The organism is Streptomyces sp. NPDC059534 (assembly GCF_042743475.1).
Taxonomy (GTDB): domain Bacteria; phylum Actinomycetota; class Actinomycetes; order Streptomycetales; family Streptomycetaceae; genus Streptomyces.
Map to the genome: position 1 here is coordinate 170,957 of NZ_JBHWAQ010000006.1, position 55,349 is coordinate 226,305.

At 73.3% G+C, this 55,349-nt stretch carries 52 protein-coding genes (2 of these 52 running past the window's edge); 25 read left to right on the forward strand and 27 right to left on the reverse strand.

The window, feature by feature from the left end:
• The 3 genes from ACFVZH_RS09950 to ACFVZH_RS09960 form a co-directional block, all read left to right on the forward strand.
• Positions 1–482, forward strand: the 3' portion of a protein-coding gene (locus ACFVZH_RS09950; protein WP_384895158.1) for a MarR family winged helix-turn-helix transcriptional regulator. It extends 70 nt beyond the left edge of the window; only the last 482 of its 552 coding nucleotides appear in the window; the start codon falls outside the window, past its left edge; the stop codon is at positions 480–482.
• Positions 483–617: 135 nt separating this feature from the next.
• On the forward strand, positions 618–1,094 hold the full coding sequence (locus ACFVZH_RS09955; protein WP_384895160.1) for a sigma factor-like helix-turn-helix DNA-binding protein: 477 nt from the start codon (positions 618–620) through the stop codon (positions 1,092–1,094).
• On the forward strand, positions 1,091–1,342 hold the full coding sequence (locus ACFVZH_RS09960) for a hypothetical protein (RefSeq protein ID WP_384895162.1): 252 nt from the start codon (positions 1,091–1,093) through the stop codon (positions 1,340–1,342). The genes ACFVZH_RS09955 and ACFVZH_RS09960 overlap by 4 nt, the downstream gene beginning before the upstream one ends.
• 150 nt (positions 1,343–1,492) lie before the next feature.
• Here ACFVZH_RS09960 and ACFVZH_RS09965 read toward each other — a convergent pair whose 3' ends face one another.
• Positions 1,493–2,647 carry a cystathionine gamma-synthase gene (locus ACFVZH_RS09965; protein WP_384895164.1) on the reverse strand — a complete coding sequence of 385 codons (1,155 nt, stop codon included), beginning with the start codon at positions 2,645–2,647 and terminating at the stop codon, positions 1,493–1,495.
• Positions 2,648–2,719: 72 nt separating this feature from the next.
• Here ACFVZH_RS09965 and ACFVZH_RS09970 point away from each other — a divergent pair, with 72 nt between their 5' ends.
• From ACFVZH_RS09970 to msrA, 5 genes are all read left to right on the forward strand, one after another.
• Entirely contained in the window at positions 2,720–3,823 is a 1,104-nt protein-coding gene (locus ACFVZH_RS09970; protein WP_384895166.1) for a hypothetical protein, read from the forward strand.
• A gap of 174 nt (positions 3,824–3,997) precedes the next feature.
• Entirely contained in the window at positions 3,998–5,596 is a 1,599-nt protein-coding gene (locus ACFVZH_RS09975; protein WP_384895168.1) for a M48 family metallopeptidase, read from the forward strand.
• An 82-nt stretch (positions 5,597–5,678) separates the two neighbouring features.
• Complete coding sequence (locus ACFVZH_RS09980; protein ID WP_384895169.1) at positions 5,679–6,815, forward strand: hypothetical protein; 1,137 nt, start codon at positions 5,679–5,681, stop codon at positions 6,813–6,815.
• A gap of 2 nt (positions 6,816–6,817) precedes the next feature.
• Positions 6,818–7,888: a hypothetical protein gene (locus ACFVZH_RS09985; RefSeq protein ID WP_384895171.1), complete on the forward strand. Its 1,071-nt coding sequence runs from the start codon at positions 6,818–6,820 to the stop codon at positions 7,886–7,888.
• Between the two features lie 72 nt (positions 7,889–7,960).
• A complete protein-coding gene (msrA, locus tag ACFVZH_RS09990) occupies positions 7,961–8,623 on the forward strand; it encodes a peptide-methionine (S)-S-oxide reductase MsrA (protein WP_384895173.1) in 663 nt (220 codons plus the stop codon).
• A 65-nt stretch (positions 8,624–8,688) separates the two neighbouring features.
• On the opposite strand, the gene ACFVZH_RS09995 is transcribed toward msrA, so the two are convergent.
• A complete protein-coding gene (locus tag ACFVZH_RS09995; protein ID WP_384895175.1) occupies positions 8,689–9,033 on the reverse strand; it encodes a DUF1330 domain-containing protein in 345 nt (114 codons plus the stop codon).
• Positions 9,034–9,130: 97 nt separating this feature from the next.
• A complete protein-coding gene (locus tag ACFVZH_RS10000; protein WP_384895177.1) occupies positions 9,131–10,183 on the reverse strand; it encodes an NAD(P)-dependent alcohol dehydrogenase in 1,053 nt (350 codons plus the stop codon).
• Between the two features lie 128 nt (positions 10,184–10,311).
• Between ACFVZH_RS10000 and ACFVZH_RS10005 the strand changes: the two genes are divergently transcribed.
• Complete coding sequence (locus ACFVZH_RS10005; RefSeq protein ID WP_384895179.1) at positions 10,312–11,163, forward strand: helix-turn-helix transcriptional regulator; 852 nt, start codon at positions 10,312–10,314, stop codon at positions 11,161–11,163.
• A 63-nt stretch (positions 11,164–11,226) separates the two neighbouring features.
• Here ACFVZH_RS10005 and ACFVZH_RS10010 read toward each other — a convergent pair whose 3' ends face one another.
• On the reverse strand, positions 11,227–12,495 hold the full coding sequence (locus tag ACFVZH_RS10010) for an Ig-like domain-containing protein (protein WP_384895181.1): 1,269 nt from the start codon (positions 12,493–12,495) through the stop codon (positions 11,227–11,229).
• Positions 12,496–12,733: 238 nt separating this feature from the next.
• Positions 12,734–13,072: a hypothetical protein gene (locus ACFVZH_RS10015; protein ID WP_384895183.1), complete on the reverse strand. Its 339-nt coding sequence runs from the start codon at positions 13,070–13,072 to the stop codon at positions 12,734–12,736.
• A 111-nt stretch (positions 13,073–13,183) separates the two neighbouring features.
• Between ACFVZH_RS10015 and ACFVZH_RS10020 the strand changes: the two genes are divergently transcribed.
• Positions 13,184–13,450 (forward strand): hypothetical protein, encoded by a 267-nt coding sequence (locus ACFVZH_RS10020; protein WP_384895184.1) that lies wholly within the window; start codon positions 13,184–13,186, stop codon positions 13,448–13,450.
• Positions 13,451–13,524: 74 nt separating this feature from the next.
• Here the strand turns inward: ACFVZH_RS10020 and hutH are convergent, their stop codons facing one another.
• The 5 genes from hutH to ACFVZH_RS10045 form a co-directional block, all read right to left on the reverse strand.
• Positions 13,525–15,069: a histidine ammonia-lyase gene (hutH, locus tag ACFVZH_RS10025; RefSeq protein WP_384895431.1), complete on the reverse strand. Its 1,545-nt coding sequence runs from the start codon at positions 15,067–15,069 to the stop codon at positions 13,525–13,527.
• 156 nt (positions 15,070–15,225) lie between these two features.
• Positions 15,226–16,374 (reverse strand): diguanylate cyclase domain-containing protein, encoded by a 1,149-nt coding sequence (locus ACFVZH_RS10030; protein WP_384895186.1) that lies wholly within the window; start codon positions 16,372–16,374, stop codon positions 15,226–15,228.
• Between the two features lie 125 nt (positions 16,375–16,499).
• The gene (locus tag ACFVZH_RS10035; protein ID WP_384895188.1) at positions 16,500–17,294 is read right to left on the reverse strand and encodes an enoyl-CoA hydratase/isomerase family protein; all 795 of its coding nucleotides are present in this window, start codon (positions 17,292–17,294) and stop codon (positions 16,500–16,502) included.
• 64 nt (positions 17,295–17,358) lie between these two features.
• Positions 17,359–18,498 (reverse strand): adenylate/guanylate cyclase domain-containing protein, encoded by a 1,140-nt coding sequence (locus tag ACFVZH_RS10040; RefSeq protein WP_384895190.1) that lies wholly within the window; start codon positions 18,496–18,498, stop codon positions 17,359–17,361.
• Between the two features lie 169 nt (positions 18,499–18,667).
• Positions 18,668–19,519 (reverse strand): biotin--[acetyl-CoA-carboxylase] ligase, encoded by an 852-nt coding sequence (locus tag ACFVZH_RS10045; RefSeq protein ID WP_384895192.1) that lies wholly within the window; start codon positions 19,517–19,519, stop codon positions 18,668–18,670.
• 134 nt (positions 19,520–19,653) lie between these two features.
• Here ACFVZH_RS10045 and ACFVZH_RS10050 point away from each other — a divergent pair, with 134 nt between their 5' ends.
• Positions 19,654–21,246 carry an acyl-CoA carboxylase subunit beta gene (locus ACFVZH_RS10050; protein ID WP_384895194.1) on the forward strand — a complete coding sequence of 531 codons (1,593 nt, stop codon included), beginning with the start codon at positions 19,654–19,656 and terminating at the stop codon, positions 21,244–21,246.
• 28 nt (positions 21,247–21,274) lie between these two features.
• Entirely contained in the window at positions 21,275–21,487 is a 213-nt protein-coding gene (locus ACFVZH_RS10055; protein WP_024758973.1) for an acyl-CoA carboxylase subunit epsilon, read from the forward strand.
• A 77-nt stretch (positions 21,488–21,564) separates the two neighbouring features.
• On the opposite strand, the gene ACFVZH_RS10060 is transcribed toward ACFVZH_RS10055, so the two are convergent.
• On the reverse strand, positions 21,565–22,974 hold the full coding sequence (locus ACFVZH_RS10060) for an MFS transporter (RefSeq protein WP_384895196.1): 1,410 nt from the start codon (positions 22,972–22,974) through the stop codon (positions 21,565–21,567).
• 37 nt (positions 22,975–23,011) lie between these two features.
• On the opposite strand from ACFVZH_RS10060, the gene ACFVZH_RS10065 reads away from it, so the two are divergent.
• From ACFVZH_RS10065 to ACFVZH_RS10075, 3 genes are all read left to right on the forward strand, one after another.
• Positions 23,012–23,680: a TetR/AcrR family transcriptional regulator gene (locus ACFVZH_RS10065; protein ID WP_384895198.1), complete on the forward strand. Its 669-nt coding sequence runs from the start codon at positions 23,012–23,014 to the stop codon at positions 23,678–23,680.
• A gap of 92 nt (positions 23,681–23,772) precedes the next feature.
• Entirely contained in the window at positions 23,773–23,901 is a 129-nt protein-coding gene (mmpB, locus tag ACFVZH_RS10070) for a morphogenic membrane protein MmpB (RefSeq protein WP_384895200.1), read from the forward strand.
• A 66-nt stretch (positions 23,902–23,967) separates the two neighbouring features.
• Complete coding sequence (locus tag ACFVZH_RS10075) at positions 23,968–24,573, forward strand: nucleoside triphosphate pyrophosphatase (protein WP_384895202.1); 606 nt, start codon at positions 23,968–23,970, stop codon at positions 24,571–24,573.
• A gap of 29 nt (positions 24,574–24,602) precedes the next feature.
• On the opposite strand, the gene ACFVZH_RS10080 is transcribed toward ACFVZH_RS10075, so the two are convergent.
• Positions 24,603–25,034, reverse strand: coding sequence for a hypothetical protein (locus ACFVZH_RS10080; RefSeq protein ID WP_384895204.1), 432 nt, complete (start codon positions 25,032–25,034; stop codon positions 24,603–24,605).
• 373 nt (positions 25,035–25,407) lie between these two features.
• Between ACFVZH_RS10080 and ACFVZH_RS10085 the strand changes: the two genes are divergently transcribed.
• Together ACFVZH_RS10085 and ACFVZH_RS10090 are read left to right on the forward strand one after the other, a co-directional pair.
• Positions 25,408–27,162, forward strand: a complete 1,755-nt coding sequence (locus tag ACFVZH_RS10085; RefSeq protein WP_384895206.1) for an acetyl/propionyl/methylcrotonyl-CoA carboxylase subunit alpha — start codon at positions 25,408–25,410, stop codon at positions 27,160–27,162.
• Between the two features lie 102 nt (positions 27,163–27,264).
• A complete protein-coding gene (locus ACFVZH_RS10090) occupies positions 27,265–27,810 on the forward strand; it encodes a TetR/AcrR family transcriptional regulator (RefSeq protein ID WP_384895208.1) in 546 nt (181 codons plus the stop codon).
• A gap of 122 nt (positions 27,811–27,932) precedes the next feature.
• Here the strand turns inward: ACFVZH_RS10090 and ACFVZH_RS10095 are convergent, their stop codons facing one another.
• A complete protein-coding gene (locus ACFVZH_RS10095) occupies positions 27,933–28,853 on the reverse strand; it encodes a DeoR/GlpR family DNA-binding transcription regulator (protein WP_384895433.1) in 921 nt (306 codons plus the stop codon).
• Between the two features lie 237 nt (positions 28,854–29,090).
• Positions 29,091–30,530 carry an NAD(P)H-quinone dehydrogenase gene (locus ACFVZH_RS10100; RefSeq protein WP_384895211.1) on the reverse strand — a complete coding sequence of 480 codons (1,440 nt, stop codon included), beginning with the start codon at positions 30,528–30,530 and terminating at the stop codon, positions 29,091–29,093.
• A gap of 216 nt (positions 30,531–30,746) precedes the next feature.
• Here ACFVZH_RS10100 and ACFVZH_RS10105 point away from each other — a divergent pair, with 216 nt between their 5' ends.
• The 3 genes from ACFVZH_RS10105 to ACFVZH_RS10115 all read left to right on the forward strand — a co-directional run bounded on the left by ACFVZH_RS10105 (position 30,747) and on the right by ACFVZH_RS10115 (position 34,157).
• Positions 30,747–31,184 (forward strand): gamma-glutamylcyclotransferase, encoded by a 438-nt coding sequence (locus ACFVZH_RS10105; protein ID WP_384895213.1) that lies wholly within the window; start codon positions 30,747–30,749, stop codon positions 31,182–31,184.
• Between the two features lie 167 nt (positions 31,185–31,351).
• The gene (locus tag ACFVZH_RS10110; protein WP_384895215.1) at positions 31,352–32,155 is read left to right on the forward strand and encodes a purine-nucleoside phosphorylase; all 804 of its coding nucleotides are present in this window, start codon (positions 31,352–31,354) and stop codon (positions 32,153–32,155) included.
• 352 nt (positions 32,156–32,507) lie between these two features.
• Positions 32,508–34,157, forward strand: coding sequence for a phospho-sugar mutase (locus tag ACFVZH_RS10115; protein WP_384895217.1), 1,650 nt, complete (start codon positions 32,508–32,510; stop codon positions 34,155–34,157).
• A 180-nt stretch (positions 34,158–34,337) separates the two neighbouring features.
• Here the strand turns inward: ACFVZH_RS10115 and ACFVZH_RS10120 are convergent, their stop codons facing one another.
• The 12 genes from ACFVZH_RS10120 to ACFVZH_RS10175 all read right to left on the reverse strand — a co-directional run bounded on the left by ACFVZH_RS10120 (position 34,338) and on the right by ACFVZH_RS10175 (position 49,015).
• Positions 34,338–35,159 (reverse strand): phosphate ABC transporter ATP-binding protein, encoded by an 822-nt coding sequence (locus tag ACFVZH_RS10120; protein WP_384895436.1) that lies wholly within the window; start codon positions 35,157–35,159, stop codon positions 34,338–34,340.
• 100 nt (positions 35,160–35,259) lie between these two features.
• Complete coding sequence (locus tag ACFVZH_RS10125; protein WP_384895219.1) at positions 35,260–36,135, reverse strand: sortase; 876 nt, start codon at positions 36,133–36,135, stop codon at positions 35,260–35,262.
• Positions 36,132–37,382, reverse strand: a complete 1,251-nt coding sequence (locus ACFVZH_RS10130) for a hypothetical protein (protein WP_384895221.1) — start codon at positions 37,380–37,382, stop codon at positions 36,132–36,134. Before ACFVZH_RS10130 ends, ACFVZH_RS10125 begins: the two co-directional genes overlap by 4 nt.
• Before the next feature lie 214 nt (positions 37,383–37,596).
• Positions 37,597–38,571 (reverse strand): hypothetical protein, encoded by a 975-nt coding sequence (locus tag ACFVZH_RS10135; protein WP_384895223.1) that lies wholly within the window; start codon positions 38,569–38,571, stop codon positions 37,597–37,599.
• 130 nt (positions 38,572–38,701) lie between these two features.
• Positions 38,702–41,290: a hypothetical protein gene (locus ACFVZH_RS10140; RefSeq protein WP_384895225.1), complete on the reverse strand. Its 2,589-nt coding sequence runs from the start codon at positions 41,288–41,290 to the stop codon at positions 38,702–38,704.
• On the reverse strand, positions 41,287–43,119 hold the full coding sequence (pstS, locus tag ACFVZH_RS10145; RefSeq protein ID WP_384895227.1) for a phosphate ABC transporter substrate-binding protein PstS: 1,833 nt from the start codon (positions 43,117–43,119) through the stop codon (positions 41,287–41,289). Before pstS ends, ACFVZH_RS10140 begins: the two co-directional genes overlap by 4 nt.
• Entirely contained in the window at positions 43,116–44,351 is a 1,236-nt protein-coding gene (pstA, locus tag ACFVZH_RS10150; protein WP_384895229.1) for a phosphate ABC transporter permease PstA, read from the reverse strand. The genes pstS and pstA overlap by 4 nt, the downstream gene beginning before the upstream one ends.
• A gap of 13 nt (positions 44,352–44,364) precedes the next feature.
• Complete coding sequence (pstC, locus tag ACFVZH_RS10155; protein WP_384895231.1) at positions 44,365–45,411, reverse strand: phosphate ABC transporter permease subunit PstC; 1,047 nt, start codon at positions 45,409–45,411, stop codon at positions 44,365–44,367.
• A 78-nt stretch (positions 45,412–45,489) separates the two neighbouring features.
• The gene (locus ACFVZH_RS10160) at positions 45,490–45,861 is read right to left on the reverse strand and encodes a DUF1508 domain-containing protein (RefSeq protein ID WP_384895233.1); all 372 of its coding nucleotides are present in this window, start codon (positions 45,859–45,861) and stop codon (positions 45,490–45,492) included.
• Positions 45,862–46,037: 176 nt separating this feature from the next.
• Complete coding sequence (locus ACFVZH_RS10165; protein ID WP_384895235.1) at positions 46,038–46,724, reverse strand: PH domain-containing protein; 687 nt, start codon at positions 46,722–46,724, stop codon at positions 46,038–46,040.
• Positions 46,725–46,758: 34 nt separating this feature from the next.
• A complete protein-coding gene (locus ACFVZH_RS10170) occupies positions 46,759–47,403 on the reverse strand; it encodes a class F sortase (RefSeq protein ID WP_384895237.1) in 645 nt (214 codons plus the stop codon).
• Positions 47,404–47,515: 112 nt separating this feature from the next.
• A complete protein-coding gene (locus ACFVZH_RS10175) occupies positions 47,516–49,015 on the reverse strand; it encodes a hypothetical protein (protein WP_384895239.1) in 1,500 nt (499 codons plus the stop codon).
• Between the two features lie 288 nt (positions 49,016–49,303).
• Between ACFVZH_RS10175 and deoC the strand changes: the two genes are divergently transcribed.
• The 4 genes from deoC (at position 49,304) to ACFVZH_RS10195 (ending at position 54,149) form a co-directional block, all read left to right on the forward strand.
• Positions 49,304–50,263, forward strand: a complete 960-nt coding sequence (deoC, locus tag ACFVZH_RS10180; protein WP_026058305.1) for a deoxyribose-phosphate aldolase — start codon at positions 49,304–49,306, stop codon at positions 50,261–50,263.
• A gap of 5 nt (positions 50,264–50,268) precedes the next feature.
• Positions 50,269–51,705: an aldehyde dehydrogenase family protein gene (locus ACFVZH_RS10185; RefSeq protein WP_384895241.1), complete on the forward strand. Its 1,437-nt coding sequence runs from the start codon at positions 50,269–50,271 to the stop codon at positions 51,703–51,705.
• Positions 51,698–52,594, forward strand: a complete 897-nt coding sequence (locus ACFVZH_RS10190; protein ID WP_384895243.1) for an aldehyde dehydrogenase family protein — start codon at positions 51,698–51,700, stop codon at positions 52,592–52,594. The genes ACFVZH_RS10185 and ACFVZH_RS10190 overlap by 8 nt, the downstream gene beginning before the upstream one ends.
• A 154-nt stretch (positions 52,595–52,748) precedes the next feature.
• Complete coding sequence (locus ACFVZH_RS10195; protein WP_384895245.1) at positions 52,749–54,149, forward strand: TerD family protein; 1,401 nt, start codon at positions 52,749–52,751, stop codon at positions 54,147–54,149.
• Positions 54,150–54,206: 57 nt separating this feature from the next.
• Here the strand turns inward: ACFVZH_RS10195 and ACFVZH_RS10200 are convergent, their stop codons facing one another.
• Positions 54,207–54,605 carry a hypothetical protein gene (locus tag ACFVZH_RS10200; protein WP_384895247.1) on the reverse strand — a complete coding sequence of 133 codons (399 nt, stop codon included), beginning with the start codon at positions 54,603–54,605 and terminating at the stop codon, positions 54,207–54,209.
• Positions 54,606–54,657: 52 nt separating this feature from the next.
• Between ACFVZH_RS10200 and ACFVZH_RS10205 the strand changes: the two genes are divergently transcribed.
• Positions 54,658–55,349: the 5' portion of a uridine kinase gene (locus ACFVZH_RS10205; protein WP_384895249.1), read on the forward strand. It continues 4 nt past the right edge of the window; 692 of the gene's 696 nt are visible here — the first part of the coding sequence; its start codon is at positions 54,658–54,660; the stop codon falls past the right edge of the window.

Below are 55,349 nucleotides of genomic sequence, written 5' to 3' on the forward strand. Positions count from 1 at the left end.
CCGTCTTCGCCCGCCGGGCCGAGCAGACCCGCCTCGGCGGCACGGGGCAGCTCCGCAACTCGATGGACCGGGCCGCGTACCTGCTGCTCAACAGGCTGGACCAGGAAGGCCCGATGGGCGTCAAGGCGCTCGCGGCGGGCATGGGGATCGACTCCTCGACCGTCACCCGGCAGGTCGCGCCGCTCGTCGACACCGGCCTCGTCAAGCGCACCTCGCACCCCGAGGACGGGCGCGCGGTCGTGCTCCAGCTCTCGCCGCGCGGCCTCGCGCGGCTGGAGGAGGTCCGCTCCTCGCGCCGCCAGCTCATGGTCGAGGTGACGGAGGGCTGGACGCCGGACGAGCGGGAGTCCTTCTGCACGCTGCTCACCCGCTTCAACACCGCTTTGTCCGCACGGCAGTCGGGGCACGCGGCGGCCGCGGCCACCGGCACGGGCGGCCCGGCGGCGGAGGCCCCGGACGGGACGGGGACCGGGACGGAGTAGGGGCCGCGCCCGGACCGCGAAGAGGCCGGGCGCGGGCCGGGCGGAGGTCGAGCGCGGGCCGGACGCGGGCCGGGGCCGGGAGCGAGTGGGTGCCGACCCCTTGACCCCGCCCGCGCACTGTCCTCATATGAGGACGTGGCAGCGCAGCGGGGCGAGAGCCGGAGCGAACGCGAACGCGCCTACCGCACCCGGGAGTTCGACGCGTTCGTGGCCGGGGCGGCGGGCCGGCTGCTGCACGCCGCGACCCTGCTCACCGCGGAGACCCGCGCCCGCAACCCGTACGCCCAGGAACTGCTGACCGCCGCCCTCGCGCACACCTACGCGGTGTGGGGCCGGCTGCACGACGAGGACCCGTACGACATCACCCGCCGCGACCTCGCCGCCCGCTTCGCGCGCACCGCGTGGCGGCACCACGGCGGCCACGGCGGGGTGCTCTCCGTCCTCGCGCCGCAGGAACGGCTCGTCGTCGTCCTCCGGCTGTACGAGGGCGTCGCCGAGGAGCAGACCGCGGCCCTGCTCGGACTCTCCGAGGCGCGCGTCCGCGCGGTCTGCGCCCGCTCCGTCGCCACCCTGCGGGCCGCCGCCCGGCGCGGCACGGGGGCCGCCGCGTGAGCCGGCACGAGGACAAGGAGGCGGCGGTGCGGCGGCTGCTCGACACCCCGCACCCGCCGCTGCCCGGCGACCTGTCGCTGCGGGCCGCCGCGCGCGGGGCCCGGCTCCGCCGGCGCGCCCGCACCGTACGCCGGGTCCTGTGGGCGGTGTGCGCGGTCGCCGCGCTCGCGTTCGTGGTGTGGGCCTCGGCGACCCGGCCGTGGGAGGTCCCGCCGGCGGCGACGACACCGCCGCTCGAAGGGTGGTGAGGACGGGCCCGGAAGGAACCGCCGCCCGGGCCGGAAGGGCCTGTCGCCCAGGCCGGAAGGGCCTGTCCCCGGGCGAAGGGCCTGTCGCCCGGGCCCGGGGACGACGGAGGGCCCGGACCCCCTCGCGGGTGCCCGGGCCCTCGGTGGCTGCTAGCCCAGCGCCTGGCGCAGGTCCGCCAGCAGGTCGTCGACGTTCTCGATGCCCACCGACAGGCGGACCAGGTCGGCCGGGACCTCCAGGGCGGAGCCCGCGACGCTCGCGTGGGTCATGCGGCCCGGGTGCTCGATGAGCGACTCGACACCGCCCAGGGACTCGCCGAGGGTGAAGAGCTTCGCGCGGTTGCAGACCTCGACCGCCGCCTCCTCGCCGCCCTCGACGCGGAAGGAGATCATGCCGCCGAAGGAGCGCATCTGCTTGGCCGCGACCTCGTGGCCCGGGTGCTCCGGAAGGCCCGGGTAGAGGACCTGGGAGACCTTCGGGTGCTGGGTCAGCATCTCGACGATCTTCGCCGCGTTCTCGCTGTGGCGGTCCATGCGCACGGCGAGGGTCTTGATGCCGCGGAGCACGATCCACGAGTCGAAGGGGCCGGCGACGGCGCCCATCGCGTTCTGGTGGTACGCCAGTTCCTCGCCGAGCGCCTCGTCGGCCGTCACCAGGGCGCCGCCGACGACGTCCGAGTGACCGCCCATGTACTTGGTGAGCGAGTGCACGACCACGTCGGCGCCGAGGGCCAGCGGCTGCTGGAGGTACGGCGACGCGAAGGTGTTGTCGACGACGAGCTTCACGCCGGCCTGGCGGGCGACGCCCGCGACGGCCTCGATGTCGGTGATGCCGAGGAGCGGGTTCGACGGGGTCTCGACCCAGATCAGCTTCGTACGGTCGTTGACGGCGTCCCGCACCGACTCGATGTCGGAGGTGTCCGCCACCGAGAAGTCCACGCCCCAGCGCTGCACGACCTTGGCGAAGAGCCGGAAGGTGCCGCCGTAGGCGTCGTTCGGGATGACGACGTGGTCGCCGGGCGCGAGAAGCGTCCGCAGCAGGCAGTCCTCGGCGGCCAGGCCGGAGGCGAAGGCCAGACCGCGGCGGCCGCCCTCCAGGGCCGCCAGGTTCTCCTCCAGGGCGGTGCGCGTCGGGTTGGCGCTGCGGCTGTACTCGTATCCGCCGCGCAGCCCGCCCACACCGTCCTGCTTGTAGGTGGACACCTGGTAGATGGGCGGGACGACCGCGCCGGTCAGCGGGTCGGCGGTGTTGCCCGCATGGATCGCGCGGGTCTCGAAGTTCTGATGGGTGTGCTGGTCGCTCATGAGTCAGGAGCGTAGTCCCGCGCACACCCCGGCGCCGCGATCGTCTCATCGGGTGTCCTGGACAATGGACACATGGAGATTCTCTGGTTCCTGATCGCGCTGGGGCTGCTGTTCGGCGTCCTCGGCCCCTACGTGCTGCGCCGCCGGGGCGGCATCCGGGTGGTCGCGCCGGGTTCACCGGACGCGGCGGACCCGGAGGCGTACGGGTTCGTGCGGCAGGAGGACCAGGACGTACGGCTGCCGGGCGCGGACGACGACCTGCTCGACGTGCTCGACGTCGTCCAGGCCACCCAGGACTGGCGGGCGGCCGCCCAGCTGCTCGCCGGCACGGACAAGGCGGGCGAGGTGCGCTGGCAGCGCGTCCAGGCGTTCGCGGGCGCCGCGTCCCTCGAACTCCAGGAGAGGCCGGGCGTCGGCGGCGCGTGGCTGCGGGCGTGGCGGGCCGAGGCGCCGAAGGACCCGGGCGGCGCGGCCGTGCACGCCGAGTTCCTGGTGCAGCAGGCGTGGCGCTCCTCGTCGGCCGGCACCGACGACTTCCGGATCATCCTCGAAGAGGCGCGGAAGGTCGCCGGCGAGGCCGCGCTGCTCGCGCCCGGCGACCCCGTGCCGTACATCGTGGAACTGGCCGTGGCCCGCGGACTCGGCTACCCCCACGAGCAGTTCGACCAGGTGTGGGCGAAGGTCATCGACCGCGCGCCGGAGCACATGGGGGCGCATCTGGCGGCGCTGCACTACTGGTGCGAGAAGTGGCACGGCTCCCGCGAGGAGGCCGACCACTTCGCGACGACGGCCGCCGCCCGCGCCCCGCGCGGCTCGCTGCTCGCCGCGCTGCCCCTGTTCGCGGTGCACGAGCACGTGCCCGACGTCGTCCTCGTCCAGGACTTCTTCCGTACGGCGGTGGTGGCCAAGGCGATCGACGGCGCGCTGTACGCGGTCCACTCCGCCCGGCACGACGACCCCATGCTCGCGCACGTCCGCCATCTGCTCGTCTGGTTCCTCGTGCGGGCCGAGCGCTGGACGGAGGCCATGCACCAGCTGGTGCGGGTCGACGGGCACGTGGGCGCGGTGCCGTGGACGCTGAGCGGGGACCCGGCGGAGCTGTACACGGTCTTCCGGAACCTGGCGGTCGCCGGGTACGAGGCGAACGGCGGGAGCCCGGCGACGCTGCCGCGCTGACGGGCGGGGCACGGGGGCGCGCCGGGGCTCGGCCTGTGGTGCGCCCCGTCGCCGTATCGACCGCGCCCACCTGCGGGAACCGTGTGGACGACGGAAGTCGAGGTGGGCCATACTCCGGGCACCCCCACGGCTCGTATGATCATCTCGGTCTTTCCCGTGGGGGGAATCTGCCCGATGGGCGCAACTCTGCGCGCGCTGCGCGCCCTCGTCCTGCTCGCCTGCTTCCATCTGCTCGGCATCGCCCTGCTCACCGCGCTCGGCGCGCTGGACTGGGCGGCCCACCGGTGGGCGCCGGCCGGGTGGGCGCTGAAGCTCTACGTCGTCAGCTTCCTGCTCGCGGTCCCCGTCGTCCGGGGCATGCTCATGCTGCGGACGCCCCGGGACGAGGGGGTCGCCGGCGTCGCCGTCACCGACACGGAGGAGCCCGGGCTCTGGGCCGCCGTGCGGGAACTCGCCGCCCGGGTCGGCACCCGCGCACCCGACGAGATCCGCCTCACCGCCGACATGAACGCGGCCGTCACCGAGGACGCCCGCCTCCTCGGACTCCTCGGCGGCACCCGCCGCCTCTACCTCGGCCTCCCCCTCGTCGCCGGTCTCTCCGAGGCCCAGCTGCGCGCCGTCCTCGCCCACGAACTCGGGCACTACGGGAACTCCGACACCCGGCTCTCCGGAATCGCCGAACGCTGCCGCGTCCACGTCGCCCGGACCGTCGACCGCTTCGAGGAGAAGTCCGGCCTCACGATCGCCAAGGAACGGGCCCGGCAGGAGAAGAAGTCCGCCAAGCGGGTCGCCCGGGGCAAGTCCGCCCGCGAGGTCGACACCACCGGCGTCGGGTTCACCTACCGCGCGATGGCCCGGATCTACACGGCCTACGGCCGCTTCTCCATGCGCGCCACCCAGAGCGGCGCACGCCGCCAGGAGCTCGCCGCCGACCTCGCCGCGGCCCGGATCGCGGGCCGTGACGCCACCACCTCGGCGCTGCGCGCGCTCCCCGCCCTCGACAGCGCGCACGAGTTCTACCTGAGCTCGTACGCGACCCTGGGCGTCGAGTTCGGGATGCTGCCGCCGCGCGGAGAGGTCTTCGGCGGGGTCCGCCACCTGCTCGACGCACGTGCGGAGGAACTGGCGGGGATGCGGGCCGCGCTGCCCGCCGAACCCGCCTCGCCGTACGACTCGCACCCGCCGACGGCCGAACGGGTCGCCGTCCTCGACGCGCTGCCCGACGACGGGCGCGGCACCGAGGAACCCCGCCCGGCGTTCGGCCTCTTCGCCTCGCCCGAGGCGGCGCTCACCCGCGTCGAGGACGCCACCCTCACCCCCGAGGCGCTGCTGATGCGCCGCCTCGACTGGCCCGAGCTGGTCCACGAGTCGATGACCGCGCGGTACGTCCAGGACACCGAGCCGGTGCGCGCCGCCCTCGGGGCGACCGACCCCGGCCCGGCCGACCTCTTCGACGGCTTCCTCGACGCCGTCGACGCGGGCACGGCGTGGGACGTCGTCGGCCGGCTGCCGATGTCCGAGGAGGCCGCCGCCGCGACCGGCCGGGCCGCGCGCGAGTTCGCCCGCACCTCGCTGCGCCGGGAACTCGCCCGGCTCATGACGGCCGTCCTCGCCTCCGACGGCCGGGCCCGCTGGCAGCTCTCCTGGTCCGCCCCGGCGTCCCTGCTCCTGCCCGACGGCTACGCCGCCGCGCTCGACGACGCACTGGACGCGGCGATCTCCGACCACCCGGACACCGAGCCGCTGCGCAAGCTGCTGGCGACGACCGCGTAACCCTCCGCAGCCTCCCTCCCCGCCCCCTCCGCAGCCCCCCTTTCTCCGCCCGCCTCCCCGCACTCCCCCCGAACGGGACACCGTGATCATCCTGCTCTGGGTCGTCCTGACCCCCCTCGCGCTCGGCCTGGTCGCCGTCGCCCTCGTCTTCCTGAAGGCCATCGTCCAGGGCTTCGCCAAGGGCCTGCGCGCCGATCCCGACGCCGTCGAGGCCGCGGCGCGTGTCACCGCGCTCGGCCTGCTCGACGCCGAGCGGCAGCACACCGAGCTGGCCGCCCCGCTGCCGCCCGCGCTCACCGTGGCGCTCGCCGCCGCCCGGGCGGGCGACTGGGAACCGGCCGCCGACCTGCTCGACGCGGCCGCGGCCGCCCGGGACTGGGAGCGCCGCACGTTCCTCACCGAACAGCTCGCGGACGTGGTCGCCGACGACGACACCTGGCTGCGTGCCTGGGAGGAGGCGCGGCCGGGCGACCCGGGCGCGGCGCTGCTGCGGGCCCGCGGCACGGTGTTCCTCGCGTGGAACGTCCGGGGCGGGAAGCGGGCCGAGGACACGACCGGGGAGCAGTTCGACGGCTTCCGCCGCACGCTGGCCCGCTCCCGCGAGGAGCACGTGCGGGCCGTGGCGCTGGCGCCGGTGGACGACCCCTCCCCGTACGTGGGCGAGATCTGGACGGCGCTCGGCCTCGGGCTGCCGCACGAGGAGATGCGGCGGATCTGGCGGGAGATCACCGACCGGGCGCCGCACCACTACGAGGCCACGTTCTCGGCGCTGCAGTACTGGTGCGGCAAGTGGCGCGGCTCCGCCGAACTGGCCCGCGCCTTCGCCGTACGGGCGGCGGCCGGGGCGCCGGCCGGGAGCCTGATGACGGCGTTCCCGCTGATCGCCCACTACGAGCACGACGAGTCGGACTCGACGGACGTGGACCGCACGCCGGAGATGTTCGCCGCGGTCGACGCGGCGCTCGCGGACGTGGCCGCCGCCGATCCCGGCCATCCGCGGCTGGCGGAGGTACGGCACCTGCTCGCGTACTACCTGTACCTGCAGAACCGGTGGGACGAGGCGCTGGTGCAGTTCCGGCTGGTGGACGGGTACGTGGGGGCGCTGCCCTGGCGGTACAAGGGGGATCCGGCGGCGGAGTTCTGCCGGATGCGGGACGAGTCCGCGGGGAACGCGTCGGCCGCCGGGGACGGCGTCGCCGGCGGCCGGGAGGTGGTGTGACGGTGGAGATCGCGCGTATCGCCGTCCTGGTGGCCGTCGCCGTGATCGGCTTCCTCGTCTACCGGCATCACGCCGCCGACCCCGATCCGGCGCCGGAGGCCGCGCCGCCCGGGTTCCTTCCTCCGTCACGGCAGAACACCCGGTTCGCCGGCCCCGACCCGGCCCTGCACATGGCGGTGTCCCTGGCGTCGCGGGGCGGCTGGGAACCGGCGGCGCGGCTGCTCGCCGCGACCCGCGAGGAGCGGGACTGGGCGCGCCGCGGCGAGTACGTCGGCGCCGTCGGCATCGCGGCCGTGCGGCCCGACGGCGGCGAGGCGGCCTTCGTGTCCGCCTGGGAGAAGGCCGTGGGGCCCGACGACCCGGATCTGGCCGCGGTCCGCGCGGAGGCGGTGGTCCGGCTGGCCTGGCAGTTGCGCGGGGGTGCCTGGGCCGAGGACACGAGCCCGCGGCGGTTCCGGGACTTCCACGGCGTGCTGGCCGCGTCCCACGAGGTGATCGCGCACGCGGTGGAGCTGGCGCCGCAGGACCCGACACCGCTGCGGTCCGAGCTGTGGGCGGGGATCGGGCGGGGCCGCTCGCACGAGGAGATGCGGGCCCTGTGGTCGCGGATCACCGCGCTCGACCCGTACCACTGCGGGGCGCATCTCGACGCGCTCCAGTACTGGTGCGCCAAGTGGCACGGCTCCCGGGAGCTGGCGACGTCCTTCGCCCGCGAGGCCGCGGAGGGGGCTCCGGCGGGCTCGCTGCTGACGGTGCTGCCGCTGGTCGCCTGGTTCGAGCACCGGCCCGAGGAGGCGAAGCCGGCCGCGTTCCGTACGCCCGGGCTGACGGCGCTCGTCGACGCGGCCCTCGTGGACGTCGCCGCCGCCCGCCCCGACCATCCCCGGCTCGCGCCGACCCGCCACCTCCTGGCGTACTTCCTCACCCAGCAGGCCCGGTACCCGGCGGCGGTGGAGCAGTTCCGGCTGGTCGACGGCCATGTGAACGCCCTGCCGTGGCGGTACTTCCACGATCCGGCGGCGGCGTACTGCCGGACCCGGGACAGGGCGGTCCGGGGCGGACGGCGGCGCTGACGGGCCGGCGGGGGAATCCTTCCCCCGCCGCGGGTGTTGTGCGGTCTGCCGACCGTCGAGGAGAGATGCAGCATGTTCCTGTCCCGCACCCCCGTCCTCCCCACCCCCGAGCAGGCCCTGCGCGGCCGCCCGGAGCCGGAGTTCTCCGTCCCGGACCGCCACACCGTCCTCGGCAACCCCCTCCTCGGCCCCTACCCCGAGGGCCTGGAGGTCGCCGACTTCGCCCTGGGCTGCTTCTGGGGTGCCGAGCGCAAGTTCTGGCAGACCGAGGGCGTCTGGACGACCCTCGTCGGCTACCAGGGCGGCATCACGCCGAACCCGGTGTACGAGGAGGTCTGCTCCGGCCTGACCGGCCACACCGAGGCCGTCCGCGTCGTCTTCGACCCGTCGAAGGTCTCGTACGACTCCCTCCTCAAGCTCTTCTGGGAGTCCCACGACCCCACCCAGGGCTTCCGCCAGGGCAACGACGTGGGCACCCAGTACCGCTCCGCGGTCTACACCCACACCCCCGCCCAGGCCGAGCGCGCCGCCGCCTCCCGCGACTCCTACCAGCGGGTCCTCTCGGGCTCCGGCTACGGCGAGATCACCACCCACGTCCTCCCCGCCGACGACACCCGCCCGTTCTACCCGGCCGAGGCGTATCACCAGCAGTACCTGGACAAGAACCCGGCCGGCTACTGCGGTATCGGCGGCACGGGCGTCTCCTGCCCGATCGGGGTCGCCCGGGCCGAGTAGGGCTCCGCGGTCGGGACCGGCCGTCGCCGCGGGTCGCCGTCGAGCGCCTGCGGCGGCGGCCGGTCTCAGTGGGCGGACCGCAGCCGGGCCGCCGTCGCCGCCGCCTCGTATCCCTCGGGGACGCCGTCGACCAGGAGGACGTCGCCGTTCATGTGGCGGGTGCGGAGGGGGATCAGGGCCTGGTAGGGCTCGGAGTCGTACCAGCCCCGGGCGTCCTCGAACGTCGGGAAGCCGATGATCACGACGGCGCCGGGCCACGCGCCCTCGCGGACCTCGCGGGCGGGGGCGCCGTGGACGAGGAAGCGGCCGCCGAAGGGGTCGAGGGTGGCCTGGATGCGCTCCATGTAGGTGAAGACCTCCTCGTCGAGGACGGGCTTCGGGTGCAGGTTTCCGATGGCGTATGCGGTCATGGGACAAGAGTGCCGGGGCATGCCGTACGGGGTCGATTACCCCGGACGTCATGCCCCGGCCGCGATGCCCCGGACCTCATGTCCCGGACGGACGGCGTCAGATGGTCGACGTGTCGATCACGAAGCGGTAGCGGACGTCGCTGGCGACGACCCGCTCGTACGCCTCGTTGATGCGGTCGGCGCGGATGATCTCGATCTCCGCGCCGAGGCCGTGGGCGGCGCAGAAGTCGAGCATCTCCTGGGTCTCGGCGATGCCGCCGATCATCGAGCCGGCGAGGGTCTTGCGGCCGCCGATGAGGGAGAAGAGACCGAGGGAGACGGGCTCCTCGGGGGCGCCGACGTTCACCAGGGCGCCGTCCGTCTTCACCAGGCCGAGGTAGGCGCCGAAGTCGAGCGGCGCGGAGACGGTGGAGACGATCAGGTCGAAGGTGCCGGCGAGCGCGGTGAAGGTCTCCGGGTCGCCGGTCGCGTAGTAGTGGTCGGCGCCCAGCCTGAGGGCGTCCTCCTGCTTCTTGAGCGACTGGCTGAGGACGGTGACCTCGGCGCCGAGCGCGTGGGCGATCTTGACGCCCATGTGGCCGAGACCGCCGAGGCCGACGATCGCGACCTTCTTGCCGGGGCCGGCCTGCCAGTGGGCGAGCGGCGAGTAGAGGGTGATGCCGGCGCAGAGCAGCGGCGCGGCCTCGTCGAGGCCGATGCCCTCGGGGATGCGCAGGGTGTAGTTCTCGTCGACGACGATGTGGCTGGAGTAGCCGCCGTAGGTCGGCTCGCCGTTCCTGTCGAGCGCGTTGTACGTCCCGGTGCCGCCCTGGGCGCAGTACTGCTCCAGGCCGCGCCGGCAGTACTCGCACTCCCGGCAGGAGTCGACGAAGCAGCCGACGCCGACCCGGTCGCCGACCTCGAACTTCGTCACGCCGGGGCCGACCTCGGCGACGATGCCGGCGATCTCGTGACCGGGGACCATCGGGTAGATGCCCTTGCCCCAGCCGTCGCGCACCTGGTGGATGTCGGAGTGGCAGATGCCGGCGTACCGGATGTTGATGAGGACGTCGTGCTCGCCGACGGGCCTGCGCGGCACGGTGGTGCGCTCCAGGGGGGCGTGGGCGGCGGGTGCGGCGTAGGCGGGGACGGTGGTCACGTTCGTGGTCATGGCTCCAGCCTGCCGGAGTCCCCGGACATCACCCAGCCACCTGCTCTGCCTACGTCCGGCGTGCCTACCACCGGCAGGGTCAGGAACGTACGTCCGCCGGCGGTCCCGGTCGCCGATAATGGGGTCGTATGGACCTCAGTGCCGAACTCGGCGAATTCCTGCGCTCCCGGCGGGCCCGTCTGCAGCCGCAGGACGTGGGGCTGCCCGACTTCGGGCGGCACCGGCGGGTGCCGGGGCTGCGCCGTGAGGAGTTGGCGCAGCTGGCCGGGGTCTCGGTGGCGTACTACACCCGGCTGGAACAGGGCAACGGCCGCAACGTGTCCCTGGAGGTCCTCGACGCGATCGCGCGGGCCCTGCGGCTGGGCGAGGCGGAGCGGGACCATCTCACCCGGCTGGCCAAGCCGGCGCCGGGGCGGAGGCGTCCGTCGCGGCCCCAGCGGCTGCGGCCGGGCGTCCAGCAGCTGATGGACGCGATGACGGGGGTGCCCGCGTACGTCGTGGGGCGGCGCACGGACGTCCTCGGGTTCAACCGGATGGCCGCCGCGCTGTTCGGCGACGTCACCGCGCTGCCGCCCGAGGGGCGCAACATCGCCCGGCTGCTGTTCCTGGGCGACAACTGCCGGGATCTGTTCGTCGACTGGGAGCAGAAGGCGTGTGAGGTCGTGAGCCATCTGCGGCTGGACGCGGGCCGTCATCCGGACGATCCGCTGCTGTCGGCGCTGGTCGGCGAGCTGTCGGTGAAGAGCGAGCCGTTCAGGAGCCTGTGGGCGGCGCACCACGTGAAGGACAAGGGGCACGGCGCCAAGCGGCTGCGTCACCCGCTGGTGGGCGACCTGACGCTGTGGTGCGAGACGCTGATGGTGGCCGACGACCCGGAGCAGTGCCTGGTGACCTTCCACCCGGAGCCGGGTTCGCCCTCGGAGGAGTCCCTGCGGCTGCTGGCCGGCTGGGGTGTGAGCGACCGGGCGGACGTCCGGTGACGCGCACGGCGGCCCCCTCGGAGCGAGGGGGCCGCCGTGCGCGGTACGTCCGGGTGGCGGGGGTCAGGCGGCCGAGCCGGCCTTCCAGTCCGCCCAGCTGAGGTTCCAGCCGTTGAGGCCGTTCTCGGGGGCGATCGTCTTGTCCTTGGAGTTCTTGACGATCACGACGTCGCCGACGATCGAGTGGTCGTAGAGCCAGGCGGCCGACTGGTTCGGGTCGCCGGCGCCCTTGACGTCGTTGAGGCCCACGCAGCCGTGGCTGGTGTTGGAGGAGCCGAAGATCGAGTCCGGGCCCCAGTAGTTGCCGTGGATGAAGGTGCCGGAGGTGGACAGGCGCATGGCGTGCGGCACGTCCTTGATGTCGTACTCGCCCTTGCCGTCGTCGTCGGTGAAGCCGACGGTGGCGCCGTTCATCCGGGTCTCCTTGAACTTCTCGGAGATCACCATCTGACCGTTGTAGGTCGGGTTCTCCGGGGAGCCGGCGGAGACCGGGATCGTCTTGATCGTCTTGCCGTCCTGCTTGACCGTCATGGTCTTGGTGGCGACGTCGACGGTCGAGACCTGGTTGCGGCCGATCTTGAAGGTGACGGTCTTCTGCTGGACGCCGAAGACGCTGTCGGCGCCCTCGACGCCGTCGAGGTCCAGCTTCAGCGTGACGGTCGAGCCCTCGGTCCAGTAGTCGTCGGGGCGGAAGTCGAGGCGCTGGGAGTTGAACCAGTGCCCGACGACCTCCTGGCCGGAGGTGGAGGTGACGGTGATGCCGCCCTGGACGGCCTTCTTGTCGGTGATCGCCTTGTTGAAGTTGATCGAGACGGGCATGCCGACGCCGACGGTCGAGCCGTCCTCGGGGGTGAAGTTCCCGATGAAGCTGTTGGCCTGGGAGACCGTGGTGAACGAGGAGTTCTCGTGGGCCTCCAGGCCGGCCGCGTCCGTGGCGGTGACGGCGATCTTGTAGACCGTCGCCCGCTTGAGCGCGCCGGAGGGCTTCCAGCTGAGGCCGTCGGCCGCTATCTCGCCCTCGACCGCGGCGCCCTCGGCGGAGGTCATGGTGACCTGCGTGAGCTTGCCCTCGGTGACGGTGACCTTGGCGTCGTTGTTGATCGAGGCGTTCTGCGTGCCGTTCTTCGGCGCGATGGTGATCTGCGCCTTGGAGGTCTTCTGCGCGGCCGCCTCGTCGACCTGGGCCTGCGACTGTGGCGTGGGGGAGCCGGAGGCGCTGCCGCCCTTGTCCCCGTCGTTGCACGCCGAGAGCACCAGCACGCCGCCGAGCACGGCGGCCGCGGCGGCCAGGCTCCTGCGGCGCTTGCCGTCCGTCATCACACGCTTCTCCATCGTCGCCGATTCCCTGCGGTTCTTGCTTCGTCTACTTAAATACCCATGACACCCCGTCCGGTTCCGTATCCGGTCGGTTTGTGGGGAACACCACTGATCGACACGCGCGGACGGAGCGTCCGGTTCCCGTTGTCTCCGGCGGGTCCGGGGCCTGGTCACGGCAGAGGCCCCGGGACATCGTCCCAGGGCCTGTGCGCAGGGCGTTCACCGGCGGTGGTGCTTGCCGGTCCCCGAACCGCTACGGCTGGTCGTCGTCTTCCTCGTCCCCATCTTCCTCGCCGAGGTCCCACTCCAGCGCATCGGGGTCGTACTCGATCTCCTCGGTGCTCCAGGACGCCTGGACCATCTCGATGCCGGGGACGTCGCGGATCAGGTCGAACGGCTCGACGAGATGGGCGAGCGCTTCGGCGCTGTCCTCGGCCACGGCGGCGCGGGCCTGGGTCCGCTCCTCCTCCGGCATGAACTCGTCCTCGGCGATCCGGGTGTGCGCGGCGGCGGTCAGTGCGGCGGGGGCGTCGATCTCCAGGACGACATCGACGCGAAGGCGGACATAGCGTGCGGTCTCAGAAGTGCTCATGGTCCGGAGCGTAGGCGTCGGGAGGGGCTCGGCTTTCCCACGACCCGCTGTGTTCATTAGCATCGGCGCACCGACCAATTCGCGGTTTCCGCAAGGGGGATCGAAATTTCCGTGTCCGCCGCCCGACGCCCACTGCTGACCGCCACCGTCGCGGGGACGCTGCTGTGCGCCCTGTGGTTCGTGCCGTCCGCGAACGCCACCGACGAGCGGGGCGGGGTGCGGGTCGGGGTGAGTCAGGACGGGCCCGTCTCCGACGGGCGTCTCGCGGAGACCGGCCGGCTGGACACCACCCCGTACGTGCTGGGCGGCACGGGATTCCTGGGGGTCGGCGCGGGCTTCGTGGCGCTGGCGATGCGGCGGCGCGGCCGGGCGTTCTGAGCCCCTTCCCCACCTGCGGCGAGGGCCCGCTCCCGGATGTCCGGGGGCGGGCCCTCGCCTTCTGCGGGTGACCGTTACGCCAGCGGGCCGGTGACCGGCTCGACGGCGGCGACCAGCTTGCCGTCCCGGACGAAGGCGTCGGCGGCCGCCAGGTCGGGGGCGAGGAAGCGGTCCGGGCCGGGGCCCTCGACGCCGGCCGCGCGCAGCGCGTCGATGGCGGCGCGCGAGGCGGGCGCCGGGGTGAGGCCGGCGCGGAGCTCGATGCCGCGGGTGGCGGCGTACATCTCGACCGCGATGATCCGGTTGAGGTTGCCGATCGCGGTGCGCAGCTTGCGGGCGGCGGACCAGCCCATGGAGACGTGGTCCTCCTGCATCGCCGAGGACGGGATGGAGTCGGCGGAGGCCGGGACGGCGAGCCGCTTCATCTCGCTGACCAGGGCGGCCTGCGTGTACTGGGCGATCATCAGGCCCGAGTCGACGCCGGCGTCGTCCGCGAGGAACGGCGGCAGGCCGTGCGAGCGGTTCTTGTCGAGGAGCCGGTCGGTGCGGCGCTCGGCGATGGAGCCGAGGTCGGCGGCGGCGATCGCGAGGAAGTCGAGGACGTACGCGACGGGGGCGCCGTGGAAGTTGCCGTTGGAGGCGACCCGGCCGTCGGGCAGGACGACGGGGTTGTCGACGGCGGCGGCGAGCTCGCGCTCGGCGACGAGCCGGGCGTGGGCCATGGTGTCGCGGCCGGCGCCGGCGACCTGCGGGGCGCAGCGCACCGAGTAGGCGTCCTGGACGCGGGGGGCCTCGCCGGCCTGCGCGTGGCCGGTGAGGCCGGAGCCCTTGAGCACGGCGAGCATGTTGGCGGCGGCGGCGGCCTGGCCGGGGTGCGGGCGGATCGCGTGCAGCTCGGGTTCGAGGACCTTCTCGGTGCCGAGGAGGGCTTCGAGGGAGAGCGCGGCGGTGATGTCGGCGGACTTGTAGAGGGTGTCGAGGTCGGCGAGGGCCATGACCAGCATGCCGAGCATGCCGTCGGTGCCGTTGAGGAGGGCGAGGCCCTCCTTCTCCTTGAGCTCGACGGGCGCGATGCCGGCGGCGGCGAGGAGTTCGCCGGCGGGCTTGAGGACGCCGTCGGGGCCCTCGGCGTCGCCTTCGCCCATGAGCGCCAGGGCGCAGTGGGAGAGCGGGGCGAGGTCGCCGGAGCAGCCGAGGGAGCCGTACTCGTGCACGACGGGGGTGATGCCGGCGTTGAGGACGTCGGCCATGGTCTGCGCGACCTCGGGGCGGACGCCGGTGTGGCCGGAGGCGACGGTCTTCAGGCGCAGGAACATCAGCGCGCGCACGACCTCGCGCTCGACGCGCGGGCCCATGCCGGCGGCGTGCGAGCGGACGATGTTGCGCTGGAGCTGGGCGCGGAGCTCCTGGCCGATGTGCCGGGTGGCGAGGGCGCCGAAGCCGGTCGAGACGCCGTAGACGGGCTCGGGCTTGGCGGCGAGGGCGTCCACGATCTCCCGGGCGGCGGCCAGCGCGGCCACCGCGTCGGCCGACAGCTCGACGCGGGCGCCGTGGCGGGCGACGTCGATGACGTCCTGCGGGGTCGTGCCGGACGTGCCGAGGACGACGACTGTCTGCATATCCATATTCAGCACCCTACGGATTGAAGACCGACATGTCACTAGGGGAATGTGTCACTGTCCCGATGGGGGGCGGACCCTTACCGGCCGGTCACCTGTCCCGACGCCCGCCGGTCACCCGCCCCGACGCCCGGCGCCCGCCCGGCCCGGGGCCGGTCAGTCGGCCCGGGGAGGGTCCCGCGGCGGGGGTTCCGCCGTGGGGGCGTCGCGGAACCGGCGACGGTCGCGGGCGCCGGGCGGGGCGTCCGCGAGACGGATGACGGTCCCGTCGCGGCCGGCGACGACGGGCTTGGCGGAGCGGTCGGCCTTGGCCTGGTACTGGGCGGCGTCGGCGAGCCGGAAGAGGCGGCGGGCGGACTTGAGGGGGCCGATGGGGTCCCCGGTGGAGGCCACGCCGCAGGCGACGCCCTCGCCGAGTTCCAGCTCCGCCGCCCGCACGCAGAGCTCCTCGGCGACGGCGACGACCTCGTCCGCCGTGGGGCCGACCGTGAGCAGGCAGAACTCGTCGCCGCCCAGGCGGGCCGCGAGCGCGCCGGAGAGCCGGGCGCCGCAGCGGGAGAGCACCGAGCCGAAGCGTTCGAGGAGCCGGTCGCCGACGGCGTGACCGTGGGTGTCGTTGACGCGCTTGAGGCCGTTGAGGTCGCAGACCACCAGGCTGACGACGGAGCCGTCCGCCCGGTAGCGCTCGATGGCCTCGTCGAGGCGGGTGTCGACGGCCCGCCGGTTGGCGAGTCCGGTGAGCGGGTCGGTGAAGGCCAGCTTGCGGACCTCTTCGAGTCGTTCGGCCTGCGCGATGCCGGCCGCCACGACCGCCGCGAGAACGGTCGCGAAGTCGGCGTCCGCCCGGGTGAAAGGTTTCGCCTCCGCCGGGCGGGCCACGTACAGCTCACCCCACGCCCGCCCGTGCAGCACGATCGGGGCCACCACGCAGCAGCCCCGGCCCCGCTTCCGCAGACCCAGGACCCGGCCGGTCGGGACCCGGTCGGCGGCGGTCTCCACCCAGGAGTCCGGCTCGCCACCGCCCGCCCACTGCTCGTGCAGGAACTCGGTGATCTCGGGGAACTGGTGCACGGGGTACGTCTCCGAGTCCGGGAACTCCTCCTCCCCCACGGCCCGCTCCCCGGCGTTCACCAGGACCTTCAGCCGGCCGTGGTCCCGCTGCCAGACGGACAGGGCCGCGAACGTCCCGTCGAGCCCCTCGCAGGCCCCGAGCGCAGCAGCCCGCCAGAACTCTCGCGGAGTGTGCGCCGCCGCCATCCCCTGCGCCAGCGCCACTACGGCCCGCAGCCGCACGTCCTCTCCCATTCCTCCAGCTTAGGGAGGTTTGACCCGATTTCCCCCTTGAGACGTCACCGTCAGTGACATTTAGTGGAAATACGGAGGAAAGAGGCCGTTCCGTTCGCCGCGCTCCACCCGGTCGGCGGTCGCGCCTACTCCCCCGGCCAGTTCGGCCTGCGCTTCTCGTTGAAGGCCGCCACGCCCTCCGCCCGGTCGCCCGAGAAGGCCACCGAACGCCATGCCGCGTCCTCCACCTCCAGGCCCGCCCGCAGGTCCAGGCCCTGACCGAGCCGCATCGCCTTCTTGGCGGCGCGCAGGCCGACCGGCGAGTTGGCCGCGATCCGGCCGGCCAGCTCAAGGGCCGCCGTCCGCGCGTCCTCCCCCAGGACGTCCACCAGACCCAGCTCGCGGGCCTCCGCCGCCTCCACCCGGCGGGCCGTGAAGACCAGCTCGGCGGCGCGCGCCGCGCCCACCCGGCGCGGGAGCAGCTGCGTACCGCCGCCGCCCGGGATGACGCCCACGGAGACCTCGGGAAGGCCGACGACGGCGGTCGCGTCGGCCACGATCACGTCGCAGGCGAGCGCCAGCTCGAAGCCGCCGCCGAGCGCGAAGCCGTGCACGGCCGCGACGGTCGGTATCGGCAGCTCCAGGACGCCGGTGTAGGCGGCGCGGGCGGTCGGACGCTGGCGGACCAGCTCGGCGTCGGTGAAGGAGTTGCGCTCCTTGAGGTCGGCGCCGACGCAGAAGGCCCGGTCGTTCGAGGAGGTCAGCACGGTGACGCGGACCGACGGGTCGGCGGCCAGTGCCTCGCAGGCCGCGCCGAGGGAGCGGGCCATCTCGGAGGAGACCGCGTTCATCGCCTTGGGCCGGTCGAGGACGAGCTCGGCGACATGCCCGTTCCCGTCCTTCCGGACCACCACGAACTCACCAAAACGCTGCTCGGACATGACCGCACACCCTCCCGACCAAGACCCGCCCGTTAACGGCTGTTAACCGGCGTTCACGGAGATCCTAAGTGGGACGGCGGGTCAGGAGCCAGGGTTCGATGACGCCGAGGCCACGGACGGGCCGCTGCCACATCGGCTGGAGCGCGAAGCGGTAGCGGGCGGCCTCGCGGCCCTCCTTCCCGGCGCGGGCGGCGTCCTCGGCCGCCGCCGTCTCGGAGACGGGCGCCTCGCCGGTCCTGGACAGCTCCTCGGCGAGCGCGCCGTCGACGAGGACGGCGTCCTTCGGCGCTATCGAGGTGAGGCGGCTGGCGAGGTTCACGGTGGTGCCGAAGACGTCGCCCATCCGGGTCGTCACGGTGCCGAAGGCGATGCCGACGCGCAGCGCGGGCATGGTCTCGTCGTGACTGAGCGTCTCGATCAGGCGCAGCGCGATCTCGGCGGCCGTACCGGCGTCGTCGGCGGCGTACAGCACCTCGTCGCCGAGGGTCTTGATGAGCCGGCCGCCGTGCGCGGCGACCAGGTCGGCGCAGGTGGTCTCGAATGCCTCGACCAGCTCGCCGAGCTCCTCCTCCTCCAGGCGGCGGGTGAGCCGGGTGAAGCCGACGAGGTCCGCGAAGCCGACCGCGAGGCGCCGGTCGACCATCTCCTCGTCGTCGGCGGCCTGCACGACCCGGCCGGTGGCGGCGGCGAGCTGCCGGCGCCACACGTAGATCAGGAACTCCTCCAGCTCGGGCAGGAGCAGCTCCACCAGGGGGTAGGTGACCTCGGTCCTGGTCATGCCGGGCTCGGGCGGCTCGGTCAGGCCCTCCAGGAAGGAGTCGATCTGCCATTCGGCCAGCCGGGCGGTGGTCTGGCCCGTGGAGCGGGCCACCTGGACGGCCATCGGCTCGCTGAGCAGCCCCGCCTCGACGAGACCGGCGAGCCGGCGCAGGGCCAGCACGTCGGCCTCGGTGAGCGCCTTGGCCTGGCCGATGTCGGCGAAGCCCATGGCGCGCCAGAAGCGGGAGGCGAGCTCCATGGAGACGCCGGCCGTGCGGGCTGCCTGGAAGGGCGTGTAGCGGCGGTCGGCGCCGAGGATGAGCTGTTCGAGGCGGATGGCGAGGGGGTCGTCGCTCGGCTCGGCCGTGTGGTCGACCTCGTGGTGGGGGGTGGGGTACGCGGGAGGTTCGGGCGCGCGGCCCTCGTTCTCGTCGTCGACGGTCACCGGCCGCCTCCTGCCCGTTCCCTGCCCACTTGCCCTGCCGATCTGTCGCCTGGATCGCGCTCCACGATACGACAGGTGTGGAATGGCTCACGCCCGAACGGCGAGCCATTCCGTCCCGTGGCCGGGGTCCGGGGCGTCCCCGGACCGCGTCCCTCGCCGCCGGCGGCGGTCAGGCGGGTGTCCGCAGGTGGACGATGTCGCCGGCGCTCACCGCTTCGGTGCCGCCGCCCTCGGTGGCGACGACCAAGCGGCCGTCGCCGTCCAGGGCGACCGCGTCGCCCTCCAGCATGCGTTCGCCCGGGAGGTCCGCGCGGACGCGGCGGCCGAGGGTGGCGCAGCCGGCCGTGTAGGCGGCCTGGAGGCCGGAGGCGACGGGGTCGCCGCCGGCCCGCACCCAGTCGCCGTACCACTGGGCGAGGGAGCGCAGGACGGCCCGCAGGAGGGTGTCGCGGTCGGTGGAGACGGCGTCGGCGAGGAGGAGGGAGCCCGCCGCGGGGACGGGGAGTTCGTCCGCGCGGAGGGTGACGTTGATGCCGAGGCCGACGACGATGCCGTCCGCGCCGGCCCGCTCGGCGAGGATGCCGCCGGTCTTGCGTTCCTCGCCCGCGACGGTTACCAGCAGGTCGTTGGGCCACTTGAGGGACATGTCGACGCCGGCGGCCTTCGCGAGGCCGTTCGCCGCGGCCACGCCGGTGAGCAGCGGGAGCCAGCCCCAGCGCTGGACCGGGACCTCCGGCTTGAGGAGGACGGAGAGGAAGAGCCCGGAGCGGGCCGGCGCCGTCCAGCTGCGGTCGAGGCGGCCGCGGCCCGAGGTCTGCTCCTCGGCGACGAGGATCGCGCCTTCGGGCAGTTCCTCGGCGCGGGCGGCGAGGTCGCTGTTGGTGGAGCCGGTGGTGGTGACCACGTCGAGCGAGGTCCAGGGGCCGTCGGTCGTGACGAGCGCGCGGCGCAGTGCGGGGGCGTTCAGCGGGGGCCGGTCGAGGTCGGACCAGGGGCCGCCTGAGCCTTGGGAGGACGTCATGCAAGCCAGAGTAGGTGTGGCAAAGACCGCAGTGCCGAACCGTATCGGCGTCGATACGCTACGGGTCAGTAGGCCAGCAGTAGCCCATTCGAAGTCAACGAACCCCCCGTGACCAGGCAGGGAGCCGCATCCCGATGTCCGAGCCGGCAGAGCAGTACGAGATCGACATTCACACGACCGCAGGCAAGATCGCGGACCTCAAGCGCCGTATCGACGAGGCCACTCACGCCGGCTCGGAGCGTGCGGTGGAGAAGCAGCACGCGAAGGGCAAGCTGACCGCGCGCGAGCGGATCGGTCTGCTGCTCGACGAAGGGTCGTTCGTCGAGTTGGACGAGCTGGCCCGGCACCGGTCGACCAACTTCGGCCTGGAGAAGAACCGCCCGTACGGGGACGGTGTCGTCACCGGCTACGGCACGGTCGACGGCCGCCCGGTGGCCGTCTTCTCGCAGGACTTCACCGTCTTCGGCGGCGCGCTCGGCGAGACGTACGGCCAGAAGATCATCAAGGTGATGGACTTCGCGCTGAAGACCGGCTGCCCGGTCGTCGGCATCAACGACTCGGGCGGCGCCCGCATCCAGGAGGGTGTGAGCGCGCTCGGCATGTACGGCGAGATCTTCCGCCGCAACACCCACGCGTCCGGCGTGATCCCGCAGATCTCGCTGATCGTGGGCCCGTGCGCGGGCGGCGCGGTGTACTCCCCCGCGATCACCGACTTCACGGTGATGGTGGACCAGACGTCGCACATGTTCATCACGGGTCCCGACGTCATCAAGACGGTGACCGGCGAGGACGTGGGCTTCGAGGAGCTGGGCGGCGCCCGGACGCACAACGCGACCTCGGGCGTGGCGCACCACATGTCGGGGGACGAGAAGGACGCGATCGACTACGTGAAGTCGCTGCTGTCCTACCTCCCGTCGAACAACCTCTCGGAGCCGCCGGCCTTCCCCGAGGTCGCGGAGACCGAGGTGACGGACGAGGACCGCGAGCTCGACACGCTGATCCCGGACTCGGCGAACCAGCCGTACGACATGCACAAGGTCATCGAGCACGTCCTGGACGACGGCGAGTTCCTGGAGACGCAGGCGCTGTTCGCGCCGAACATCGTGACGGGCTTCGGCCGGGTCGAGGGCTTCCCGGTCGGCGTGGTCGCCAACCAGCCGATGCAGTTCGCGGGCTGCCTCGACATCAACGCGTCCGAGAAGGCCGCGCGGTTCGTGCGCACCTGCGACGCGTTCAACATCCCGGTGCTGACCTTCGTGGACGTGCCGGGCTTCCTGCCGGGCGTGGACCAGGAGTACGGCGGCATCATCCGGCGCGGCGCGAAGCTGATCTACGCGTACGCCGAGGCGACCGTCCCGCTGATCACCGTCATCACCCGGAAGGCGTTCGGCGGCGCGTACGACGTCATGGGCTCCAAGCACCTGGGCGCCGACCTGAACCTGGCGTGGCCGACGGCGCAGATCGCGGTGATGGGCGCGCAGGGCGCGGTCAACATCCTGCACCGCAGGACGATCGCCGAGGCGGAGGACCAGGAGTCGGAGCGGGCGCGGCTGATCCGGGAGTACGAGGACGCCCTGCTCAACCCGTACATCGCGGCCGAGCGCGGTTACATCGACGGGGTGATCCTGCCGTCCGACACGCGCCCGCAGATCGTGAAGGGGCTGCGTCAGCTGCGGACGAAGCGGGAATCCCTTCCCCCGAAGAAGCACGGCAACATCCCGCTGTAGGCCCCGTACGAGCGCTGAAGGAGCCGTTGTGATCAAGGTCGTACGAGGAAATCCGACGCCCGAGGAGCTGGCCGCCGCACTGGCGGTCGTGCAAGCGCGGGCCGCGGCCACGGCGGCGGCGTCCGCCGAGGGCGGCGGCCCGGCGGTACCGGAGGGGTGGTCGGACCCCTCCCGTATCGCGCGGACGGTACGGCACCGGCCGGGCCCGCGGGCCTGGGCGCGGTCGTACTGGCCCGTGTAGCCGTACCCCGACGTGTGACGAAGGCCGGACCCCGTGTGCGGGGGGTCCGGCCTTTCGCGTGCCCGCGTGCGGGGCCGTCACGTACGGCGCAGGAAGAGGCCGGCGAGTACGGCTCCGGCGGCGACGACCGCGGCGTTGACGAGGACCGCGAGGCCGATGCCGTCGAGGAGCACGGGGGCGGTGACGACGACGGCGCTCATGATCGGCGTGCCCATGGTGATGCCGATCTGCTGGGTCATCGTCGCGAGGCCGGTCGCCATGCCCTGCTCGCCGTCGGGGATGCCCGAGGTGGCGGTGACCATGAAGCCGACGATCGCGAGCATGTTGCCGACGCCGCCGGCGAACGTCGCGGCGAGCAGCAGCCAGAGGCTGCCCCGGCCGTCGCCGAGCCCGTACAGGGAGAGGGTCGCGACGGCCTGGAGGAGTCCGCCGGAGACCAGGGCGACGCGGGCTCCGAAGCGGCCGATGAACCGGGAGGCGGCGACGCCGCCGAGGATGGTGCCGGCGCCGAGGACGCCGAAGGAGAGTCCGGCGGCGAGCGGCGAGAAGCCCAGGACGTCCTGGAGGTACAGCGTCATCAGGAAGACCAGCGAGGTCTCGGTGACGAAGGCGACGAGCCCGGCGACGTTGCCCCAGACGACCGTGCGGCGCTTCAGGACGTGGAGCGGCACGAGGGGCGAGGAGGCCCGCCGCTCGACGAGGCCGAAGGCGGCGAGGAGAAGGGCTCCGGCGGCCAGCGCGGCCAGCGTGACGGGGTCGGTCCAGCCGTGCTCGCCGGCGGCCGTCAGGCCGTAGACGAGGGCGAGGAGGCCGCCGGTGACGGTGATCGCGCCGGGCACGTCGAGGCGCGGGCGGACCGCCGGGCGGCTCTCCGCGATGACGGCGGGGGCGACGAGGAGGACGGCCAGGGCGACCGGCACGTTGACGAGGAAGGCCCAGCGCCAGGAGAGCAGGTCGGTGAGGACGCCGCCGAGGATCGCGCCGGTGGTGAAGCCCGCGGACATCAGGGCGCCGTTGAGGCCGAGCGCCTTGGCGCGCAGCGGCCCCTCGGGGAAGGACGAGGTGAGCAGGGAGAGTCCGGCGGGGGTGACTGCGGCGGTGGCGAGGCCCTGGGCGACGCGGGCGGCCATCAGCATCTCGGGGCCGGTGGCGAGGCCGCCGGCGAGCGAGGAGAGGCCGAGGAGCGCCATGCCGCCGAGGAAGAGCCGGCGGCGGCCGACGATGTCGGCGACACGCCCGAAGAGGAGGGTGAAGCCGGCGGCGGCGAGGGCGAAGGCGGTGGCGATCCACTGGAGGCCGCCGAGGCCGAAGCCGAGTCCCTGGCCGATGACGGGGAGGGCGACGTTCAGGATCGAGAAGTCGACGGCGAGCATGAACTGGGCGAGGAGGAGGACGACGAGGACGAGTCTCATCCGGCCGGTCATGCGGTCGGGCGGGGCGCTCGGAGACGTGGCCGGTGAGGTGGTGGGGAGATCCAGGGCAACCATGCGTACGACCCCTTAATGGGAGACTGGTTCCGTTAAGATGTCCCGTACCGTAGCAGAGTCGACGGCGTTAATGGAACAGGAGACCCATTTGACTGAGAGCCAGCCGGCCTCGCCCGGCACCCTGCGTCCCGGCGGTCGCACCGCGAAGGTCCGCAGGGCCGTCCTCGACGCCACCCGGGACGCCCTCGCCGACACCGGCTTCCACGCCCTGAACATGGACCGGATCGCCGCGGGCGCCGGCGTCGGCAAGACGACCGTCTACCGGCGCTGGGGCTCCCCCGCCGGCCTGGTCGCCGACCTCCTCCACGACATGGCCGAGCAGTCCCTGCCCGCAGCCGACACCGGCGGCCTCCCCGGCGACCTGCGGGCCAACGCCGAACTCGTCCGGGCCACCCTCACCGACCCCCGGATGGGCGCCGTCTTCCGCGCGGTCATCGCCGCCGCGTCCTGCGACGAGGAGTGCGCCGGCGCCCTCGCCGGCTTCTACCGGACCCGGCTCGCCGAATGGACCCCGGTCGTCGCCAGGGGCGCTGAGCGCGGCGAGATCCCGGCGGGGACGGACCCCGTCGAGCTGCTCCGGGCCGTCTCCGCGCCGCTCTACTACCGCTTCGCGGTCACCCACGAGGAGGTCACGGCGGCCGTCGCGGAGCGGGCCGCGGCGGCGGCGCTCGCGGCCGCGCGCGACGGGGTGTTCGTCGGCGCTTAGCCCGGCCGTGTGAACCCGGCCGGACCTTCGGCACCGGGCGCTTGAGTATCCGTACTCAGGCGCCCCGGGCCTTGGGCCAGCAGGATCGGAACATGCTGTGGTCCGACCCGAAGAACCAGCCGCCGAAGTTCCTTCGCGACATGCAGGCGATGCTCCGCCGCACGGGCGTGCTCCTCGCGCTGGCCATGGTCGTGGCGATGTTCGTGGCCGGCGTGCGATGAGCACGCGGCGCGGGCGCCCTGACGCTTCGGCGGGAACGGGCGCGCCGCACTGGCTACGCTGCCCCCATGACTGCTGATCCGCGCCGTGTCGTCCTCGCCTCCGCCTCCCCCGCCCGCCTCGGCCTGCTGCGCCAGGCCGGGCTCGCGCCCGAGGTGATCGTGAGCGGTGTCGACGAGGACAAGGTCCACGCCCCGACCCCGGCCGAGCTCGCGCTCGCCCTCGCCGAGGCGAAGGCCGCCCATGTGGCGGCCAGGCCCGGGGTGTTCGGCGCGCTCGTCATCGGCTGCGACTCGGTCCTGGAACTCGACGGGAAGGCGCTCGGCAAGCCGAAGGACGCCGAGGAGGCCACCGCCCGCTGGCAGGAGATGCGCGGCCGAGTGGGCATCCTCCAGACCGGTCACTGCGTGTACGACACGGCCGCCAAGCGGTACGAGTCGGCGACGGCCTCGACCGTGGTCCGCTTCGGCGTGCCGACGGACGAGGAGATCGCGGCCTACGTGGCCAGCGGCGAACCGCTGCACGTGGCGGGCGCGTTCACCCTCGACGGGCGTTCGGCGCCGTTCATCGACGGCATCGACGGCGACCCGGGCAACGTGATCGGCCTGTCGCTGCCGCTGCTCCGCACGCTCCTCGGCAAGCTGGGCGTGCGGATCACCGACCTCTGGGACTGAGCGCCCCGGGCGGGCGCCGCCCGGACCCCCTAGGCGGTCGCCGGGGCCCCGGTGGAGGTCTCCTCGGGGGCCTCCTTGCCGTACGCCACCAGGGTGAGGACGAGCAGGGCGAGCACGGCCATCAGGAAGGCGAAGGTCGTCCAGCCGAGCAGGCCGACGGCGACCGCGCCGAGGATGCCGTGCACGACCGCGCAGCCGATGAGGAGCCCCCGGCCGAAGCGGCCCGGGCGGCGGTCGCGGATGCCCGCGAGAAGGGCCACGAGGCCGCAGAGGGCGAGGGCCGCGCCGGAGGCGATGCCGAGCGCCCAGGTGCCGGTGACCATCGCGTCGGGGTCCATGCCGTCGAGGGACATCGACTGCACCTCGAGGAAGCGGGCCATCACGGCGTTGATCGCGACGATGCCGGGTGCCTCGAGGAGGAGCACCGCCGCCGTCACGAGGGCTATCGGTCTGCGGGCCACCTCGGCCACCCCCTGGATTCGACTGTTACCGACAGTACGATCGACAGCGCGAAGGCTACTGGCCGGTAAACCTCTGGACAAGAGTTCGCACATGAACGGGCGGCCACGACGGGCGGGCAAAGAATCGCTGCGCCATTCGTAGGGACCCCACAAAGAAACCCGAATGGCGACTGGTCGCTTGAACAGAGACCTGCGCCACACCTCGGAGCTACTGTGCCGTAAAGGAACCCTGCGTACCGTGGTGCGACAAGGGAATTCACGACCCGAGCAGGCCCGGGGTCACGCTCCGTGTGGGCAAGCTCACCACTGGGGACGGGTCGAAAGGCCGTGTCGGCAGTCCCTAAACTCAGCTTGTTTCAAGGAGGGAGCCATCGTGCGCAAGGTGCTCATCGCCAACCGTGGCGAAATCGCTGTCCGTGTGGCCCGGGCGTGCCGGGACGCGGGTATCGGCAGCGTGGCCGTGTACGCCGATCCGGACCGGGACGCTCTGCATGTCCGGGCGGCCGACGAGGCGTTCGCTCTGGGCGGTGACACTCCGGCGACCAGTTATCTGGACATGGCGAAGGTGTTGCAGGCGGCGCAGGACTCCGGGGCGGACGCCGTCCACCCGGGCTACGGCTTCCTCTCCGAGAACGCGGAGTTCGCCCAGGCCGTCCTGGACGCCGGTCTGATCTGGATCGGCCCGCCGCCGCAGGCGATCCGCGACCTCGGTGACAAGGTGGCGGCGCGTCACATCGCACAGCGCGCCGGCGCCCCCCTCGTGGCCGGCACCCCCGACCCCGTGTCGGGCGCCGACGAGGTCGTCGCCTTCGCCCAGGAGCACGGCCTGCCGATCGCGATCAAGGCCGCCTTCGGTGGCGGCGGTCGCGGCCTGAAGGTCGCCCGGACCCTCGAAGAGGTCCCCGAGCTGTACGACTCCGCCGTCCGCGAGGCCGTCGCCGCCTTCGGCCGCGGCGAGTGCTTCGTCGAGCGCTACCTCGACAAGCCGCGGCACGTGGAGACGCAGTGTCTGGCCGACTCCCACGGCAACGTGGTCGTGGTCTCCACCCGTGACTGCTCGCTCCAGCGCCGCCACCAGAAGCTCGTCGAGGAGGCGCCCGCGCCGTTCCTGTCGGCCGAGCAGAACGCGGAGCTGTACGCGGCCTCGAAGGCGATCCTGAAGGAGGCCGGCTACGTCGGCGCGGGAACGGTCGAGTTCCTCGTCGGTGTCGACGGCACCATCTCCTTCCTGGAGGTCAACACCCGCCTCCAGGTCGAGCACCCGGTCACCGAAGAGGTCACCGGCATCGACCTGGTCCGCGAGATGTTCCGGATCGCCGACGGCGAGGAGCTCGGTTACGGCGACCCCGCCGTGCGCGGTCACTCCTTCGAGTTCCGCATCAACGGCGAGGACCCGGGCCGCGGCTTCCTGCCCGCCCCCGGCACCGTCACCGTCTTCGACGCCCCCACGGGCCCGGGTGTCCGCCTGGACGCCGGTGTCGAGTCGGGCTCGGTCATCGGCCCGGCGTGGGACTCGCTCCTCGCCAAGCTGATCGTCACCGGCGCGACCCGCGAGCAGGCGCTCCAGCGCGCCGCCCGCGCCCTGGCGGAGTTCAAGGTCGAGGGCATGGCGACCGCCATCCCGTTCCACCAGGCCGTCGTCGTCGACCCGGCGTTCACCGCCGACCCGTTCCGCATCCACACCCGGTGGATCGAGACGGAGTTCGTCAACGAGATCAAGCCGTTCGCCCCCGCAGGCGGCGAGGCGGACGAGGACGAGGGCAACCGCGAGACGATCGTCGTCGAGGTCGGCGGCAAGCGCCTCGAGGTCTCCCTGCCGTCCTCGCTCGGCATGACGCTGGCCCGCCAGGGCATCGCGGCCGGTGCGAAGCCGAAGCGGCGCGCGGCCAAGAAGTCCGGCCCGACCGCCTCCGGCGACACCCTCGCCTCCCCGATGCAGGGCACGATCGTCAAGGTCGCGGTCGAGGAGGGCCAGGAGGTCAAGGAGGGCGACCTCATCGTCGTCCTGGAGGCCATGAAGATGGAGCAGCCGCTCAACGCGCACCGCTCCGGCACCGTCAAGGGTCTGACCGCCGAGGTCGGCGCGTCCGTCACCTCCGGCGCCTCCATCTGCGACATCAAGGACTGACCCGCTCCACCCAGTACGGTACGAAGGGCCCGCAGGCAGTCGCCTGCGGGCCCTTCGTACAGGGACTGTGGATCAGGCCGGACCAGGGGAGGGCCATCACCCATGCGAGCCGACGCGCGCCGCAACCACGAGCGGCTGCTCACCGAAGCCCGTGCCGCCTTCGCCGGACAGGGCACCGACGCGCCCCTGGAGGAGATCGCACGCCGGGCGGGCGTCGGGATCGGCACCCTCTACCGCCACTTCCCCACCCGGGCCGACCTGCTCAACTCCGTCTTCCAGGAAGCCCTGGCGGAACTGCTGGACCGCTCGCGGGAGCTGACCGGGGCGGACGAGCCCTGCCGGGCGCTCGTGGAGTGGCTGCGGGCGCTGATCACCCACGCGGTGGAGTACCGCGGGCTCGCGCACGCGCTGATGTCCGCCTCGTACGACCGGAGTTCGGCGCTCGCCCGGTGCAGCGATCCGCTGCGCGCGGCGGGCGAGGCGCTGCTCGGGCGCGCCCAGGAGGCGGGGCAGGTGCGCGCCGACGTGTCGATCGGCGACCTGATGCAGCTGACCAACGCGATCGCGCTGGCTGCGGAGCAGTGCCCGGAGGACACGCGGCTGGCGGATCGCCTGCTCGCGCTGACGCTGCGGGGGCTGAAGGGCTGAACAACCGAAGGGCCGACGGAGCCAAGGACGCGGCGCGCAGGTCGCGGAACCGCGGCCGGCCCGGTCCCGTACGGGGGGGGTACGGGCGGCGTGGGACCCCTGGGGGAGGGTCCCTCGGAGCCTCAGCGGCGGCGCATGTCCGCGACCCGCGCGGTGCGCTCCATCGTCTCCGCGGCCATCGCGCCCCCGGGTCCCCGGTACTGACCGGCCGCCATCCGGCCGCGCTGGACCGGAAGCGGCATGTCACGGCGGGGCCGGGCGCCCGGGGGGTGCTGGTCACCGCCGCCCGCGTTCTGGCCCGTACCGGCGACGGCGATCTGCACGCCCTGGTCGGCGAGGGCCTGGAGCTCGGTGGCGGCCCGGTCGTCGTGGGCCGGGGGCTCGTCGGTGACCAGGCGGGTGATGACGTCCGTCGGCACCGTCTGGAACATGGTGTCGGCGCCGAGCTTGGTGTGGTCGGCGAGGACGACGACCTCCGCCGCCGCCTGCACCAGCGCCCGGTCCACGCTCGCGGAGAGCATGTTGGACGTGGACAGGCCGCGCTCGGCGGTGAGCCCGCTCCCGGAGAGGAAGGCCCGGGAGACCCGCAGTCCCTGGAGGGACTGCTCGGCCCCGCTGCCCACCAGCGCGTAGTTGGAGCCGCGCAGGGTGCCGCCGGTCATGACGACCTCGACCCGGTTGGCGTGGGCGAGGGCCTGGGCGACGAGCAGGGAGTTGGTGACCACGGTCAGACCGGGCACGCGGGCGAGCCGGCGGGCCAGCTCCTGCGTGGTCGTCCCGGCGCCGACGACGATGGCCTCGCCTTCTTCGACGAGGCTCGCGGCGACGTCGGCGATGGCCGTCTTCTCCGCGGTCGCGAGATGGGATTTCTGCGGGAAGCCGGATTCTCGCGTGAATCCGCCCGGCAACACCGCACCGCCGTGGCGGCGGTCGAGGAGTCCTTCTGCCTCGAGCGCCCGTACGTCTCTCCGTACGGTCACTTCCGAGGTCTGGACGACGCGGGCGAGCTCGCGGAGCGACACGGCCCCATTGGCTCGCACCATTTCGAGGATCAACTGGCGACGTTCTGCAGCGAACACGAAACTGACAGTAACGTGACCGGCCGATAGTTTTCAGCACTATGCGCCGAATTGCAGAAGATGTGCACGGACGGGGCCTCCAAGTGGTATGGGAGGCCCCGCCGTTGATCCGTTTTATGCCAGGGCTATGCCCCGCCTTGCCGGGGGTTGTCCGAGTCGGCGAACCGTTCCCGCAGGCGGGAGCGGCGCCGGGCCCCGGCGCTACGCCTCGCCCGCCGACTTTCGGGTGTGCAACTGCCGTGCCACTTCCGCGATCGAGCCCGACAGGGAGGGGTACACGGTGAAAGCATTTGCGATCTGTTCGACCGTCAGATTGTTGTCGACCGCGATCGAGATCGGGTGGATCAGCTCGCTCGCCTTCGGGGCGACGACACAGCCGCCGACCACGATGCCGGTGCCCGGGCGGCAGAAGATCTTGACGAAGCCGTCCCGGATGCCCTGCATCTTGGCGCGCGGGTTGCGCAGCAGCGGCAGCTTGACGACCTTGGCGTCGATCTTGCCGGCGTCGACGTCCGCCTGGGTGTACCCGACGGTGGCGATCTCCGGGTCGGTGAAGACGTTCGAGGAGACGGTCTTCAGGTTGAGCGGGGCCACCGCGTCGCCGAGGAAGTGGTACATCGCGATACGGCCCTGCATCGCGGCGACCGAGGCGAGCGCGAACACGCCGGTGACGTCACCGGCCGCGTACACGCCGGGGGCGCTGGTGCGGGAGACCCGGTCGGTCCAGATGTGACCGGAGTCCTTCAGCTTGATCCCGGCCTCCTCCAGACCCATTCCGGCCGAGTTCGGGATGGCGCCGACCGCCATGAGGCAGTGCGTGCCGGAGATGACCCGGCCGTCCGCGAGGGTGACCTCGACCCGGTCGCCGACCCGCTTGGCGGACTCGGCGCGGGAGCGGGCCATGACGTTCATGCCGCGGCGCCGGAAGACGTCCTCCAGGACGGCCGCCGCGTCGGGGTCCTCGCCCGGCAGCACCCGGTCGCGGGAGGAGACCAGGGTGACCCGGGAGCCGAGCGCCTGGTAGGCGCCGGCGAACTCGGCGCCGGTGACGCCGGAGCCGACCACGATGAGCTCCTCGGGGAGCTCCTTCAGGTCGTAGACCTGCGTCCAGTTCAGGATGCGCTCGCCGTCCGGCTTGGCGTCGGGCACCTCGCGCGGGTGGGCGCCGGTCGCGATCAGCACGGCGTCCGCGGTCAGCGTCTCCTCCGTGCCGTCGACCGCGGTGACGATCACCTGGCGGGAGCCGTCCATGGCCTGCCGGCCCGACAGCCGGCCGCGGCCGCGCAGCACCCGGGCGCCGGCCCGGGTGACGGAGGCGGTGATGTCGTGCGACTGGGCCAGCGCGAGGCGCTTCACCCGTCGGTTGACCTTGCCGAGGTCGACGCCGACGACGCGGGCGGCCTGCTCCACGTGCGGGGTGTCGTCCGCGACGATGATGCCGAGTTCCTCGTACGAGGAGTCGAAGGTGGTCATCACCTCCGCCGTGGCGATCAGCGTCTTCGAGGGGACGCAGTCGGTCAGGACGGACGCGCCGCCGAGTCCGTCGCAGTCGACGACGGTCACCTCCGCGCCGAGTTGGGCGCCCACCAGGGCCGCCTCGTATCCGCCGGGTCCGCCACCGATGATCACGATCCGGGTCACTGGGATCTACGCCTCGCGTCTCGTTCTGCCGGGGGGTCCCCCCGCTGGGGTGCAGTGCGTACGCCATTGTCCCGCACGCTTCAAGTGCGTACCCCATTCTCCCGCACGCCCCGCACTGCCTCACGTCGGGGCACCGTAGGCGCGCCGACGGGCCCGCGCACGCCCGCCACCTCGGAGTTCGCCGGACACCCCGCCCGCTCCCGTAGTCTCGGTCCCATGTCGCTCTACGCCGCTTTCGCCGGCAACCTCGACGCGCGGCTGATGAGCCGCCGCGCACCCCACTCCCCGCTGCGCGGCACCGGCTGGCTGAACGGCTGGCGGCTGACCTTCGGCGGCGAGCAGATGGGCTGGGAGGGGGCGCTGGCCACCATCGCGGAGGCCCCCCGGTCCCAGGTCTTCGTGGCGCTGTACGACATCGCGCCGATGGACGAGGAGTCCATGGACCGCTGGGAGGGCGTGGGGCTCGACATCTACCGGCGGATGCGCGTGCGGGTGCACACGCTCGACGGCGACGAGCCGGCCTGGGTGTACGTCCTCAACGCGTACGAGGGCGGGCTGCCGTCCGCCCGGTACCTGGGCGAGGTCGCGGACGCCGCCGAGTCGGCGGGCGCGCCGCACGACTACGTGATGGAGTTGCGGAAGCGTCCCTGTTGATCCGCCGGGGGCGACCGGATCACCCGTTCGTCGGAAACGACAAGACAACGATCGCATGTCCGTCAGCTCGGCATCTACGCGCGTAGGCAATCTCCGGCTAGGCTTCTTCGCGTACCAAATCCGTCCGGGGCCCACCTCGGACCCCCCTCCCCGAGGCGAGAGAGTCAGTGAACGCAACTGCCACCCCGTACGAGGCCGCCGAGGCCGCTGCCGCACGTCTTCGCGAGCTGACCGGAGTCGAGAACCACGACGTCGCCCTGGTCATGGGCTCGGGCTGGGCGCCCGCCGTCGACGCGCTCGGAGCCCCCGAGGCCGAGTTCCCGGTCACCGAGCTCCCCGGCTTCCCGCCGCCCGCCGTCGAGGGCCACGGCGGCAAGGTCCGCTCGTACAAGATCGGCGACAAGCGCGCGCTGGTCTTCCTCGGCCGCACCCACTTCTACGAGGGCCGCGGCGTCGCCTCCGTCGCCCACGGCGTCCGCACCGCCGTCGCCGCCGGCTGCAAGACGATCGTCCTCACCAACGGCTGCGGCGGCCTCCGCGAGGGCATGCGCCCCGGCCAGCCGGTCCTCATCAGCGACCACCTCAACCTGACGGCCGCCTCCCCCATCGTGGGCGCCAACTTCGTCGACCTCACCGACCTGTACTCGCCGCGGCTGCGCGCGCTGTGCAAGGAGATCGACGAGACGCTGGAAGAGGGCGTCTACGTCCAGTTCCCCGGCCCGCACTACGAGACCCCGGCCGAGATCAACATGGTCCGCGTCATGGGCGGCGACCTGGTCGGCATGTCCACCGTCCTCGAGGCCATCGCGGCCCGCGAGGCCGGCGCCGAGGTCCTCGGCATCTCGCTCGTCACGAACCTCGCGGCGGGCCTGTCGGGCGAGCCGCTGAACCACGAGGAGGTCCTCCAGGCCGGCCGGGACTCCGCCGCGCGGATGGGCGAGCTGCTGACCCGGGTCCTCGACCGGATCTGAGTTCCTCCCGCGCCCCTCGCACCGCCCGGCCCCCGGGCCGGGCGGGTCCCGGGGCGCCGCCGCGGCCGTCGGCCGCCGGGGTCCTCCCGGCCGCCCGCCGACGACGCCGCCGCGCGGGACCTCTCGCTCCCCCTCTCTCCCGACCGGGGGCTCCGCCCCGACCCCGGTCGGCCGAACGCCGGACGGGCCGCGTTCCCGGCCGTCGGGCCGAGTCCTCCGGCCCCGCCGGGCGTGTGAGGCGCGGGGCCGCCGCGGAGCCGCCGGTTACGGGAAGGGCCGGGACGGGGAATGGCTCCGCGCAGCGGCACACCTCCGCACCCTCCCGCCCGCCCCACTCCGAAAGGCACACACCGTGACGCAGGACCTCATCGCCCAGGCCCGGGCATGGCTCGCCGAGGACCCCGACCCGGAGACGCGCGACGAGCTGGCCGCGCTCCTCGACCGCGGCGCCACCGACGAGCTCGCCGCCCGGTTCGGCGGCACGCTCCAGTTCGGCACCGCCGGGCTCCGGGGCGAGCTGGGCGCCGGACCGATGCGGATGAACCGCTCGGTGGTCATCCGCGCGGCCGCCGGACTCGCCGCGTACCTCAAGGCGAAGGGCGAGGAGGGTGGCCTCGTGGTGATCGGCTACGACGCCCGTTACAAGTCGGCCGACTTCGCCCGCGACACCGCCGCCGTGATGACCGGCGCGGGGCTGCGCGCAGCGGTCCTCCCCCGCCCGCTGCCGACGCCCGTCCTCGCGTACGCCATAAGGCATCTGGGTGCCGTCGCGGGCGTCGAGGTGACGGCGAGTCACAACCCGCCCCGGGACAACGGCTACAAGGTCTACCTGGGCGACGGCTCGCAGATCGTGCCGCCCGCCGACGCGGAGATCGCCGCCGAGATCGACGCGATCCGCTCGCTGCACGACGTGCCGCGCCCCGAGGCCGGCTGGGAGACCCTCGGCGACGAGGTCCTGGCCGCCTACCTGGAGCGTACGGACGCGGTCCTGACGCCCGGCTCCCCCCGCACCGCTCGGACCGTCTACACGGCCCTGCACGGCGTCGGCAAGGAGGTCCTGACGGCCGCGTTCGCCCGGGCCGGCTTCCCGCCGCCGGCGCTCGTCGCCGCGCAGGCCGATCCGGACCCGGCGTTCCCCACGGTCGCCTTCCCGAACCCGGAGGAGCCGGGTGCCATGGACCTCGCCTTCGAGGCGGCCCGGGCCGTGGACCCCGACATCGTCATCGCCAACGACCCGGACGCGGACCGCTGCGCCGTGGCCGTCCCGGACGCCTCCGTCGAGGGCGGCTGGCGGATGCTCCGCGGCGACGAGGTCGGCGCGCTGCTCGCCGCGCACCTGGTGAACAAGGGCGCCACCGGTGTCTTCGCCGAGTCGATCGTGTCGTCCTCGCTGCTCGGCCGTATCGCCGAGGCGGCGGGCGTCGGCTACGAGGAGACGCTGACCGGCTTCAAGTGGATCGCCCGCGTCGACGGCCTGCGGTACGGCTATGAGGAGGCGCTCGGCTACTGCGTCGACCCCGAGGGCGTCCGCGACAAGGACGGCATCACCGCCGCGCTGCTCGTCACCGAGCTGGCCTCGGTCCTCAAGGAGCAGGACCGGACGCTCACCGACCTGCTCGACGACCTCGCGGTCGCGCACGGGCTGCACGCCACGGACCAGCTGTCGGTGCGCGTCGAGGACCTGAGCGTCATCGCGAACGCGATGGCCGCACTGCGCGAGCGGCCGCCCGTCTCCCTCGCCGGGCTCACGGTCGTCTCGGCCGAGGACCTCACCAAGGGCACGGAGTCCCTCCCCCCGACGGACGGCCTGCGCTACCACCTCGAAGGCGCCTACAAGGCCCGCGTGATCGTCCGCCCGAGCGGCACCGAGCCCAAGCTCAAGTGCTACCTGGAGGTCGTCGTCCCCGTCGCCGACGCCGGCGGACTCACGACGGCCCGCGCCACCGGCGCCGAGCTGCTCGCCGCGATCAAGCGGGACCTGTCCGCCGCCGCGGGGCTGTAGCCGCGACGATCCCACCCGAGGGCCGGTACGGAAGCGATTCCGTACCGGCCCTCGGGCGTACGGCCGTTCCGCACCGGCCCGGGGGCGTACGGCCGTCCGGGTGAATCCGTACGGCGGGTGACGCGGGACGGGGGCCGCGTGCCCGGGGCCGCGTGCCCGCGTGGTCCGGGTGGCTCGGGGTCAGCCGAAGCGGCCGTTGACGTAGTCGGCGGTACGGGGGTCGGCCGGGGAGCCGAACATCGCATCGGTCGGGCCGTGCTCGACGATGACGCCCGGGGTGCCCTGCTCGGCGAGGAAGAAGGCGCAGGAGTCGGAGACCCGGGCCGCCTGCTGCATGTTGTGGGTGACGATCACGACGGTCACCTCGGCCTTCAGCTCGGCGATGGTCTCCTCGACGCGCCGGGTGGAGGTCGGGTCGAGCGCCGAGCAGGGCTCGTCCATGAGCAGGACGCGGGGGCGCACGGCGAGCGAGCGGGCGATGCAGAGGCGCTGCTGCTGGCCGCCGGAGAGCGCCCCGCCGGGCTGCCGGAGCCGGTCCTTCACCTCGCGCCAGAGCCCGGCCTTGGTGAGGCACTCCTCGACGAGGTCGTCCTTGGCCTCGCGGCCGGCCCGGATGCCGCCGAGCTTCAGGCCGGCGAGGACGTTCTCGTGGAGGGACATGGCGGGGAACGGGTTGGGCTTCTGGAAGACCATGCCGATCTCGCGGCGGGCCTGGGTGATGCGGCGGCCCCGGTCGTAGATGTCGGCGCCGTCGAGGAGGACCCGGCCGGCGAGCGAGGCGGTGCCGGTGAGCTCGTGCATCCGGTTGAGGATGCGCAGGAAGGTCGACTTGCCGCAGCCGGAGGGGCCGATGAGCGCGGTGACCTCACGGGCGGGCATGGCGAGCGAGACCCGGTCGAGGACCTTGCGGTCGCCGAACCAGGCGGAGACGGCGTCGGCTTCGAGGGCGGCGGCGCGGGACGGGGCCGCCGGGCCCCCCGGGGCGGGCGCGTTCCCCCGCACGGGCGGCAGGGTGACGGTGTCGGCGAGCTCGGTCACGGGGTGACTCCCTTGTGGTCGGCGGCGGGTTCGGGAGCGTGACTCCCGGGGGTGCGGCGGAGGTTCAGAGAAGGTTCGGGAGCAGCCGGGTCAGCTCGCCGGAGACGAGGACGCCGAGGGCGACGAGGACCGGGACGGCGGCGACCCAGGTCTGCCGGGCGCCCCACCTGCGGCGGGCGGCGACGGTGAGGAGCGCGGCGGCGAGCAGCCCCTGGAGGCCGAGGAGGATCCCGGGCCAGACGTCGGACTCGCCGGCGAGCGGCTCCTCGGCGGCGGTGATCCAGCCGGGCCTCAGCGGCCGGGGCGGGCTGGGCCACGCGGTGCCGAGCAGCCTGGCGTCGACCCGGACGACGTCCTCGGGGGTGTACGCGCCGCCGCTCGCGGTCAGCAGGGTGAGCCGGCCTTCGCCCGGGCCGAGGCGGGCGGGCAGCGGGTCGCCGGGGCGGCGGACGGCCGTCACCTCGTACACGGCCTCGCCCTGGCCGGTCGTCACCTCGATCCGGGCGCCCACCGGGAGCCGGTGGACCCCGAGGAAGGGGCTGCCGTACCCCCACTGGCGGCCCATGATCACGCTCGCCCCGGGCTGGCCCGGCAGGGCCGTGTCCCGTCGGTGGCCGGGGCCCGACATGAGGACCCCGGACGTGGTGCCCTCGGCGACGACCTCCCGGAGCCCGAGTGCGGGGACGCTCAGCAGGGCGACGGGCGCGCCGAGGGCGACCGGCTTCCCGTCGTAGGTGGACTGGCCCACGGGGGCGGTGCCGAGGGCCAGTTGCTCGCGCAGCTCGTCGTAGGCGGTGGACTGGTCGCGGGCGTGCTGGAGATGGCCGACGACGGTGAGGTTGGCGGCGAAGCCGATGAGGAGGGCCGCCAGGACGCACAGCGCCGCCCCGGCCAGGGCGAGCCCGGCGCGGGGGGCGGTGGGGGGCGGTGCGGTGGTCACGGGCGGGGGGCCTTGCGACGGCGGGTCTTGATCACGGCGGCGGCGCCGAGGAGGCAGAGGGCGAGCGAGCCGAGGGCGGCGGACGCGGCGGTGGAGCCGGTGGCGGCGAGGTTGCCGGAGCCGCCGTTCGTGGTGGTGCCGGTGGAGCCGGAGCCCCCGCTGGTGCCGCCGGAGCCGGAGCCCGCGCCGGAGCCGGAGCCGGAGTCCCCGCCGGAGGAGCCGCCGATGGCGTCGGTGTCGGTGGAGGCGGTCGGGGTGGGCGTGCCGCTGGGCTCGTCGGTCGGGCCGTCGGTCGGCTCGTCGGTCGGGCCGTCCGTGGGCTCGCCGGTGGGGGTGCCGGTCGGGGTGCCCGTGGGCGTCGGGGTACCGGTGCCGGTGGGCGTCGGGGTGCCGCTCGGGGTGCCGGTGGGGGTCGGGGTGCCGGTGGACTCGCGCACGTACAGGGTGAGGAACATGGAGGAGGCCGTGTGGGCCGCGGGGTCGGCGGGGGTGAACGCGGCGAGGAGGGGCAGGCCGTCGTTGCCGTTGGCGACGAGGCCGGTGAGGGTGGTCTCGGCCCTGCCGTCGGCGACGGCAACGGTGGCGATGTCCACGATCTCGTCGTTGACCAGCTTCTGGAAGGTCACCGAGCCGGCGGCGTCCTTGGGCTGGACGGTGGCGATGATCGTGGCCCGGCCGCCGGCAACGGGTTCCACCGGGTCGGAGACGACCTCGGTGACCGTGGCCCGCTGGGCGACCGGCGCCCAGGTGTCGCCGGTGACCTCGATCATCGCGGAGAAGTACTCGGCCGTGTCGGGCGAGGTGGCGGTCCGGCAGTGGAGGCGGAGCTCGTAGCGGCCGTCGAGGGCGTCGGCGGCGCGGAAGCCCAGGAGCGCGTCCTTGAGCGTCGGGTGGCCGGCGGTGGTGAGGCCGCGGGTGAACGGCCCCGCGCTGAGCGGCCCGCCGGGGACGAGGTCCGCGAGGCTCTGGGTCATCTCCCGGCTGTCGGGGTTGACGACGACGAGCCCGCCCTTGACGTAGGGGTCGTTCCCGTCCGCCGGCGCCGGGCAGCCGGCGGTGGTGGTGACACCGGTGGCGAGCGGGTCCGCGGAGACGCTGCCGGAGCCGCCCTGGAGCGTGAGACTCCCGTGCAGGGTGAGGGCCTTGGCGGGGGCGGCCAGCGCGAGGACGGCGGCGAGCGCGCCGCAGAGCAGGGCGAGCGCGGTGAGCAGCGCCACCGGCGAGCGGAGTGGTACGGGGCGGTTCATGCGGGGTCCCCCCGGGGAGTCGGTCACGGAGTCGGTTGCGGAGACGGGGTCCGGCGGGTGGGTGGGCCGGAGTCGGTTGCGGAGACGGGGTCCGGCGGGTGGGCCGGAGTCGGGGCGGCGGGCCGGGCCCCCGGTACGGGGCCGGCTCGGGTACGCCGTGGGGCCGGGCACCACGGGGGTGCCCGGCCGGTGTGCGGTCAGGTGGAGCCGGTGATCAGCGCTCGCCCTTGACGGTGGTGGCGCCGCAGGCGGTGCCGAGGGTGCCGAAGCCGTAGTTGGCGATCGTGGTGCCGGCGGCGCAGACCTTGGAGGACGAGCCGACGAAGGTCGAGGCGATCGTGGCGTTGGTGAGCTTGGCGGTCGGGACGACGTTGTAGACGTCACGGGTGAAGGGGAAGGAGAGGTTCAGCGTCTTGTCGGCGTTGCGGGGCGCCACGGTGCCGACGGAGCCGAGCACGGCGGCGCCGCGGCGGTCGGTGACGACGGCCTTCTCCTGCGCCGTGTACTGGGCGACGGAGTACGGGGCGATGTCACCGGCGGTGTCGAGGACGGTGCCGTCGTTCTCCTGGACGCCCTGCTGGACGCAGGCGCCCGGCGCGGTGACGCCGATGGAGGCGAGGAAGAACTGGCGGGTGCCGGAGTTGGTCTGCGGCAGGATCGGGGTGAGCGCCACACCGTTCAGCGACGTCGTGGTGCACTCGTAGATCGCCTTCAGCTGCGCGGCCGTCAGGTCGGACGGCAGGGCGCTGTCGGAGCGCTTCACCCAGGACACCGCGTCCTTGGCGAACGGGATCCAGGTCAGGTCCGTGGTGCTGCTGTCGACCGGGCCGCGCGAGGAGCGGGCGAAGTCCAGGCAGCCGGAGCCGGTGTCCACGGCGTTGCGCAGGGCGTCGATGCCGGCCGAGGAGCCGTTCGGCCGGTTGATGACACAGCCGGTCGCCTTGGTCTTGACGGTGGCGGTGCCGGTGGCGTCCCAGGAGGCGATGACCTTCTGGCCGAAGGCGTTGACGACGACGTTGCCGAGGCCGTTCACGACGTCCTGGGTCGTGTCGGAGCCGACGCCGGCGAGCGTGCGGTACTGCGTGACCGGGTTGGGGTCCGCCTGCGCCGCCGGGGCGAGGGCGACACCGAGACCGAGGGCGGCGATTCCGAGGGCGGCACCGATACGAGCGCGGGACTTGACGTTCACTTCTGATCTCCTCCGTGGAAACGGATGTCATGGAATGGACGCGCAAGCAAAATCCGGATTCTTTATCCGGCCGGTCCGTCGACCGGCCGGGGACAACAATTCCCCATGGCGTTTCCGGGGACCACCACGATCAGCCGCTCTTCAGGTTACGAATTCCTGTCCTAGGTGAATCCGAGGGAATTCGGCGGCGGCGTGCGATTCCGAGGAGGGCGGGGCCGGCGAGGCCGGCGAGGCCGCCGGCGACCAGGACGGCGAGCAGCACCCAGCGGATGACCCCGAGGAGCTGCGAGGGGGTGCCGCCGGAGCCCGCCAGCTGCTCCGGCGGAGCGCCGCCGGAGCCGCCGCCCGCTCCCCCGCCGGAGGTCGGCGGCGGGCCGGAGGACGGGGAGGCCGGGCCCGCGGCGGCGCCCGTGCCCCCGCCCGTGCCGCCGCCCGCGCCCGCACCGGAGCCGGGTCCGGCGCCGGACCCGGGGTCCCCGGCGGAACCGGTGGACCCCGTACCGCCCGCGCCGGAGCCGGAGGCCGGTCCCGATGCCGTCGCCCCGTCGGAGCCGCCGGTGCCGGGGCCGGTCGGGGCCCCGCGTTCCAGGCGGTCGGCCGCCGCCGCGGTCTGGGCCTTCAGCCGCGCGGGCAGGGGGGCGTAGCCGAGGGGCAACTCGCCGGGGGCGGTGCCCTGTCTCTGGCCGGGCCCGGCCGCGTACCGGAGCACGCGCGCGTAGTCCCGGCGGGCGTCCGCCGGGAGGGTGGTGGACGCGGCGGCGTAGGTGACGGCGGTGAGCGGGTAGGCGCCGTTCCGGGCCCGTGCCGGGTCGGAGGCGAGGACGCCGGGGACGGCCGAGTCCCGGAACCGCTCGACCGCCTTGAGCAGGGAGGCCGTGGTGGGCCGGACGTAGCTGCCGTCGGCGTTCGGCAGGGCGGCGACCTGGAGCTGGTAGCGGGTGGCTGACGCGGAGTCGGTGAGGCCGTAGGCGTGCCGCTGGCCGATCAGGACGTCGGTGCCGACGAGCTTGGGCCCGTTGGTCACGTTGTCGTGCTGTGCCTGGTCCTTCGCGTTGTTCGTGCCGCGCCGGACCCAGCGTGCGGCGTCGTGCAGGTCCAGCGCGTAGGGCGAGCGCTCGGTGATGCCGTACGAGATGCTCTTTCCGTTCGACGTGAGTTCCGTCTCCGTGGGATCCGCCTTCACGAATTCGTCGGAGCCGCGGGAGGCGAGTCCCAGATCCTTGAAGTAGGGGTTTACCCTCATCCCCCAGGGATCTTTCCGGCCCTCCAGGAAAGCGCGCGCGTCACGGTCGGCGCGCACGTAGTCCCAGACGATCCGCGCGCTGTCGGAGCGGTCGGCGGGGAGCAGGATTCCGCCGGGATAGACCTGGGGCGCCTGGGGTGAGCGCCTGAATTCCGGATTCAGGTCCAGGAATTCCGGGTCGCGGACGATGGATTCCGGATTGCCCTTCAGATGGCCGGGGACGGGCGCGGTGTCGGTGAGGAACCGGACGTCGTACGGGTAGGAGGCGGTGAGGAGCTTCGCGAGGAGGCGGGGGTTCAGCTTCAGGTCCTTGACCAGTCCGATCCCGCCGGCCTCCCAGAACAGCCCCACGGCGAGCCCGTTGACGGCGACGGGCGCGTGCACGAAGCCGGCCCGTTCCCCGCCCGCCACGGGCTCGACGGTGAAGGCCAGGCCCGGCGAGGTGGAGGTCGGGTTCAGCAGGTTGCCCCGGGCCAGGTCCTCGCCGCGCTGGGTGAAGGTGAAGCGGGTGGTGCCGTCGGCGCAGAGCGCGGACTGCCAGGACGTGAGCGCGTCCGTGACCAGCTCGGAGCCGGTCATGCGGCGCTCGGCCTTGTCGGCGGGGCAGGGTTCGCGGACCGGCAGGAAGTCGAGCGGGAAGACGATCCGCCGGTTCCAGTTGGTGGTGGAGAACGGCGAGCTGTTCGGGCGGTGGTTGTTGCCGGTCGAGCCGTCGGGTTCGTGGGAGCCGCGGGGCACGACGACCAGCCAGCAGCCCCGGCCCCGCGCGTGCGTGCCGGCGCCGACCGGGTCGCCGCAGCCGAGGTGCGGGGCCTCCCGGGTGGTCTGGAGGTTGAAGGCCGCCTCGCCCGTGCCGTCGGACTGGGTGGCGGCGAAGAACTCCTCGTTGGTGTCGCCGGAGCTGAAGTAGGTCCAGTCGGTGACCTTCTTCGTCGGCGGCCCCGACACGGGCGTGAACGGGACGAACGGGCTGGTCAGCTGCCCGGGGACCTCCGGGTCGGGGATCGGCTCGGCGTACTCCCGCTCCAGCGGGTCGCTGCCGGCCACGAGCTCCCGCCGGGCGATGTGCGTGCCGAACGTGCCGCCGCTGGTGACCCCGGCGCCGAACTGGCACTGCTCCCTCTTCGGCCCCGCCGGGTCGTCGCCCCAGCACTGCATGATCTGGAGGTAGTCGGTGTTGTAGCTCTGCGTCGGCCTCCCGCCCTTCCAGGTCACCCGCAGTCCCTGGGCCCGCAGGTTCCGCGTCTGGTGGACGGTGACCTCGAGCGCCGAGAAGTCGTCGTACGGCCCCCGGGAGCCGCGCTTGGTCACGGCCGAGCTCCCGGGCGCGGTGCCGCTCCCGGTCACGCCCGCGTTTCCGGTCTCGGCGGCCACCGCCTCGCGGCCTTGGGGCAGCGGGAGCAGCGCCAGGGCGAGCGCGGCGAGCAGCGCGCCGACGCCGACGGACCTGCGCGGTACGGCGGTTCGGGCGGTCATCGGCTTCCTCCGGTGCCTTCGGTGCGATCCGTGCGGTCGGTACGTCCGGCGCGGGCCGTGAGGGCGCGCCCGACGAGCGGGGGGCCGACGACCGTGGCGAGCAACAGGACCGCCGACAGGGCCATGAGCAGGCCGCGCAGGCCGCCGTCGGTGTCGGCGGCGAGGGTGACGGGGGTGCCGACGATCCCGCCGGTGTCCTGGCCGGTGGACTGGCCGCCGGAGCCGCCGGCGGCCTGCCCGCCGGCGGAGCCCGTACCGCCGGCCGCCTCCCCGGCGGCCGGCTCGCCCGTGTCGGGGTCGACGGCCCCGCCCCCGGCCGCGGAGCCGGTGGCCGCGCCGGTGCCGGCGGAGCCCGTACCGCCTCCGCTCGGGGAGGAGCCGGAGGCCGTGCCGCCGCCGGTGCCCGCGGTCGCGGAGCCTCCGGTGGAGCCCTGGCCCCCGGAGGCGGTGCCGGTGGAACCGTTCGCGGAGCCGCCGGTGCCCGCGCCTCCCGTCGTTCCCGGACCGCCGTTGTTCACCGGGGTGGTGGTGCCGCGCGCGCCGCCCGTGCCGTCGGCGCACTGGGTCGCCCCGCGCCGGTCGCAGGACCGGGGCATGGGCGCGTTCTTCGCGAGGGTGTTGGTGCCGTCGGCGGAGAAGGTGGGGTTGCGGCAGCCGGAGAGGTCGACGGCGCCGGTGGGTGCGCCGGGTATCCGGCGGATCTGCTCGAAGCCCGCCTGGACCAGGTTCCTCGGCAGCGGCGAGTAGCCGAGCTCCTCGGCCTGCTGCTGGCCCTCGCAGAGGAAGTAGCGGGCGAACGTGCCGAGCGAGCGGCCCTTCTCCCGGGTGTGCGGGGCGGTCTCGGTGGTGGGGACGACCATGTAGCTGTAGCTGGAGAGCGGGTAGCCGCGCCGGTCGGTGGTCCGGTAGACGTCGTCGAGGATCTGGGTCAGGTAGTCGGTGGAGTTCCGGTCGTCGTTGATCCGGGCCCTGAGCAGGGCGACGGCGACGCCGGCCGCGGTCGGCTCGACGTAGTAGCCGGAGGAGTTGAGGACCTTGGCGACGGGGAAGTGCGCGTTGATCGCGTACGAGTACTCGACGTAGGTGATGGCCCCCTCGCCCTGCGGCTGGCGGACGTGCGAGGAGACGCCGAGCGAGCCGGACTTGGCGACGATGGTGGTGCCGGAGGCGACGGGGAAGTACGAGGTCATGCCGCAGGGCGCGGACCGGCCCGCGCGGCGGCAGTAGTCGTTCCACACCGCGCCGTGTTCCTTGGCAAGCCAGGTGGTGAACTGGGCCGTCGTGCCCGAGCCGTCGGAGCGGACGACGGGGACGATCCGCCGGGCCGGGAGGGTCAGGCCGGGGTTGTCGGCCTTGATCTCGGGCGCGTTCCACATGGTCAGCTGCCCGGTGAAGATCCTCGCGAGCACGGGCCCGGAGAGACGCAGGTTGGTGACCTGCCGGCCGCCGATCCGCAGGTTGTACATGAAGGCGGTGCCGCCGGCGACGATCGGCATGTACGCGTATCCGCGGCGCGGCGGCACGTCGGTGGCGTTGCCGTCCCGGAGGCCGTACGGGATCTCGGAGACCGCGAAGTCGACGGTGCCGTTCTTGAACTGCTCGCGGCCCTGGGAGGAGCCGTTGGCGGTGAAGTTGACCGTGAGGCCGGCGTTGGCGCCGATGTTGCGCCGCCACTGCTCGACGGCGTTGGAGCTCCAGGTGGAGCCGGAGCCGGTGATCTTGGTGTAGCCGGCGGCCCGCGCGGCGGGCGGCTGGACGAGCAGGCCGAGCAGCGCGCACAGGACGGCGGCCGGGCCCAGGAGGGTGCGGGTGACGGACACGGGTCTCACGGCGTACTCCTCGACGGTGCGGATGCGGACCGGTCCGCGGCCTTCCGGGGGGCGTCCGGCGCGGCGGCGGCCCGGCGGGCGGCGTCCTTCGCGGACGCGGCGGCCCCGCGCCGCTCCTGGCGCTTCGTCGGCTGCCCGGGTCCGCGTCCGCCCGCGATCCGGGCGAGGACGAAGAGGAGCAGGACCAGCAGCATGAGGACGGCGGCGGTGCCGAATCCGCGGGCGATCATGTTCGGTTCGGGCGACTTGACGAGTTCGAAGGTGGCGAGCGGCAGGGAGACCTGGGCTCCGGAGGTCGGCAGGGCGTTCAGCTCGGCGGTGAACCCGGCGGTGAGCAGGACCGGCGAGGTCTCCCCCACCCCGCGCGCGGTGCCGAGGATGACGGCCGTGGTCAGCCCGGAGCGGGCGGTCGGCAGGACGACGTGCCAGACCGTGCGCCACCGCGAGGACCCCATGGCGTACGACGCCTCGCGCAGGGTGCCGGGGACGAGCCGGATGACGACGTCGGCGGCCCTGATGATGATCGGGAGCATCATCACGGCGAGCGCGAGCGCGGCGGCGAGGCCGGAGCGCTCCATGCCCAGGGCCAGGATGACCGTCGCGTAGACGAACAGGCCCGCGACGATCGAGGGCAGCGCCGTCATGGCCTCGACGACCGTGCGGACCAGCCGGGCGAAGGGCCCGGGCACCTCGTTGAGGAAGACCGCGCAGACGATCCCGGTGGGCACGGTGAGCGCCAGCGCGATGCCGACCTGTTCGAGGGTGCCGACCACGGCGTGCAGGACGCCGCCGACGTCGAGCGGTTCGAGGGGGCCCGCCAGGCTCATGTCCTCGGTGAAGAAGTTGAGGTGGACCAGGGCCGCGCGGCCCTCCCAGAGGGTGAAGGCGACGACGAAGACGAGGACGGCGAGGAGGAGCAGCCCGAGGGTGCGCACGACGACGCCGGCGATCCTGTCCCGTACGGCGGGGCCGTCCTCGTCGAAGGAGACGAGCAGCGCGTAGAGCCCGAGGAACAGGGCGTACGCGACGAGCGTGAAGCCCACCGCTCCGCTGAACGGCAGCAGGCGGGCGAAGAGCAGCCAGGTGAGGGCGAGGGCGGCGGCCGCCGCGCCGAGGACGGCGTAGACGTCGGAGGCGCGCAGGCCGGCGGTGGCGCGGCGCCGTTCGGGTCCGGGCGGCGGGGCTTCCTCGGCGGGCGGCCGCAGCGTCGGCCGCTCCGGGGCGATGGTCATGTGGTTTCCCCTGTTACGCGTCGCCGGTGGCGCCGGAGCGGCTGCGGGCGACGATGGACGAGGCGGCGAAGTTGACGATCAGGGTCATGACGAAGAGGGCGAAGCCGGCTGCCATCAGGGCGGACATGCCGAAGGGGGTGGCTTCGCCGTAGCGCAGGGCGATGAGGGAGGACACCGAGCTGGTGCCGGTCTGCAGGAGGTGCCACTGGACGGTGAAGACCTGCGAGATGACCATGTAGACGGCGATGGTCTCGCCGAGGGCGCGGCCGAGGCCGAGCATGGTGCCGCCGATCATGCCGCCCTTGCCGAAGGGCAGGACGACGCTGCGGATCATGCCCCAGCGGGTGGCGCCGAGCGCGTAGGCGCCCTCGCGTTCGCCGGCGGGGGCCTGGGAGAAGACCTCGCGCATGATCGAGCAGATGATCGGCGCGACCATCATGGCGACGACGAGCCCGGCGACGAACGTGGACGAGGTGTAGACGGTGGGCGGGGCCAGCGGGTCGTCCGGGTCGGCGCCGTCGACGCGGAGGAACGGGATCCAGCCGAGGTACGCGGCGATCCACCGGGCGATCGGCAGGATCGATTCCTCCAGCCAGAAGACGCCCCACAGCCCGTAGACGACGGACGGCACGGCGGCCATCAGGTCGACGGTGGAGATCAGGGTGCGGCGCAGCCGGGGCGGCGCGTACTCGGCGATGTAGAGCGCGGCGCCGGTGGCGAGCGGGACGGCGACGGTGATCGCGACGAGGGCGATCAGGACGGTGCCGAGGAGGACGGCCGCGATCCCGAAGCGTCCGGCGTCCGGCTCCCAGTTCTCGGTGGTGAGGAAGGAGAACCCGGCGCTGTCGAGCGCCTGGCGGGCCCGGTGGAACAGGAAGCCGCCGACGAGGAGCATGACCGCGAGGACGAGGCCGCCGCCGGTGCGGGCGACGGTGCGGAAGACCCGGTCGGGAAGGCCGGGGTCGGCGTGCAGCCGCCTCGGCGTGTCGGGTCCGTCGGGCGGGCCCGCCGGACCGCCGGTCGGCGGCGGGTCGAGTGTCTCGGTCGTCTCGGTCGTCACGGGAAGGACGTAAGTCCGGCCCGGTTGACATGTGCGCCACGTGACGTGAACGAGGGGCGTGCGCGGGGCAACTTCCATTCACGATAAGGCGGTTGACGCCCATCTCGGCCCCTCGGCGGCGATCAGGGCGAGGAAGCGCCGGTACGCGGTACGGCAGGTCGAGTGCCGCTCGTAGGACCGCCCGGAGAGGGCCGCGGTCCGCCCCTGGGCGTCGCGGAGGAGCCATACCCAGCCGTTGCCGCCGGCGGTGTGCTGGACCCCGCCGGCCATGGCGGCGTGTCCGGTGCACAGGGCCGTGAAGGCGGCCCGGCACTCGGCGTGGTCGTCGTAGCAGCCCCCCGACCGCGCGACGACCCGTCCGTTCTGGGCGACGAGCCGCCACCCGTACCGGCCGTCGGCCCCCATGTCGACCAGACAACGCGTCCCGGACACACCGGTGTCCTTGCTCATCGCCCCCACCCCCACAGTCTCGGCAGGGGCAATCTATTGAGACGCGCGTGACAGTTGGGCGCTAAACCATTTGCCGGTTGCACGCTTCACCAGGACGTTGCCCCTAGGACACCCGGGTCCTGGGGGCAACGGGGACGCCGCGTTCGGGGGTCAGCCCAGCCGACGCGTTTCGGGGGTCAGCCCAGCGCGAGCATGATCACGAGCAGCAGCAGGCCGGCCGCCGCGGGGCCCACGATCTCGTACGCCCAGCGCACCTGCGGCTCGCCCTGCGAGCCGGGGTGGCCGGCGCGGGCCTCGGCGAGCTCGCGCAGTTCGACGACGGTCTTGTCGCCGGACGCCACCCGGGAGGCCGAGTCGCGCACGTCGGCGGTGACGGAGGTACGGCCGTGCGGATCGTCCTGCGAGGCGCGGGCCGCCTGGCGGGCCGCCCGCTTCCGCTGGCGCAGCGAGACGGGGACGGCCCACAGCTGGTACTTGGCGCCGTCCTGGGTGAAGACCTCGCTGGAGTAGCCGGCGCGGACATCCGCCACCGACGCCCAGGGCAGCGTGATCATCCGGAACGGGTTGCGGATCCGGAGCCGGTCCTCGTTGGCGTAGACCGCCGGGCGGATCGTGAACGCGACGACCAGCGGCGCCGCGAGCAGAAGGCCCGCGAGCGCGATCCACGGCGTCCGGCCCTCGCCGCGGACCATCGCGTCGACGCAGAACAGACCCACCAGGAGCAGCAGGAACACGCCGCTGGCGATCCCGAGGGGCGAACGGAACACACGGTCGGCGGCAGGCTTCCCGGCGGACGGCTGTGCTGGGGTCGACTCGCGGCTGGGCTCGTGACTCGGCTCGGGGGTCGGCTCGGGGGTCGTCATGCCGCCGATTCTGCCTCAGCGGGCCGCTGGAGGCTCAGGCGGCCCGCGTGGCCACCAGATCCGCGTACAGAATGATGTTGTCCGGGCGGTGCCCGTCGACCAGCTCCCCGCCGCACGTGACGAGCCGCAGCTCCGGGCGCTCGGTGTCCCCGTACACCCTGGCGGTCGGGAACGCGTCCTTGTCGACCTGCTCCAGCTCCCTGACCCTGAACACGGCGACCTTCCCGTCGGCCCGCGTCACGGCGACCTCGTCCCCGACCCGCACCCGCGAGACGTTCCTCAGCACGGCGGGCCCCCGCGCCGTGTCGAAGTGCCCGATCAGCACCGCCGGCCCGGTCTCGCCGGGCGTGACGCCCTTCTCGTACCACCCGATCCGGTCCCCGTCCTCGACCGAGGGCACCTCGACGGTGCCGTCCGGGTTCAGCCCCAGCCCGAGGACCGGCCCCGTGTCGACCCCGGCCACCGGCACCCTCACCCGCACCGGCAGCGACCGCCCCAACGGACGGACCGGAGCGGCACTCGCCTTCGGCGCGGGCGCGGACCCGGGCCCCGTCGCCTGCGAGATCCGCGCGGGCGGCGTTCCCCCCGGCACCCCCGGCTCCGCGGCACAGCCGGCCAGCGCGACGAGCGCGGCCAGGAGGACGACGGGGGCGGTACGGATACGCGTGCGGTGGTTCACGTCAGGACTCCGGACAGATGCGGCCGGCCGCCGCTGGGGTGCGCGGCGACCGGCCTGGGGTGGGGTGATGCTCCCGCTCGGGTCAAGGGGCGGGGAGACGGAGGACCGCTGCTCAGACGCGGGCGGCGGCCCGGCGGCGCAGGACGACGAACCCGATGCCGGCGGCGCCGAGTGCGCCCGCGCCCGCGCCGGCCGCGATCAGGGCGCTGTTGTCGGTCTCGACGGCACCCGGCTCGGCACCGGCCGCGACACCGCCGCGCGGGATGACGGAGGTCTGCCCGGTGTTGGTGGTGGTACCGGTGTTGCCCGTGGTGGCGGAGGGGGCCGGGGTGGGCGCGCCCTTGTCGCAGCCCTTCGGCAGCTTCGGGAAGTCGGACCAGCGGTACGGCGTGTCGACTCCGCCCTGGGTGCGCTGACCGATCCGCGGCGTGGTGGTGTTCGCGCCCTTGATCTTGAGGCCGTAGGCGCCGAAGTCGGGGCGGGCGCGGTCGGCCGTTCCCAGGATCATGCCGGCGGGGCTCCGGAGGACGGCCTTCGGGCCCTTCCTCAGGTCGTTGGTGAGCGTGACGGACCAGCCCTCGCCGAACACGGACGAGATGACCTGCTCGACGGTGCAGTCACCGGTCACCACGGCCTTGCCGGGCTTCGGCGCGACGCAGCCCTTCGGCAGCTTCGGGAAGTCGGACCAGCGGTACGGCGTGTCGCCGCCCTGCGTGCGCTGACCGATCCGCGGAGAGGTGGTGTTCGCGCCGTCGATCCTGAGGCCGTAGGGGCCGAAGACGGGGTGGGCGGTGTCCACGGTGCCCATGATCTTGCCGCTGGGGTCCATGAGGGAGGCCGTCGGGCCCTTGTCCAGGCGGTTGGCGAGCACGACCGTCCAGCCCTCGCCGAACACCGAGGGGATGACCTGGTTGACGATGCAGCTGCCGACCGTCACGGGCTTGCCCGGCTTGAGGTCCTGCGGAACGGGCGTGACGGGCTTGTCGGAGGGCGGGGTGACGATGCCCTTGCCGAGGTACTCGGGGGTGCCCTGCTTCTTCGAGCCGGGGATGTACGCGGCGAACCCGCCGTCGTGCTCCAGGACGACCACGGCCTTGCCGTACTGGAAGACCCGGCGGTTCTGGCCGTTGCCGACGTAGGTGAAGCCGCGGCCCTTGCCGTTCTCGATCAGCTGGAGGCCGGCCTTGTGGGGCTGCTTGTCGAGCTCCAGGAGGGTGCCGTCGGCGAGGCGGTAGGTGCCCGAGCCGTCGAGCTGGGCGAAGTTCCCGCGCCAGGCCATGACGCGGCCGTCCTCGAAGAGGACGACGAAGTTGCCGTTGTCGTTGCCGGCCGCCGGACGGCTGTTCGCCTCGACGGAGCCGAGGGACTGCCCCTGCTTGAACGTTTCGGCGCGGTACCAGGTCGGGCCCAGCTTGTAGACCTTGACGACGTTGCCGTTGTACAGCGTCTCGGTGCGGACGAGTTCGCCCTTCGTGGCCTGCTGTTCCGCGGCCGCGGAGGCCGGGGCGGCCGGGCCGTCCGCCGCGAAGGCGGTGCCGGCGGCGAGGGCCGGGGTGATCGCGACGCCCGCGAAGAGGGCGGTGGCGATGGCGGTGCGAAGGGCGGTGCGCATAACGACTCCTGTGATTCAGGCAGGTGGGCGGGAGAGTCGCATGCCGCTTTTTCTCGGTCCGACTGTCTGTGTCCGGTGAGGTCTGGCTGGCTGCAAAAAGAAATCTAGTGATCTTGTATCCCCGATGCGTCCACTCCATGTCACGGCCGTGTGACAGGGGTCACCGCGGGATTCGCCGGACCTCTGGGCGGCGGTCACCACGCCGGTCGGCGGGCTGTGACCTCGGGCTCCGTGAAGGGTGTCCCCTGTACAGGTCGCTACGCGCGTAGATATGCTCGACTGGTGACCATGCCCACCACTGCATCCGCAGCATCCGCATTCGCCGACGTGACCGCGTCCGACGGTGCGCTGCGCCGCTTCCTCCACGGGCTGCCCGGCGTCGACGCCGTCGGCCTGGAGGCGCGCGCCGCGTCCCTCGGCACCCGCTCGATCAAGACCACGGCCAAGGCATACGCCATCGACCTGGCCATTTCCATGATCGACCTGACGACTCTCGAAGGCGCGGACACCCCGGGCAAGGTCCGGGCGCTCGCCGCCAAGGCCGTCAACCCCGATCCGACCGACCGCACGACGCCGACGACCGCCGCCGTGTGCGTCTACCCCGACATGGTGGCCACCGCCAAGGCCGCCGTCGCGGGCACCGGCGTGAAGGTCGCCTCGGTCGCCACCGCCTTCCCGGCCGGGCGCGCCGCGCTCCCCGTGAAGCTCGCCGACACGGCCGACGCGATCGCCGCCGGCGCCGACGAGATCGACATGGTCATCGACCGTGGCGCCTTCCTCGCCGGCCACTACCTGAAGGTCTACGAGCAGATCGCCGCGATCAAGGCGGAGTGCGGCGACCGCGCCCGCCTCAAGGTGATCTTCGAGACCGGCGAGCTGTCCACGTACGACAACATCCGCCGCGCCTCCTGGCTCGGCATGATGGCCGGCGCGGACTTCATCAAGACCTCGACCGGCAAGGTCGCGGTCAACGCCACCCCGGCCAACACGCTCCTCATGCTGGAGGCCGTGCGCGACTTCCGCGCCCAGACCGGCGTGCAGATCGGCGTGAAGCCGGCCGGCGGCATCCGCAACACCAAGGAAGCCATCAAGTTCCTGGTTCTCGTCAACGAGACCGTGGGCGAGGACTGGCTGGACAACCACTGGTTCCGCTTCGGCGCTTCCAGCCTGCTCAACGACCTGCTGATGCAGCGCCAGAAGCTGGCGACCGGCCGTTACTCCGGCCCCGATTACGTGACGGTGGACTGATCAACATGGCATCTGCATTCGAGTACGCACCGGCGCCCGAGTCCCGGTCCGTCGTCGACATCGCGCCCAGCTACGGCCTGTTCATCGACGGCGAGTTCGTCGAAGCGGCCGACGGCAAGGTCTTCAAGACCGTCTCCCCGTCCACCGAGGAGGTCCTCGCCGAGGTCGCCCAAGCGGGCGCCGAGGACGTCGACCGCGCGGTGAAGGCGGCCCGGAAGGCGTTCGAGAAGTGGTCGGCGCTGCCCGGCTCCGAGCGCGCCAAGTACCTCTTCCGGATCGCCCGGATCATCCAGGAGCGCAGCCGCGAGCTGGCCGTCCTGGAGACCCTGGACAACGGCAAGCCGATCAAGGAGACCCGCGACGCGGACCTCCCGCTGGTCGCCGCGCACTTCTTCTACTACGCGGGCTGGGCCGACAAGCTCGACCACGCCGGCTTCGGCGCGAACCCGCGTCCGCTGGGCGTGGCCGGCCAGGTCATCCCGTGGAACTTCCCGCTGCTCATGCTGGCGTGGAAGATCGCCCCGGCGCTCGCGACCGGCAACACGGTCGTCCTCAAGCCGGCCGAGACGACCCCGCTCTCCGCCCTGTTCTTCGCGGACATCTGCCGTCAGGCGGGGCTGCCGAAGGGCGTCGTCAACATCCTCCCCGGGTACGGGGAGACGGGCGCCGCGCTCGTGGGGCACCCGGACGTGAACAAGGTCGCGTTCACCGGTTCGACCGCCGTCGGCAAGGCCATCGCGCGCTCCGTCGCCGGCACCGACAAGAAGGTGACGCTGGAGCTGGGCGGCAAGGGCGCCAACATCGTCTTCGACGACGCCCCGATCGACCAGGCCGTCGAGGGCATCGTCAACGGCATCTTCTTCAACCAGGGCCAGGTCTGCTGCGCGGGCTCGCGCCTCCTGGTGCAGGAGTCGATCCAGGACGAGCTGCTCGACTCGCTCAAGCGCCGTCTGAACACCCTGCGCCTCGGCGACCCGCTCGACAAGAACACCGACATCGGCGCCATCAACTCCTCGGAGCAGCTGGCCCGCATCACCTCGCTGGTGGATCAGGGCGAGGCGGAGGGCGCCGAGCGCTGGACCGCCTCCTGCGAGATCCCGTCGGCCGGCTACTGGTTCGCCCCGACGCTCTTCACGAACGTCACGCAGGCGCACCGGATCGCCCGCGACGAGATCTTCGGCCCCGTCCTGTCGGTGCTGTCCTTCCGTACGCCCGACGAGGCCGTCGCGAAGGCCAACAACAGCCAGTACGGCCTGTCCGCCGGCATCTGGACGGAGAAGGGCTCCCGCATCCTGGCGGTCGCGTCCAAGCTCCGCGCCGGTGTCGTCTGGGCCAACACGTTCAACAAGTTCGACCCGACCTCGCCGTTCGGCGGCTACAAGGAGTCGGGCTTCGGCCGCGAGGGCGGCCGCCACGGTCTGGAGGGCTACCTCGATGTCTGAGTCGGCGACGCGACTGAGCGTCTTCAAGACCTACAAGCTGTACGTCGGGGGCAAGTTCCCCCGTTCCGAGAGCGGCCGGGTGTACGAGGTGACGGACTCGAAGGGCAAGTGGCTGGCGAACGTGCCGCTCTCCTCCCGCAAGGACGCGCGGGACGCGGTCGTCGCCGCCCGCAAGGCGTTCGGCGGCTGGTCGGGCGCGACCGCGTACAACCGCGGCCAGGTCCTCTACCGCGTCGCCGAGATGCTGGAGGGGCGCCGGGAGCAGTTCGTCCGCGAGGTCGCGGACGCGGAGGGCCTGTCGAAGTCGAAGGCGGCGGCGGTCGTCGACGCGGCCATCGACCGCTGGGTCTGGTACGCCGGCTGGACCGACAAGATCGCCCAGATCGTCGGCGGTGCCAACCCGGTCGCCGGCCCGTACTTCAACCTCTCCTCCCCGGAGCCGACCGGTGTCGTCACGGTCGTGGCCCCGCAGGACTCGTCCTTCCTCGGCCTGGTCTCGGTGATCGCCCCGGTGATCGCGACGGGCAACACGGCCGTCGTCATCGCGAGCGAGAAGGCCCCGCTGCCGGCGCTCTCCCTGGGCGAGGTGCTCGCCACCTCCGACCTGCCGGGCGGTGTCGTCAACATCCTCTCCGGCAAGGCCGCCGAGATGGGCCCGCACCTCGCGGCCCACCAGGACGTCAACGCCATCGACCTCACGGGCGCGACCGAGGGCGACCTCGCCCGCGACCTGGAGATCGCGGCGGCGGACAACCTGAAGCGCGTCCTGCGTCCCCGTACCGAGGACTTCGCCGAGTCCCCCGGCACGGACCGCATGACCGCGTTCCTGGAGACGAAGACGGTCTGGCACCCGACGGGTTCGCTGGGCGCCTCGGGCTCCTCGTACTAGCTCCACCGCCGAAACGGCCCCCGGGTGCGCGCACCCGGGGGCCGTTTCGGCGTTCCCGGGTCCTCCCGCCGGTCTTGCCCCGGCGTCCCGGTCCACCGCAAGATCCAGTGGTGATCGACTGTGGAGGGGCCGTGAACGGAGGGGTCGGTACGTCATGGGAACACTGATCAAGGGAGGCAACGCCTTCGTCCCGACGGTGCCGCTGCGCATCGCCGTGCGCGGGGGTGTCGACGTCGCGGCGCTGCTGCTGACGGAGCGGGGCCGGGTCCGGAGGGACGCGGACATCGTGTTCCACGGCGCCCCGGTCCATCACTCCGGCGCCGTGCGGCTCGTCGGGGGCGAGGACGGCACGGTGTGGCTGGAGACCGGCCTCACGGCGACCGAGGAGGAGATCTCCCGCGTCCTGGTGGTCGCGTCGACGGAGAACGGCCCGCTGCGGGACGTGGCCGGGCTGTCCGTGGAGGCGTTCGCGCCGGACGGCACCTCGGTCGCGCGGTACGACACGACCGACGCCGGCGGCGAGACCGCGATGGTCCTGGCGGAGCTGTACCGGCGCGCGGGCGGCTGGAAGTTCCGCGCGGTGGGCCAGGGCTACCTGGACGGCCTGGAGGGCCTGGCGGCCGACCACGGCGTGGACGTGGCCGACGAGCCCCGGGTGGTGACGGACAGCCCGGTGATGACGAAGAGCCCGGAGGCCCCGCCGGCGCCCGCCGCGCCGGCCGTCCCGCCACCCGTCCAGGCGCCCGTCCAGGCACCGGTCCAGGCACCGGCCCACGCGCCCGCCCCGGCACCGGTCCCGATTCCGGTCCAGGCGGTGGCCAAGACGGCGGCAGAGCCGCTTCCCGGCCCCTTCCCGGCTCCCTTCGGCGCCCCGGACTGGACCTTCGGCACCTTCTTCGAGCCGCACACGCGCAGCGGCCCGGGCAACGACGTGATCACCGTGGAGGACCTCCCGCCCGGCCCGGTCGTGGTCGAACTCGCCGTCGACGGCGACGGGTACACGGGCCTGTGGCCGCTCACCCGGTCCAACAAGGAGGGCAGCAGCCTCGTCAACAGCACACAGGAGAACTTCCGGGGCCGGCTGCTCACCTGTGTGCCCGAGAACGGCCGGCTGCGGCTGAAGCTGCGGGCGGACGGACCCTGGGAGATGCGCATCCTGCCGCTGGCGGCCGCCCGGCGGCTGACCGAGGACGTGCTGGAGTGCGAGGGTCCGGACGTCCTGCTGCACACCGGGGGGACGGCCGACGCCCGCTTCCACTACCGGGGCAGCGACAACTTCATCATCCACGTCTACGAGCTGACGGGGCACGACGACCCCACCAGCCTCCCGGACCCCGGGCGCTCCGCCGTCAACGAGATCGGCCGGCGCCGGGAGACCGTCCCGCTGCCCGAGGGCCCGCTCATCGTCCAACTGTTCCGGGCGGACGGGCCGTGGCGCGCGCGTCTGAAGGACGTACAGCCGCACAGCGGCCCAGGACCGCACGGCGCGGGCGGCCCCGCGAAGCCGCCCGCACCCCGCGGGGCGCAGGGCTGGCTCCGCCGGGGCAGGCGCTGACCACTCCGCCCCGCCCGACCGGCGGGACACCTGCCGTAGGCCGTGTCCGGACATGGCCTACGGCAGCAGCCCCTGGGTGAGCGGCCCCGCCACCGGGAGATCGGCCACCGCCCCGCCCTGGGTGAGGTGGCCGGTCACCAGGTCGGTGCCGACGGGCTTGAAGTCGGCGACCTGGGTGCCGAGCCCGTTGGCGAGGGGGTCGACGCCGGTGTTGGCCAGCGGGTCGAGCTGGAGCCGGGTCAGCGGGCCCAGGCCGTGGGTGACGCCGGACAGCGCTCCCGCGCCGGCCGCGCCGGCGTCGGTCCGGGTCAGCGAGTCGACGGGCAGCGGCACCGGGGCGGCGGCCTGGGCCGCGACGCCCGCTCCGACCAGCGCGGCGCCCGCCGCCGTGACCGTGAGACCGGCCTTCAGCAGGGCACTGCGGCGGGAGGTGCGGGGTTGTGCGTGACGCGCCATGACGATCCTTCCGAGGGGTGATCGAGCGGCCACCGACAGTAGTCGAGGTGTGATGCTCGATACCAACGGCCTCCCTCGGGGGTCCCCTGCACGGGGGAATGGTTCACACTGGTGTCCCGTGAGTTCCCAACCGATCCCGACCCGTGTCGTCCTGCTCGCGGGCCCCTCCGGCTCCGGCAAGTCGTCCCTCGCCGCCGTCACCGGCCTCCCGGTCCTGCGCCTCGACGACTTCTACAAGGAGGGCGACGACCCGTCGCTCCCGCTCGTCGACGGCAGCACGGACATCGACTGGGACTCCCCACGGTCCTGGGACGCCGACGCGGCCGTCGCCGCCATCGTCGAGCTGTGCCGGACGGGGCGGACCCACGTCCCCGTGTACGACATCTCCACCAGCTCCCTCACCGGCCGGGAGCGGTTCGACATCGAGCGGACGCCGCTCTTCGTGGCGGAGGGCATCTTCGCGGCCGAGATCGTGGCCCGCTGCCGGGAGCTGGACGTCCTCGCCGACGCGCTGTGCCTGCGCGGCCGCCCGTCGACGACGTTCCGCCGCCGCCTCGCCCGCGACCTCCGCGAGGGCCGCAAGTCCGTCCCCTTCCTGCTGCGCCGCGGCTGGCGCCTGATGCGCGCGGAACGCGCCATCGTGGCCCGCCAGGCCGAGCTGGGCGCCCACCCCTGCGCCAAGGCCGAGGCCCTCGGCCGCCTGGCCGCCGCGGCGGCCGGCCGTCACCGCACCCCGGCCGCCAA

What these genes read in the sequence shown, in the direction of transcription:
- ACFVZH_RS10005 (WP_384895179.1), top strand. Translation starts at nt 10,312, where the DNA reads ATGGACCTCAGTGCCGAACTCGGCGAATTCCTGCGCTCCCGGCGGGCC.
- ACFVZH_RS10190 (WP_384895243.1), top strand. Translation starts at nt 51,698, where the DNA reads ATGTCTGAGTCGGCGACGCGACTGAGCGTCTTCAAGACCTACAAGCTG.
- ACFVZH_RS10200 (WP_384895247.1), bottom strand. Translation starts at nt 54,605, where the DNA reads ATGGCGCGTCACGCACAACCCCGCACCTCCCGCCGCAGTGCCCTGCTG.
- ACFVZH_RS10185 (WP_384895241.1), top strand. Translation starts at nt 50,269, where the DNA reads ATGGCATCTGCATTCGAGTACGCACCGGCGCCCGAGTCCCGGTCCGTC.
- deoC (WP_026058305.1), top strand. Translation starts at nt 49,304, where the DNA reads ATGCCCACCACTGCATCCGCAGCATCCGCATTCGCCGACGTGACCGCG.
- ACFVZH_RS10065 (WP_384895198.1), top strand. Translation starts at nt 23,012, where the DNA reads ATGTCCCGTACCGTAGCAGAGTCGACGGCGTTAATGGAACAGGAGACC.
- ACFVZH_RS10160 (WP_384895233.1), bottom strand. Translation starts at nt 45,861, where the DNA reads ATGAGCAAGGACACCGGTGTGTCCGGGACGCGTTGTCTGGTCGACATG.
- ACFVZH_RS10035 (WP_384895188.1), bottom strand. Translation starts at nt 17,294, where the DNA reads ATGTCCGAGCAGCGTTTTGGTGAGTTCGTGGTGGTCCGGAAGGACGGG.
- ACFVZH_RS10000 (WP_384895177.1), bottom strand. Translation starts at nt 10,183, where the DNA reads ATGACCACGAACGTGACCACCGTCCCCGCCTACGCCGCACCCGCCGCC.
- pstA (WP_384895229.1), bottom strand. Translation starts at nt 44,351, where the DNA reads ATGACCATCGCCCCGGAGCGGCCGACGCTGCGGCCGCCCGCCGAGGAA.
- ACFVZH_RS10165 (WP_384895235.1), bottom strand. Translation starts at nt 46,724, where the DNA reads ATGACGACCCCCGAGCCGACCCCCGAGCCGAGTCACGAGCCCAGCCGC.
- ACFVZH_RS10050 (WP_384895194.1), top strand. Translation starts at nt 19,654, where the DNA reads ATGTCCGAGCCGGCAGAGCAGTACGAGATCGACATTCACACGACCGCA.
- ACFVZH_RS09975 (WP_384895168.1), top strand. Translation starts at nt 3,998, where the DNA reads ATGGGCGCAACTCTGCGCGCGCTGCGCGCCCTCGTCCTGCTCGCCTGC.
- ACFVZH_RS10090 (WP_384895208.1), top strand. Translation starts at nt 27,265, where the DNA reads ATGCGAGCCGACGCGCGCCGCAACCACGAGCGGCTGCTCACCGAAGCC.
- ACFVZH_RS09970 (WP_384895166.1), top strand. Translation starts at nt 2,720, where the DNA reads ATGGAGATTCTCTGGTTCCTGATCGCGCTGGGGCTGCTGTTCGGCGTC.
- ACFVZH_RS10175 (WP_384895239.1), bottom strand. Translation starts at nt 49,015, where the DNA reads ATGCGCACCGCCCTTCGCACCGCCATCGCCACCGCCCTCTTCGCGGGC.
- msrA (WP_384895173.1), top strand. Translation starts at nt 7,961, where the DNA reads ATGTTCCTGTCCCGCACCCCCGTCCTCCCCACCCCCGAGCAGGCCCTG.
- ACFVZH_RS10010 (WP_384895181.1), bottom strand. Translation starts at nt 12,495, where the DNA reads ATGGAGAAGCGTGTGATGACGGACGGCAAGCGCCGCAGGAGCCTGGCC.
- ACFVZH_RS10075 (WP_384895202.1), top strand. Translation starts at nt 23,968, where the DNA reads ATGACTGCTGATCCGCGCCGTGTCGTCCTCGCCTCCGCCTCCCCCGCC.
- ACFVZH_RS10195 (WP_384895245.1), top strand. Translation starts at nt 52,749, where the DNA reads ATGGGAACACTGATCAAGGGAGGCAACGCCTTCGTCCCGACGGTGCCG.
- hutH (WP_384895431.1), bottom strand. Translation starts at nt 15,069, where the DNA reads ATGCAGACAGTCGTCGTCCTCGGCACGTCCGGCACGACCCCGCAGGAC.
- ACFVZH_RS10105 (WP_384895213.1), top strand. Translation starts at nt 30,747, where the DNA reads ATGTCGCTCTACGCCGCTTTCGCCGGCAACCTCGACGCGCGGCTGATG.
- ACFVZH_RS10045 (WP_384895192.1), bottom strand. Translation starts at nt 19,519, where the DNA reads ATGACGTCCTCCCAAGGCTCAGGCGGCCCCTGGTCCGACCTCGACCGG.
- ACFVZH_RS10095 (WP_384895433.1), bottom strand. Translation starts at nt 28,853, where the DNA reads ATGGTGCGAGCCAATGGGGCCGTGTCGCTCCGCGAGCTCGCCCGCGTC.
- ACFVZH_RS10030 (WP_384895186.1), bottom strand. Translation starts at nt 16,374, where the DNA reads ATGGGAGAGGACGTGCGGCTGCGGGCCGTAGTGGCGCTGGCGCAGGGG.
- mmpB (WP_384895200.1), top strand. Translation starts at nt 23,773, where the DNA reads ATGCTGTGGTCCGACCCGAAGAACCAGCCGCCGAAGTTCCTTCGCGAC.
- ACFVZH_RS09995 (WP_384895175.1), bottom strand. Translation starts at nt 9,033, where the DNA reads ATGACCGCATACGCCATCGGAAACCTGCACCCGAAGCCCGTCCTCGAC.
- ACFVZH_RS10015 (WP_384895183.1), bottom strand. Translation starts at nt 13,072, where the DNA reads ATGAGCACTTCTGAGACCGCACGCTATGTCCGCCTTCGCGTCGATGTC.
- ACFVZH_RS10130 (WP_384895221.1), bottom strand. Translation starts at nt 37,382, where the DNA reads ATGAACCGCCCCGTACCACTCCGCTCGCCGGTGGCGCTGCTCACCGCG.
- ACFVZH_RS10060 (WP_384895196.1), bottom strand. Translation starts at nt 22,974, where the DNA reads ATGGTTGCCCTGGATCTCCCCACCACCTCACCGGCCACGTCTCCGAGC.
- ACFVZH_RS09965 (WP_384895164.1), bottom strand. Translation starts at nt 2,647, where the DNA reads ATGAGCGACCAGCACACCCATCAGAACTTCGAGACCCGCGCGATCCAT.
- ACFVZH_RS10140 (WP_384895225.1), bottom strand. Translation starts at nt 41,290, where the DNA reads ATGACCGCCCGAACCGCCGTACCGCGCAGGTCCGTCGGCGTCGGCGCG.